Origin of the sequence: Flavobacterium aeripolare (assembly GCF_013294025.1) — a bacterium.
Lineage (GTDB): Bacteria > Bacteroidota > Bacteroidia > Flavobacteriales > Flavobacteriaceae > Flavobacterium.
In genome coordinates, this window is sequence record NZ_JABSNL010000003.1 from 231,748 (window position 1) to 289,258 (window position 57,511).

Sequence of the window (57,511 nt, forward strand, 5' to 3'; positions counted from 1 at the left end):
CGATCTGTTCGAGCCAAAAAGCTCTCGGGTTTCCGGAGTTTTATTTTTTAAATTTGAGCTGGTTTTAGATTCCTGCTTCCGCTTATTACCCTTCTAGTCACACAAAGTTGCATGACCTTTATTCTCTTTTTCCAGTAAGTATCCCGAAAGTTTGGAAAAATAGAATTAGTTCACGAATCACCTTTTACTACCCACCATTCCCTGATCATCGATATATAATTACGAGTTATTAATTATTCCAAACCTGTTACTAATTACTTGCTACTTGTTACTAATCCCCATTCAGTAAATACTAAAGACATTTTTTATATCTTTATTTTTTTAACTAAAAACCTAAATATGAGAAAATTAATTATAACTCTTGCACTATTCAGTGTTATCGCTTGTAAAAACAAAGAAGTAGATCAAGAAAGCGAACCAGGCTTAATGGAATCTGTTCAAACTGTTAACAAACTCAATAAAGCAGCCGATGCTATGAAGGAGTACGAGAAACAAACAGAGAAATTGAAAGCTATGAAACCTGTATCTAACGACCTTTTTAAACAAATTCTTATCGAAGATATCGATGGTTTTAAAAGAAACAACTATAATGCCGGAACTGCATCAATGGTAGGACTTAGCTCTGCCGAAGCTAATTATAGCAATTTAAACGATAAGAAGGTAAAAATTAGCATCTTTGATGGAGCAGGAGAATCAGGAAGCGCTTTTATAGCCATGACGCATATGACAATTGCCATGGATATGGAGTCTATTGAAGGAACCAAAACCAAAAAAACAGAGGTCTTTGAAGGAGTGAGAACTTTAACTGAAGAGGACTCTAATCTTGATAATTCAATTAGCGCGTCAATGACTTTTATACACAATGACCGTTTCCAAATAGCACTTGAAGCAAATAAAATGTCATTAGCAGACTTGAAAGAATTTATGAAGAAAATTGATTTATCTGCTCTTAACTAAATTACTTTTAGCTAAGGCTCCCAACATTTTGAGGGTATTAAACAGTTCATTGTTTCATACCCTCTTTTTTATTTTTAAATCATCTTTATCTATATATATTTTTATTTTTAAAAGTATCTTTGCAAAAACAACACTTACTTTAACTACTATGAAGAATACATTAATCGCTCCATCTGTACTAGCAGCTGATTTTGCCAACTTACAACGCGATATCGAAATGATTAATAAAAGTGAGGCTGATTGGTTTCATATTGACATCATGGACGGTGTTTTTGTTCCTAACATTTCGTTTGGAATGCCTGTACTTGAAGCTATCTCAAGACATGCTACAAAAACTATTGACGTACATTTAATGATAGTTGATCCGGATCGTTACATTAAAACTTTTGCAAACTTGGGAGCAAACATCTTATGTGTTCACTATGAAGCTTGCACACACTTACACCGTACATTGCAAGCTATTAAAGCAGAAGGTATGAAAGCAGGAGTTGCCTTAAACCCCCACACTAGTGTAGATTTACTAGAAGATGTTATTAACGACATCGACTTGGTTTGTATCATGAGCGTTAATCCAGGTTTTGGGGGACAGTCATTTATCGAAAACACCTACGATAAAGTTAAAAAATTGAAAGCACTGATAGAACGTAAAGGAGCTAGCACCATTATCGAAATTGACGGTGGAGTAACTAACAAAAATGCTAAACAACTTGTAGAGGCTGGTGCTGATGTTTTAGTGGCTGGTAGCTATGTTTTTAAAGCTGAAAACCCAACAAACACAATAGCTGATTTAAAGAAATTGACGAGAATATAATTTTTAAAAATTTAAGTACATGTGCTGAACAATTGCTATACCGCAATAGTTCAGCACCTTTTTTTTTAACATATTTCTATGACATCAAAGATTGTATTTTTGAGCAATTTATCTGACTTTTGTAGCTGTAATATTAAGATTACATCAAATCAATGTTAAGAAAGAAATTTCTAGTTATTTAAAATTAATACCCATTAAACCTACAATGAGAAAAAGTCACCTTATTATCTTGTTTTCAGTTTTAAGTTATGTAAACGGTACTGCACAAACAGCAGATGAGCATTACACAAAAGCTAGAAACTTAGAGTTATTGCAAGACTACAAGACCGCAATAAAAGAGTACGGCAAAGCAATAGCCAAGGACCCAAAATTTGACAAAGCTTTTGTCGCTCGTGCAGCAGTAGAAAACAGAATGGAAAAGTACGAAGCTGCCTTGCGTGACTTTGATAGCGCGATAGCAATTAATCCAAAATCAGCTAAAACCTATTATTTAAGAGCTAAAACTAGAACAATAATTAAGGATTACAATGGCGCAATACAGGATTTAAACTACAGTATTAAATATAACGATAATTATAGCAGTGCTTATAATGAACGCGCTCAAGTGAAACTTTTATTAACTGATAGAGAAGGTGCTTGCGAAGACCTAAACAAAGCAGCCTCAATGGGATTCCCATATTCTTTTGATTACATAGAGAATAAGTGTGATTAAGTAATTTATAGCTGACTATATACAAATAGAAAAAGCCTCTAAATTTGATTTTAGAGGCTTTTTTTTGTGGCCGCGACAGGGTTTCCTTAAAACTCGTAATTAACTGTAAATCAATACTCATTTATAATGTGTGGGTAGTTTATGGGAACTAAATTTATTTTTCAGTTACTTTTTTTATTTCAAAAAGTATATCCTCCAGTTTAAAATAAATGTCTTCTTGACCTATTTTCTTAGAATATGTAGGTTCCGGTGCTTCGGCAACCATCAAAATTTCATCTTCTCCAACAAATATGCTGCCTTCATCCTTTATCAACCAATTCAAGTTGATATTTGGAAAAATCTCAATTAATATATCTATTATTTTAGTTCCAATATTTTGTCTGCCTCTTGTGTAGGCATTCCACTGGGTATAATTGACTTTGAAATCTTCGCAAAACATAGGTAAATAGGACTTTTCGGGATATCCCATTCTCTTACCATAGATCTCTACAAGTTTTGTGATTTTTTCTCCAGCTATATACATAAATTGATATTTTAAATAAAAAGTAGCATTAATTGATTTATATATCAATTAATATATATATATTTGCTAAACCAATAAGACAAAATATATATACTAATGATAAACAAAGATAATACTTTAGATCAGAAAAAAAACAATGGAATCACCCCCGATTCTATTTGTACGGCACTTGATTGCTTACCACACAACTTTGTAGTGCTAACGCAAAAACTTCTTGAGAAGTGGAAAAGTAAAGGAAAAATAGAGAAGACCTACTCAAAGGTTTACATCTCTAGAGTGAAAACAGCCGATAAAGGTGCTTTTAATGAAGATATAATGAAGGCTTTAATCGAAGTGGGTTCTAAGAATCAAAAAACACTTGAAAATTTCGGAAGAGCACAAAAAAAAACCTCTAAAACTAATTAAAGCCTTCGAGGTTTTTTCTAAATCATTTAGCGATGACAAATATACAAATTCCCAGCGGTTTGGTTGATGAAAACATTGAAATGTTTTCTGTACAAGGTAAGATGATGGCAACACATTCTGGAATGGTTAAGCCTCTTTTTAATTTACCACAAGAGTTTTTACAAATTTTGAGAAAAGAGAAAGACAGATCTCCATCAACGGTGCAAGCTCTTATAGCTGCAGGCTTTGAAAGTGAAGATGAACAACTAGAGAAATTTGCTGATTGCAGATTTGGAGGTTTTGATCTTACTGCAGATTTTAAAGATGGTGTTCTATCTGATGCCGAATATCACGAATGTGGTTACAGAGGTAACTGTTCTATGGAGGGTATTGTTTGCGACTTTTTTAAAATAGGCGGACACATAATCACTCCATTCGAAATAGAAATGATCAAACTTTTAGCTACTGAGGATACAATTCCAGTAATGGCCGAAAAACTAAACGTTTCTGTAAATAATTTCGAGACAAAGAAGAAAATTCTCTATGAAAAATTAAATGTTTTTTCTAGACCTCGATTAGTAGCACTGGCTTATGAACATCAAATACTTCAGCACCATGTTTAACAAAATCACACCCACCGCACAAGCAGCTATTTTAAAAATCAAAATTCAAGAGGTAGATATGTCTCATGACTTTGACGAAAAAGACAAAAAAATAATGATGAATTTCTATAAAAGGAAACTCAAAAAAATTGAACCAAATAGCAAATTCTAAATCACTTACTATGACTAACACTGCAATAATATATAGAATAGAACTTCTTGAAGCCAAAGTAGAAAATGTAAAGCACTCTGGACACTTCACTGAAAAAGAGATTGACTCACAAATACCTGCTCTTGAAAATGAAATAGCAACATTACAGCAACAACTCAACTTATATGGGATGACCGTTGATCAATATAAAGAAGGAGAAACACTGCACCGCAAATATTTTATCGCTACTCCCTCACCTGCTCTACTTAACACTTGCAACGCTTTAGGAATGAATTTAAATACTCGAGTTTAACATGAAATTTATAAAACAAACATCAATTGACAATGTACTCGAAGAAGCTAGTATTGAATTAGTAATAGGTGCATCTGAGCAGCTAGTTAAAAAAGGAGTGAATGATTTTTGCAAGTCTCCATTCACAGATGACAAAACACCTTCGTTACAAGTCAATAAAGTGAAAAACGTATTCTATGACTACTCAGCAGGTTTTGGAGGGAATGCTGTTACTTTTTTAATGAAAAGACATCAGATAAGCTTTTTTCAAGCTATCGAAAAAGCCGCTGAAATTTGCAATATTATTTTGCAATATGAAGAGCAGTCTGAAGATTTAAAAAGAATGAATGATGAAGAATTGCTTATGAAAAAAGCAGTTTCATTCATGGCTGAAGAATATCAAAAATCACTACACAAATTACCAAGAGAGCACTGGGTAAAAGAAACACTCAGTGAGAGAGGTTTTTCCTCTGAAATAGTACAAGAATTCCATATAGGATTTGCTCCTAATGAGCCACGTTTTATTACCACTCCAATTATTAATTCTGGAAATCTTGAAGTATCAAAAACACTAGGATATACTAATACAAAAGATGGCGTTTCATTTGACTTTTTTAGGAATAGAATCATGTTTCCTATTCAGAATGATCGTGGGGAAATCATTGCTTTTGGGGGTCGAAGATCAAATGAAGATGAAGACAGCAAGTATGCCAAATATTTGAATTCGAAAGAAAGCAAACTGTACCTTAAAGAGCGTGTTTTATACGGAATATTTCAAGCAAAAAAAGCCATCACCTCTAGTAAAAAAGCGATTCTAACTGAAGGTTATACTGATGTAATTGCGCTACACCAAGCGGGAGCAAATAACACTGTAGCACCTTGCGGAACGGCATTAGGGAATTACCAAGCAAAACTATTGAGCCGTTTTTGTAAGCATGTAATCATTTTTCGTGATGGGGATGCTGCAGGACTAAGAGCGATACACCGAGATATCGATATCTTACTTAAACATGCTTTTAAAGTAGAAGTTGTGATTTGCCCAGAGGGTGAGGATCCTGATTCATTGTCTAAAAAACTTAATATAAATGAGTTTATTGAAAAAAATCGTGAGGATGGTCTTTTATGGAAAGCTAAATGCTTGCAAACTGAAGCTGTAAACCCAGAACTAATTTCACTGGAGCAAACATTGAGAAAAGAGCTCGATACTGAAATTGAGAACTTACGTTTCAAAATGACTACTGAGGACCAAATGAAAGCCCTCACTACCAATGATAGAAAATTTGCAAAAATTGAAAACACAAAGTTATTCAAGCAAATCGCAGAATTAGAAAAGGAAGTAACGCAACAACTAGCTGATTTCCCTAAGTATGAACCTTCACTTGTTTCTGTTGCCGTAGAGGGTATGGCCAGAACCTTACACGCGGTGCATAATAAAATAGCTCAGAAAGAATATGCCAAATCAGTAGCTAAAATTCTAGACCAAAAACCACAAATATTCCTTGATATTATTAAAGGGTATGAAGAAGAAGAGGAAGCTTCAAAGAAAAAAGCCAGTCAAGAGGCCGAAAAAACAGAATATGAAATTCTAGGCTTGCCAGATGGCGCGGATAAAAATCAATTTTTAGAAGACCGATTTTGCATTATCGGGAATGTGTGTTGGTTTCAAGATAAAAGCAATTTTATAAGAGGGACTAATTTTAGAGTGGAAGCCTTATTTCACGTAGAGGGACGCCAAGACAATAAGCGTTTATGCGAAGTGATCAATGTTCTTGGCCATAAAAGATTAATTGATTTTGAAAGTACTGATTTGATCAATTGGACAAAATTCAAAGAACGTCTTATCATGGAAGGATACTTTTCATTTGAACCAGAGGCACGCCAAATTGATTTTCACTTAATTTCTAAAAAATTATTGAAAGATTTTATCACCGCTTCAGAATTGAAAATATTAGGGCAACAGCGCCAAGGTTTCTTTGCCTTTGCTGATGGTGTTTACCACGACAATAATTTCCATAAAGTAAATAAGTACGGTATCGTGCATGTAGAAGGACTAGAAAAGACTGACAGTGAATACCGCTCTGACATTACCCACTTTTACTCTCCATCGCACTCTGAAATATACAAGTCCGCAAACGAAGGAGATGATCCATTTGAAAACGACCGTCACTTTATTCATAAAATAGCGCCGGTATCATTAGATCAATGGGGACAACAACTGGTAACAGTTTTTGGTGATAAAGGAAAACTAGGACTTGCATTTTGTATCGCTGCCAACTTTAGGGATTTGTTTTTACAGCATTATAACTTCTTTCCATTATTTGGAGGCTTTGGGCAAAAAGATAGTGGTAAGTCAGGTTTTGGGTCTTGTTTGCAATCATTTTTCTACTATGACTTGAACCCTTTAGAATTGAACACCTCTACTCTAGTAGGTTTATCAAGAAGGCTCACAAGATGTAAAAACACAATCGTTTTTTGTGATGAAATGCGAGACGATATCGACGAATCAATGCACCAGACATTAAAGGGTGCTTGGAATGGAATAGGCCGTGAAAAAGGAAAAGGATTTGAAAGTAATAGAACCACAGTCGATAAAATAAACTCAGCAATCTATTACTCTGGACAGTACTTGCCTACACGTGATGACGGTGCGCTTCCCTCCCGCTCTATTATATGCAATTTTGAGAATAAAGAACATTCTCCCCAAGCTAAAGAAGAGTACAACAAATTAATCACTTGGAACAAACAAGGGGTTTCGTCTTTTATCATTGACATCATTAAGCACCGTGAATATGTGTCAAAAAATTTGACTAGAGTATACTCTGAAACTTCAAAAGAATTAAAAATAGCCTTGAAGGACCAGGAATATCAAAACAGAATTTTTGACAATTATTTACAACTCTTAGTGATCATTAAAATGCTTGAAGACAAATTCAAGTTTCCATTTACTTATAAGGAGTACTTAGAACTGACAAAAGATTCTATAGTCGAAAACTCAGAGACTATTGCCGACTCTGATGGTCTTGCAGCATTCTGGAGAGTTATTGAATATCTAGTAGGAGAAAAACAAATTAGACAGTCGCAAGACTTTATCATCGAGCGTGAGTCATCATTTGATATCACGGTTAAAAAGGGAGAAAAGACCACTTGGATTAATAAAAATAGTGATAAAATTTTGTTTTTGAACTTCAACAAAGTACACCAGGACTATCACAAAGAAGTTACAAAACGCCAAGGCGAGGAAGTGATAGGAGCTACGACAATTAGAAACTATTTGAAATCTAAAGACAAATATTTTATAGGTGCATTTAAGAGTAAAAGAATGGGGGACAAATGCCCTAGCGGTTACGCTTTTAACTACTCCGTAATGCAGCGCATGGGAATATTAAATATTGACGACATCAACGACACTCAATTAGAAATACCTGAAGGATTTTAATTATGGATGGAAAAGCATTTTACAAGTACTCAAAACCCGCAATCGCTATGGGAGTAATTATTTACCCTAAGCCTTCGAACTTTAAGAAATATAAGATCATCATCAGCCGTAACGGCAATGAAAAGATTGGTGACGAAATTTATTTAGACGAACCATACTACAAAACAGTAGAGAAAAAGACGAGAACTGGTTTTGTAACAGAAAAAGTGCTAGTTCCTTCCATTTGGGATAAAATCCTTGAGTTATACAAAGATATCTGTATGAAAAACAATCTATTATAAACACAATTTAAAACACATTTAGCGATGACAAAAGAAGAAGAAATTTTAAAATTACGCGAGTTCCCACACCATTACTTATGGAATAAGAGACGCTCAGAGTGGACAGAAGCAGATTTATACAACTTAGAAAATGCTGACGAAAACTCGAGAAAGTGCAACGGTAAGAACGTTAATAATCAACAGCCAGTAATACAAATCCTCGATGGTGAGAAGATTCAGTTTGAAAGCTGCAGTGAAGCCTCTAGAAGAACCGGTGTTTCTATTCAAGGAATTTACCGCGTGGTAAATGGACACCAAGCAACTGCAGGAGGATGCAAGTGGGAAAAGGCAAGTAACTAATAAAGGCATAAGACTATGGAATTTCAAATCACACAAAACTTTGGAGAAATCACACCAGTAAAAACAATTAGAGAACGCGTTAAGGCATCGCAGGCTTTTAGAACCATAAACTCAGCGCAAAAAAATATAATTAATTCTAGTCAAAATATCAGAGCGATTAGAAAAGGTTTTCTCCGCTTGAAAACACTAGGCATTGTCGAGTGGGAAAAAGCATTCAAAGGAAGTAATACTAATGCCGAAATCATTAGAGAATTATACATCAATAGTTTAATCATAAAATAAAAACATCATGAATAAATATTTATATAAAAAAATAGAACAAGGACATTCAGCATATTTTGAAAACATTTTCTTCATCTCAAATGAAATGTGTAAAGAAAGAAAGTCAGAAGGGTTAGAATATTTTGAAGAATTAGAACCACGACAGATATGTGAAATTTTAGGTTGGCGCAACGAAGAGGATGTTCATTTATTAATAAATTCTGAAATAGAAGAAGGGAATGGACTTGTGGATTTTCTATTTAGAAATGATTGCCTAGGTTTTTTGGCTAAGTGTAGTATCGCAGAAGCAGATTGCTTCAGGTTTAAAGAAGACGGTACTTTGAGTAGCTATCGAATATCGGGAGGTATTACAACCGAGTTCTGGGTCTATGCGGAGTCAATTGGAGAACTGACTGAAAAACTTGTTAAAAAATCGGACGCAATGTTTAACGAGATGATGGAAGAAGAGAGAATTTTACAAAAAAACCTATAAATAAGCATCATGCCGAAAAGAAAATATACTCGAATGAAAGAGCAACCCAAAGGATATGAATGCTGCAACAAAAAGTGCAAGTGGCAAGGTCAAATTGCAGACCAAGTCCCTGTGGAAGTAGTGAATGGTTTCTTTGACCACGCCTGCCCAAAATGTGGCAAATTTGAATTCTACGGATTAATTGAAAACCCTATAAAATAAAAACATCATGGCCATACAAAAATTCACAGTTGAAGTAGTTAGAACAGACGAATACGAAATCACAATTGACGATAGCATTTACACCGAAGATTACTTAGAGCAGTGGTCAGAAAGTTTCTTTGAAACTGAAGAGGGCAACCGCCAAGAAGATTTTGCTAAACATATTGCATTAGGTATTTCATTAGCAGGAAAAGCACAAAGTTTAGAAGGCTTTGGTTTTGTAAAACAAGCTTTTAAGCCAGTAGATGAAAATGATATTGAACCGCAGTACGGTTATAATCGAAAGCAAATTACAGAGCAAGAATACACTCCAGGAATACAGGTTAAAATTTTAGAGTATAACGATGGTCACGAGGTAGAAATATTTGAAACACAAAAGGTATGAGTAAGATGAAATTTGAAATCAGCAATTCATTTGATAAAGAAGATTTAAAGAAAGCCCTATTTGTTGGATTTATACTCGGTTTTTCTTTTTCAGTTTTAAGTTTAATGGTATTGCTGCTCATAGATGGAGCAGCAATACAAATACAAGCCATAAGATGAAAGTAAAAATAAAATACTCCTTGTTTGACGATACCATTGCCAAGCAATTAAAAGCACAAAAAATAACGTTCTCAAAGCTAGAAGTTAAAACCATTCAAGAACATGCTTTTCACGCTATGAGTTTGAACTTTCATAAACTAATAAGTGACAGCCAGCGCGACACTATTATTGCAAAAATTCATTTGAGACTGGAGCAACACTTAACCGTGATAAGCGGAGAGATTAATTTTAAAGCATAAATCATGGAAACTTTAACAGCATTGTAGAACATTTTTCTGCAGCCTAATAATAAAATCAAATGACCAACACTAATGCCGGTCAGTTATCAACCAAATAATACTTTAAAATGGCAAAAGTAATCACGTTTTCGAGAACCTTTCAAAAAGGGCACCCCAGAGAAGGAGAAAAAACCAATTTCGTGGAGAAGTTTTGGAACTCCTTTAATTTCGAATTAGAAAAGAATGAAGAGTTAATTCACACACAGGATTTGTTTGATCTGTGGGATTTAAACCCAGGTCTTAAATTTGGATTTGTACTATCTGATTTTTTAAAAACTGTAGATAACCAAGTTAGGATCACCACTAAAAAAAACCATACTATACGATCAGGAAATCGTTTTAAAAAAGGTGATTTTTTTAGTCCTAGAGTTTGGAGTGGAAAGCCTTACAATTCAAAACAAATCATTATTAATGAAGACACACTAATTACAGACGTGTATGATTTCGAAATATTAGAGAATAGTAAAATATACATTAACCAGGTATGGATCGCTTCTTTTGGAAGTGAAAACTGCTCGATCATAGCAGAAAACGATGGATTGGATTCCGTTGATTTTCAAAATTGGTTTTCAAAATTACCATTCAAAGGCCAGATAATTTGCTGGAACAAAAAAGTTAAATATTGCTGATTGTCAGCTAGTCGAAGTCTTTTCGATTTTGACTAGCGAAAATTAATGCGGTCAGTTCTAACAACAAAATGAATAACAACTAATAAGTAAAAATTATGTCGAAAGTAGATTTAGATTTTCAAAAATGGTTCTATAATTATTTTAACAAGGACAAAATATCAGTTGCGGCATTTAATCATGAAGAGCTATTCAATAATTTTCAAAATATAGCTAAAAATGCCTATTTAACAGAGTGGTTTAGAGAGATCCACAACTTACATTCTTATGTAGAACGATATGATGACGGAGAGTTTGATTATTATATTACTGGGAGTTTATTCAAAGAAGTTACAGATTTTAATGACGGCCCCTTTAAAACTTTCATAGAAGCTCAAAATAAATCAATTGTGATGATGCATTCAATTATTTCTAACCAAAAACCAACTATGTAACGGCTGCGGCTTGAAGTTGTGGCAAATTTCGTAACCGAGATTTTTCGGATAAGACGAATGCCTTGCGAAACGGAATTACGAACTTAAAACAAAAATTGCCATTGATTATAACCGCTGTTATGCGTTCGGCTTTTTTAACACCTAAAAAAATGAAATCAAAAATTACAAAACACTACGCAGATTTAAAAGGAAGAGATGGCTACGGAAAATTTCTTATCAGAATTCAAACAGATTTCAGTCAATTTACTTTAGAAACAAGTAACGGTTATGCTTATATCGATATTGATAAATCCGCCTTAAAAGAAATTAGAGATTTTATTACGGAACTTCTTGAAGACTCCAACCAAGCTGACGCATAACTGTCAGCTAGCCGAAGTCTTTTCGATTTTGACTAGCGCAAGTTAGTCCCTAGCCTTAACCGCAATTATATTGTATTTTAGATTCTGCAAATAAACAACCACTAAACTATCGCCTATGAGAATAACAAAATCAAAAAACAAAATATAAGCGAGCAATGCATAAAGAATGTCATTCGGTACAATCGCTATAAAGCAATCAGGGAACAATAGTAACTGATTGCTTTTTTTATGCGCTCTAGTGTGCCACCAGGACTGTAATTAAAACCGCTTATTTTAGGCGGTTTTATCATTTATAATAGTGGCTGTAGTGAAACAGTGCAGTAGTCGAAGTATTGAATCCAAGAACAAAAAAAAACCCTACTATCATTTAGTAGGGTTTTTTAGGTTTCCGTTAATATCGTATTTATTGCAAGCATCAGTCACAGCTTGCTGGAAGGCTTCATATTCTTCAAAGGTAATCTCATCTACTAAGAACAGTTCTATCGCTTCCTGCAGCTTCTCCTTTGCTTCTTCTATTTCGGGAATCTTGTCAAAATAATTGGAGTTTTTCATATCATATTGCTTTTTCGCAAAATTACACGATGCCTTTATTATTGTTGCATATGTCGCTGCTCTAAATTGTAACAATCCGCACTCTACTTCGACACCAGGATGGTAATTAAATACTCGCATAGCACAGCGGTTTCTTTGCATTACACGCAATATTGATCCGTCTCGAACCTGTAATTATTAGCACGTTAGATTGGTTCCTTTTTTGGCCGCTCTACAATGTCGACGCTAATAAGGCTTAATGTGGAGACGTGGAGACGTGGAGCCTTAATCCCGAAGGGATTAGCGCAGAACGAACCCAAACAAAAAACTAAGTTTCTAGATTTTTTCATTTTCCCCCCGTACCCCCCAATTAAAAAAAGTATTGGAAAAGTAAGAAGTTGAAAAACTCAAGCAGAAAAGAGTTCCACAGTTCCACAGTTCCACAATTTTTTTATAATCATATATATTATAGTAGTTTAGATACTATTTACATTGTTTTTATTTTGTGGAACTTGTGGAACTCTTTTTTATAGTTCCTACAAATTTCATATAGTTCCACAAACAATTACATTGTAAGTGATTGATTTTCAATGTGTGGAACTGTGGAACTAAAAAGTTAAAAAAATGTCTATTAATCTATGTATATTTGTTTGTGAAAATAACCTCCATAAAAAATATTGCGTATGTCTGATCATTCCTCTGTAGTAATTAAGTTTCCAGTTAAGCCTCATGTGTATAAATATTTGCAAAATAAAGTGGGTGAAGCCCTGGTTGCAAACAAGTCTGATTTCTTTGGTTCGATGGTGTTAGACATCTTGACAAAAAAACCTTGCGACTTGCAATCAGTGTCTGGTGATTTGTTCTTTCCAGTCGAAGTTTCCTTGCGCTACATGGAGAGAGGCGGTATTTACATTGATTCTAAAATCATTAGAAAATTCAATATGCGTATCGATGATGTATTTAGAGAAGAGATGAGAACATACGTAGGATTGAATTATAAGGCAAACCATATCCCCAAAGAAACCTCCTTGAAACAATTTTTATTTAATTACAATATGAGTGAAGACGACATCAAATTTGAAACTTTGCTCAAAGATTTACGCAGAAACCTAAAATAACTGCAAGTGGACAAAATAAAATGAGCCGAATTTGTCCTCTTACTATTTACTGTTTTCTATATTAATTCATTTACCTATATATTATGATCGATGCAACTTTTACTGATAATTATAAAAATGTAACAAAGGTTACAATACTAGATGCAAAAAAGGTTTTTTATCCTTTAAACTACGTACTGCAAAAACGAAATATTATTTATGATGATGATCTGGCCATCGAGGTGTCATTGCTCCCAGAGAATATCAAGTACCCATCATCAAGCAAAATAACAGATGCGGGATTAATTAGAGCATACAAGATCACATTTGATATAAATGGTCAGTCACCAGAGCATGAAGCCAAATTAGAATCGTATCAAAATAAAAAAGTGATCATTGTTTTGCATTACACTGGAGGCAGGATGATTTTTGGTTGTAATGAGATGCCGCTAGATTATTCATTTGATGATGAAAACACCGCTGATCCGCAATCTTATAGTGGATTTTCTATCACATGCAGTGGAAATTCCTATTATTTAAAGGTTTCCCTTTAATCACTGTCCTTTTTAAAAGCGTGATATCGTAGTAAAATTGTACCATCAATAATACTAACGATATCATGTAAACAATGTCTAACCAAATTGAAACCCTTTTTTCTGGTAATTTCTACATAGACCGCTCTTATGGAGTTGGTCTAGTTCCTGCTTTAATCAAGTTGTACAAAAGTGAAAATTTTGTAGCTAGAAAAGAATCGGATGTTTTAAAAACTATTACTCGTGTATCTATTGATGGTGCTACAATTAGTAATGGAACTCTAGAAGCTTCTGGTACCGAGCAACGCGTTGTTGTTTTAGCTTTTAAACAACCGGTAGTAAAATTCAGTACTTATGACTGGTTAGGTACCCAAACTTACATTAGAATCTTAAACCAACTGAAAAATGATCCTACTGTTGTAGGTGTTGTTGTTGATGGTGACTCAGGTGGTGGTCAAGTTTATGGAACTCCTGAGACTTATGATGCAGTTGCAGCCTTTGTAGCTGTAAAACCATTTGTGTTTTATACTGGTGGTTATGCCTGTTCCGGCATGTATTACATCGCAGCTCCTTCCTCTTATATTATTGCAAATAAACGTGCAGATGCTATTGGGTCCATTGGCGCTTATTGTACCATGGTTAATTATGATGGTATTCTTGAACATTTTGGAGCAAAGGTAAACACGATGTATTCCAGCTTATCTGAGGATAAGAATAAAAACCATCGTGCTGTTGAAGAAGGTGGTGAAGAAGGAATCAAGCAATACATTAGAGAAGAGTTAGATCCTATGGTGATCACTTTTCACAATGATATGAAAGCGGCAAGACCTCAGTTGAATGAAACCGTTTTTAAAGGTGGAACATGGAACGGTGTTCAATCTCTTGAAATGGGATTAATTGATGCTAATGGATCTCTAGAAGATGCCGTTGCAAAAGTTTTTGAGCTAGCGAATACAAATAAAAATTCAAATAAAAATCAATCTAATAAACCCAAGACTATGTCAAAAACGACGAAAAGCTTTCCTGCTATTCAGAGCATTCTTGGAATTGAAGGAGAAGGTATCGCAACCATTTCTACAGTTCTTGGAAATAAGGGAGTACAGCTTACAGAGGCTCAACTGGAAACAATAGAGGCTTCATTAGCTGGAAACGAAACAGCACTTAGTGCTGAAAAAGAAAAAGTAACGACTGCTCAAGCAACTGTTACTGGGATCGATACTGCTATTACAACCGCGCTTGAAACGGCTGGTTTAACCGCTAGTGTTGAAGCAACTGCTACTGCTGACACCAAAGTTGCTTTGCTTGGCGCAAAAGTAGCTGAATATGGAAAACGCTCTGGTGCGCAAGCATCAAAACCAAAGGCAGATGGTGATTCTTTTGAGGAGGAATTAGACCAGGACAAAGACACTTCATTAATCAACTCAATGAAATAATATGGATATTCAATTATTAGCTGACGAATTGCAAAGATTCGTTGTTCAGAACAAAGGAATCTCAAAAGCAGATTTCGCTCGTGCCATGACTATTACGGTTGATGCGCATTGTCGTAAAGTGACTAAAATCAAAGGTACCTATCAAGTACTTGATTCTATCATGTCGCACGTTGTACAAGGTTTTAAAGCTGAATGGCAAGAACTAGGTAAATTCTCTGTAAGAGACAAAGAATTGAAAAACTACCATCAAAAAGTCAATTTCCCAATCGTTCCTGCTGAAGTACTTTCTACAGCTCTTGCAGATTTATATGAGGAGGATGTTGAGATTACCAATAAGCAAATTTGCAAAATCATCATTGATTGGTTGTTGACGCAAGTAACAGACGATTTAGAATTGTTGTCTTGGATTGGTGATACAACTGGAGGAACTGCTGATGGTGAATTTGGTTATTCTTTAAATGGATGGAACAAGATCATTGAATTAGCTGTTGCTAACACTGATCGTCCAGTTTTTAAAATTCCATTAGAAGCGTTGACAGATTCTAATATCTACGATCAGGTTTTAGCATTTGAGAGAGGTTTACCTAAGATTTTGAAAAACAAAATCCAAAAAATCCACATGTCGGAGAATAACTTGGAGCGCTACGAGATTGCTTATCGCGAAAAGTACAATCAATCTCCTAAGTATGATGAAGCTGACAACACTAGATCGCCTTTGAGAAAAAGAGCGTTAGTGGGTCATACAAATATGGCTGACGACAAGATTTTTTGTACTGTTGAAGGTGCAATGTTGAATCTTATTGACGTTATCGACAACCCACCAAAGATCACGATGATTCAAGTTCAAGACTATAAAGTAAAAATCTTTATGGAGTTCTGGAAAGGATATGATTTCTTGATGAATGAGGCTGTTTGTGTGGCTGATTTCGCTGGGATTGTTCGTGGTCTAGGTAATGCTGAAAAAATGAAGATGTACTATCCTCATGAAGAAGTAATCTAATAATCTAGTAAAGATGACTAAAGATCAATTAATAGATAAAGCAAAAACCTTCGGTATTGATACCGAAGGTTTAACTGTTGAGCAATTGAAAGCAGCTATAAAAAAGGTAAAAGCCGAAAAGATAGCTGAATTAACTGTTGCTGTGACTGAAGCAAAAACAGCGTTTGAGAATTTACCAGAAGACGCTTCTGATGAAGACAAAATAGCTGTGCAAGGAAATATTAATCTAGCTGAGCAAGCTCTAGCAGATTTTACAGGTGTTCCTACTGAAACAAAAGAAGAAGAAAATGAAGCGGAATTTGATTTTAATGGATCTACTTATGGATTCAAAAAAACAGCTCCTGCTCGCTTTAACTTCCTTGGAGTAAATAGATCTCAAGAAGAATGGATTCAAGATAAAGACGCAATGGAATTGCTTATTTCTGGAAATTCATCATTTGTTAAACTTTTAAAAAAATAGATCATGGATACATGTTTTGACGAATTACCATTAGAAAATTTACCAGCATGCGTTAACAATGAGGTGCAAGCGGGTATTTCTGAGGTGGATGTGAATTATGCCATTCATCCTCAAATCACCACTTTTCCAATGCCATTAAATTTTGGGGATCCTGGATACACTTATGAGACTGCAGTTACAGTAACTGAAGACATCGTGTTTCAAGCAGGAAAAGGATTTGGTACAATTGCTATTATGCCAGATTCGGGAGAAGTAACGGTTGATCTTGTGGGGAACAAAGGAAACAAAAAGACGAAGAGTTCTTTTCCTTTTGCTGTTTCAAGTAACAACAAAAAGGTGTTAGGGTTCATGAGAACCCACAAGAACACACCGATGATTTTTTGTGTTAGAGAGCGAGATGGGCAAAAGCGATTAATTGGCGACGCGTTCAATCCTGCCTACATTGTAGAGGGTAAAGCAACGACTGGAAAAGGTGGTGAAGATGATAAGGTGGTGAATTTCACCTTTGAATCATACTGTGTTCCTATTGTCTATTCTGGCGCGGTTCAAGAACCAGCTGCAGTAACTCCTTAGTATGAAAAAATACTTTGAGATAGTAAATCTACTTATTCCTTGTGCGTTCGTTTTAAATGATCGCTCAAGGTTTGATTTGCGCACAGGAATTCCTAATAACGCTCTTGAGGTATATAAAGGAGGGTTTAAAAATTTAGGATTGAAACCTGGTGCCGAGGAGCTCTTTAAAAAAGAAACTGTAAAAGATTTGCTTTCTCTAATCGAAAAAGCAAGAAGGGTACAGGATGTTGAAGTTTTGGCTTTAGCTAAACCTGATAACGCAAAAATTCAGGACGCTGCAAAAGCTAGAATTTTACGATTTAAGTAAATCATTTAATAATTATAATTATGAAAAAAATTGTCCTACTAGCCATGTGTGGCTTAGCCTTTAGTACGGTATCTGCTATGAGTGTTCATAAAGATATTTTTATTTATGAACCAGAAGCAATTGTTGATCAGCTAAATTCTGATTTCAATTATCAGGATTTAATTTTGGCGAATAGATATTCGATCAATAATGAAGATCAAAATGTATTATTTGATGTGCATTACACTGATTTTAATGATCAGTATCAAAATGTTTTTGAACAAGATGTTTTTAACCGTTGTTATGAAAATAAAATTGCAACGGATGTTAAGACGGCTTACTTACTCAATATAGCTACTAGGCTTAAAATAGCCAGTCTTACCAGGCATGATCCTCATATAAGTAAAATTTAGTTTTTTTTGGTTAGTTAGTAGTAAAGCTCCGGATATAATATTCGGAGCTTTTTTTAAAATTAGTTTATATGGATATTCAATCTTGGTTTGACAATAATGGAAGTTATGCTGATGGTTTTAAACTGTACAGCGAGTTGCCTTCTCGAAATAACAACCTGGTTAGAAATTTTTTAAAAGAAAATCCTTCTAATTTTTTGAAGCTAAAATACGAGCTAAAGAAAGCGCTTTTATCAGGAGCTAACGTTGTTGTTGCTACTCCTACAATACGAGTTAAAAAAGAACCGGAACCTTTAAAAACAGTAGTCAAAGACTCTAATAAGGAAATTATAGAGCAATCTGTAGAGACGGCTGTTAAAAAGGAATCAATGGCCATGTACCCAATGGAGCTGCACGCTACTTATCGAGAGCGTATTAGCAACTGGTACTTAGCTTGTGAATTAAAATTTCAATTGAATGCTTGCTCTGGAGAGAATGATGAAGCTGCATTAAAATTAATTATCCAACTGGAAGATTTGTGGACCAAAATTGACCGCGCTTGGAAAATACTTGATCACTGGAAAGATCACAATCGAATTATGCCTACTGATCAAAGCGAGAATTTCAGTAGTTATTCGAAAGACAAATTATTTTTGATGCGAAATAGGCTCGAGGTTAGAATTAGTAAAAGAGAAAAGACCGTTCAATCAAAAAGAGAAGCTGTTGCTAGCTCACCTGAAGATAGAACTCTTTTAAATGCACTAAATAGTAAGCTCGAGCAATTGCATCAATTAAAAATTGATTTAGAAACTATTAGAAAATTATTGAAAGATGAGTGAATTATTATTAGCTCCATTGGAGTGGTCAACCGAAAAAAGAAGAGTGAAGGATTTAATTCCTTATGAATACAATCCTCGTAAACTCTCAGAGGATAAAAAACAAAAGCTTAAAGAAAGTTTAGAAAAATACAACCTTGCCGAAATTCCCGCAATTAATACCAATGATGTTATTATTGCAGGGCATCAACGTGTGGTGGTTCTACTCGAAATTGGTAGAGGCGATGAACTGATAGATGTGCGGGTTCCGAACCGTGAGCTAACTGAAAAAGAGTTTAAGGAGTACAATATTCGCTCAAACGTATCAGTTGGTGAGTGGGATATCGATATTTTAAATGCCATTTTTGATGATATTGATCTGTTGTCTTTAGGTTTAAATATTGATGATATTCCTCTTCCTGAAATGGATTTAGCTGCTGAGTTAACTTCTGAAGAAGAATCTGAGTTTGATCCCACGCCAGCTAAAGAAGCAATTACAGTTTTAGGTGATGTCTATGAGATGAGATCGATTCAAAAGAAATTAGTGCATCGTGTAATTTGTGGTGATAGCTGTGACCAAAACACCTATAGTGAGCTGTTAAAAGATAATGAGAAATTAAACATGGTTTTAACAGATCCTCCTTACAATGTGAACTACACCGGAAGTACTAAGGACAAGTTGCAAATTAAAAACGATAACATGTCAAGTGCAGATTTTTACACTTTCCTTTTTGAATTTTATAAAGCTGCATATGATCACACTCTTGAAGGCAGTGCTATTTATGTTTTCCATGCAGATAGTGAAGGAGCCAACTTTAGAAATGCTTTGAAAGATGCTGGATTTAAATTGGCACAATGTTTAATTTGGTTAAAGAATAGTATTGTAATGGGTAGGCAAGATTATCACTGGAAGCACGAACCTTGCCTTTACGGATGGAAAGAAGGAGCTGCTCACAACTGGTATTCAGACCGAAAGCAAACCACTATTTTAGAGTTTGACAAACCAAACAAAAGTGAAGATCACCCAACAATGAAACCGATCGAGTTGTTCTCTTATGTAATGAAGAATAGTTCAAAGCAATATGACTTGGTCGGTGATGCCTTTCTAGGTTCTGGAACGACACTGATTTCTTGTGAAAAGAACTGGCGACAATGCCGAGGAATTGAACTCGACCCAAAATACACTGATGTGGATGTAAGGCGATGGATTAAGTACATGCGTGAAAACCATCTTGAGTTTGAAATCACAAAAAATGGACAGATATTGTCCAAAATTGAAATTGATAAATATTTCGAATAAAAACTAAGCCACTCAATGAGTGGCTTTTTCATTTGTAAATTTTTGTATGTTTGTATCTAAACTATTACTAAATAAAACAAAATGGAAGAAACGAAGTCAGTGGAACAGATTATTTCCGGAATTGATAGTTTGCTATCTCAACTACCCACAATAGGTTATGGGGTAAATGCAATCCCTAACTTAAATATTGAAGGTTTTGAGAGCGGTCAGAAAGGATACAACAATCTAAAAGAAAGTTTTACGAATTTAGATTTGTCGTTAAATATCAAACATACCACTTTAAAAAATAGCATATTAGCTTATCAAAAAAGACTTTCGTCATTAGAAAAAAAAGAAAGTAATTTGATGGCATTACTTGGTACAGATGAAAGTGCTTCCAACAATAGTTCAATTGCTTATAAATTGGTTTCTAATTTGCAAAACGAAATTGATGGATTGATTCAAAAAAGGGATGAATTAGATGCTGAACTTTTGAAAAAGGAAAGTTTTTTAAGAAATGAAACTCACGAAATTGAAGAAAATATTAAAGCTCAATTGGAAAAATCTAAGAAAGAGATACAATTTACTACAGATGATGCTAATAAAAAAGTAAAGATAATTACTCAATTCCGTGATTTTTTAACAGAAACAAATAGTAACATGAAACTGTATGGAAATGTAATTTATATACTGCTTTTCATAACTACACTAGCAATTGGACTTAGTATCCCCAGTATATTAAAATCTTTTGATAGTTATGATGCTTTTATTACCCGTTTAGGTTCACATTTTACAACATGGCAAATAATAAATTTGGCATTCGGATTGTTGATAGTCAAGCTTCCTTGGGCTATTTTTCTTAGTGCAGTATTTACAGGAATCTATCGTTTGTTGAAAGGTATATTGTACACTTATGAAAGAATAAATCAGGATAAGAGAAATATATCTGCAATTTATGCTGTATCTGAAAATATAGGTAAATCACTGAATGAATATGGGTTAGCTATTTCTAACGAATATGATTGGGAATCTGACCTAATCGATGATTCAGATGACATTGTAATTAAAATATCTAGTAAAAAATTACACCAGAAGAGAGAGAGTTTAAAATGGAATCAAATCATGAATTATTTTGAAAGGATGCAAGATCATAAGGAGGATCCTAAAATGATTAAAGATGATGATCATAAGGATTTAGGATTTAAGTCAATAGTAGGCTTATTAGGTAAGGCAATTGATAAATTCCCTACAGTTAAATAAAATGAAAAACCCACTCTAGCAGTGGGTTTTTCTTTGTCCTTTAATTACACTTTCTGTTTTAGTTACTTGCGTTAAAATTCTAATATTCATGAGTTCTAACGCTGTAATTTTACGTAAAAAAGTAACCACCCTAGATAAGATACGCAAGTATTATTTAAAGGGAGAGGAAAGTGTTACTCTTAGTCCTAAGCAGGATGCAATTCGTGTAAATATTTATAAAGCTTGGAACTTGATGATTAATTATCACTCAAAGGAACAAGCTGTTTCTGTGCTTGCTAATGACGGTGCTAGCCGTGCACAAGCATATCGATATGTCAACGATTCGCTCCTTATTTTTGGGGATATACTTAAAAATCATAAAGAAGCTAAGCGATACCTGATTGAAGAAGATCTCATGCGATTGCAACAGCGTGCAATACGAGATAAGGACGGTGCACTAGAATTAAAAGTGATCGCACAACGTATTAAAATCGGTGGTTTTGATAAAGACTCTGACCCTAATTTTGATCCAGAGAAAATGCAAGCACAAACCTATATCTTGAAAGCGCATCCATCTGTCTTAAAAATGATCGAAGCAAATCAAGATGGTGGTTCTATCGACTTCAATGCTCTGGATACTGAAGATGTTGATTTTGAAAGAGTAAATGAGGAGGAAGATGAAGACTAACCAAATAGATCTTAATCTTGCTCAAATAGCTGTTATAGAGCAATCAGGTAAAAAAGTTTACAATCCTAAAAAGTTAATTGAAGTATGGATTAAAACTATTGTACTTGAATGGGCGCGTGGTACTGGGAAGTCAACAATACTTGGTTGGTTTGTTAAAGAGGCTGTTAAACAAATGCCACGTGCAACTGGTATTCTTGTGGGTGAAACCTACCAACAAATGCTATCGAGAACATTGCCTTCTACTAAGGCGGGTTTAGAGATGTTTGGTATTTATGAGGGGATTGACTATGTCGTAGGTAAATCAGGTAAATCTCTTGGTTTTGAGATGCCGTTTCAATCTCCAGATAAATGGGATAATACTATTCACTTCTCGAATGGTTTTGTGTGGATAATGGTTTCTAATGACCAAGCTAATGCCGGACGTGGTATTAACTCTTCAATTGTTATTGGCGATGAAGCTGCTTTACTAGACCAGGAGAAATTGTTTAATAACGTGCAAACTACAAACCGTTCTACATGCGGTGGCTTGTATGAAAACCAACCTCTTTGTAATGCTGAAATCTATGCTTCATCTGTAGCGATGACACAAAAGGGCCAGTGGTTTACAGACCTTGAAACTCTAGCTAAAAAAGAGCCATGGAAAGTTTTATTTGTTAAGGCTCCTGCTGCAATCAATAAACATAATTTATCAAGCGATTGGTTTGAGCGCATGAAAGATAACGCGCCTTCTGAAATGCACTACGATGCTGAGATACGCAATATTAGGCCTGCCAAGGTAACCAATGGATTCTATCCTGCATTGAATTCAAAGGAGCACTACTATCGCTACTCTTATGACAATAACTATTTAGAAACTCTTGGAACTAATGCCAAGAAGAAAGACTTCAACTGTCGCCAAGATACTGACTACATGAAGCACAAGCCCTTGATCGTCACAATTGACTGGGGTAATTTCAACTCTATGACTGTTGCACAGGATCAGGGTGACGTATTCCGTAAGCTCAAGACGTTCCATGTTGTATCGCCTAAGATAATTGATGACTTGATTGATGAAGAATTTGCTCCATACTACGAGCCTAAGAAGAAGCACAATAACGTGATCGAGTTTTACTATGACCGTAATGGTAACAACAAACAGGCCAACTCAAGATTAACATTTGCTGAGCAAGCCATTGAATGCTTTAAGCGTAACGGATGGAAAGTGATAGTTAAAGTTCGTAAAGGATCTGAGAACCCTGGTCACAATGATAAATTTATTGTGATGAATTACTTATTGAAATATGGTGGTACAAAAGGATTACCTAAGATTCAAATCAATGAGAACAACTGTGCAGATCTAATTGTTTCGTTAGAGAATGCTCCAGCGATACCAGGAAATAAACCCAACACTATTGTCAAAGATAAAAGAAGCGAGCGCTCTAAGAATACACCTCAAGAACATGCTACACACTTCTCAGATACATTTGACATCCCTCTATTTTGGAGGTACTACAAGAAGGTACTAGCCTTGATTAAGAATAGAGACGAACGAGTGCACATTCCATTATACAAAGGTCACGAAATGAATTAATGCTGAGGCCAATTGCTCAAAGGGCGGTTGGCCTCTCATATATCGCTCTTTTGAAAACGGAAAGTGTAGAAACAGATTAGGGGCAAGCCGCTCTACTTTTATGCACTTTGAGAATAAAAAGCAATTTAAAAAAGTTAAAATATTGATTTTTAATTATTTATAAAAAAATTAATGATAACAAGGGAACATTCTATAGTCAAAAAAAGCTGTCCTTTTTATAGTTTGTTTAAATAGCGAATTTTGAAATATGATTAAGAGAATCTTTTTGAGACAAGTTTTAGAAATAATTAAGAAAGTGGATGTTCAAGGAATTGCCATCCCTTTCGATATTGAATTTAGGACCAGGAATAAAAACAATAATACTGGTGGTGTTTTGAAAAATTATAAAAATGCAAAATTGCTAATTGGCACAAAGCAAAAAGGAAAAGCATTTATAGATGCAGAGCATTTTTACAGAAAAGAACGGATTCGTAAAAATCCTAATCATTTTGAAAACGCTACTCGAAATATAGAACTAGAAAATGGCCGTATCATAAAAATCAATTTTAGATACATCACAAAATTTAATGATCAAGAAGTTATCTACTAAGTATGAAACATTACAAAAATATCCACCTAGGTGAAACGTCAATTGCTTTGACTGGTTTTGGAAAATCGGTTACTCCAGAACCGATTAAAGTACAAATAGATCCTTCTAATGAGGAATCAACCGCTGAAATAGTGCAGTGGGGATCAGACAATTTGTATCCACAAAACTTCTACAATAAAAAGTTTCTAAGAAATGGTGCTGCAGTTGGAGGGATCAATACTTTAGCGTCAACTACTTATGGAAACGGTTTTAGTCTTTACAAAAAAATAAAAAGCGAAGCCGGTAAAGTAGAATTAGTTGAAGAGCTATTAGAAGACTATCCTGATATCGCTGACTTTGTAGAAAACAACAATCTTGATAAATATTGGATTGCAAAAATTGCCGATCTCTCTCTCTTTCAAATTGCTTTCACAGAATGGGTGGTTTCTGCTAATGGCGAAAAATTAACAAAAGTTGTTCGTCAACAAGCGGCACATTGTCGTTTTGAAATTATGAATGCCGCTGGTGACATTCCGCGTGTGATAATCAATACTGATTGGGCTACTGCAAATCCTAAATACAATATTCCAATCGCTTACTTTGATAAAGATCGCTTGACCGCTCAGGACATCAAAAGCCTTTGCAAAGAAAAAGGTATTTATAATTTTTGTACCAAATCAAATTATGCTTACACAGACGAAAACTATTATCCAAAGACGCATTGGCACGCTGTAGATCGTAACGGTTGGATGGATGTAGCTAACTCTGTTCCTGAATTCAAACAAGCTTTTTTCGAGAACCAAGTGAACATGAAATTCATTGTGTACGTTTCTGACTATTACTTTGAGAATTTTTACAAAGAGGAATGGGATGATTTTGACGCAAACAAACGTCAGGAAATGAGAGAACAACTCTCAGCTGCCATTGATGGTCATTTGTCAGGAAATAAAGCCGCTGGACGCTCCATAATCTCCCCAATATTTGAAGAGGGTGGCAAGTTTGTAAAAGGAATTGAAGTCACTCCTATTGATGACAAACTGAAAGACGGCGCATACAATGTAGATGCCTCTGCAGCTAACTCAGAGATTCTTTTCGCTATTGGAGTCAATCCTGCAATCATTGGCGCAGGAACACCAGGAGGATCAAACCTAGGCGGTTCCGGTTCTAATATTCGTGAAGCTTACACCGTATTGTCCGCTTCTCTCGTTCCTAAGCGCGTCTACGTTTCTGATGATTGGAACTTCCTCCGCTCATTTAATGGTTGGGACCGCTCCTTAATAGGTATGTTCTCTGGAGTAAACCTCACAACCTTAGACAAAAATCCAAGTGGTCAAGAAAATATAATACATCAATAAAATGGCAAGACTAATAAACGATGTCACCGACATTAAAAGACACATAGTTGTTGCTGCTCAATTCGACTTTTTAAAAGTGATGCCTTTTGCAAAACGTGTGGAGCGCAAACTAATATTAGACTTAATAGGTCAAGAGCAATATGATGCACTAGTCATACATAACTTTGAGGAGGACAGTAATGACCCTCTCGACTTGGTTAAAGGGTTGCTAGAATCTGCAGTTGCTAATTTAGCACTCCTTCGCGCCTTGCCTACCATCAATGTTTTAATTACAAATTCAGGTTCTAAGACCTCTGAAAATAAAGAAGCTAGTAATGCCGACTGGAAAGACAAGCGCGATCTATCCCGCTCCCTTCTTTCAACATACAACGAAGACCTTGACAGTGCTTTCCAAATCATGGAAGAGAACTTAGCTGTCTTCACTGAATGGCAAGATTCAAAATATTATACCATTTTCAAAGAGTTGATTGTGCAACATACAGCACAATTCAATGAGCACTTTACAATCAAAAATAACCGACAAACATTCCTTGCCTTGAAACCATACATGCGTGAAGTAGAGGATCAATATTTAAAAGCAATGTTGGGGCCAATAACACTGGACTTATTAAAAACAAACTCAGCAGAAACGATCATAATTGATGCTCAAGAAATCGCAAGGAAAGCTGTTGTTGCATTTACCGTTGCTAAGGCAGCAATCACCGGAACCTTTGATTTTACAGATAGCTCTTTTACAGTAGCAAGCGAGCAAATGCCATGGGATAAACAACAGGTACTAGACAAAGAGGACCGCAATGACTTGAAGAGTGATAGACAACGTGCAGGTGAGGAATATTTAAAATCACTCAAGAAATTAATCGTCACTAATCCACTACTATTTCCAGACTATATAGACAAAGTTGAAAAGGGAATTGCCGATAAAATCATCAAGAGAAAGTCGGGTTTGTACTTATAACCATGTCCTTTTTAAACCAAGTCACAACTTCTATTTTTGATAAAAATTAAAACTAATGCAAGCACTAAGAGTACCCACAGCCAATGGCATTCACGACATCAAACTCATAGGAGAAAATGAGCAAGAGCGATTGTTCATAAAACAATTAGCCGAAGCAGGTACTCTTTCTTGCATCAGTAAAGAAGTGTCTGATGATGTTTTATTCAGACCTATATCTGTGACTCCAGAGATTTCAAAGGTGGTGACAAAGGCTACAATCGCCAAGTATGATTTTACCTTGTTTCAAAACGCATACAAAGATTTTGAATTGCGATTTGATAGTGACACCGCTCCTCTTGATCTATCACTATTTGAAGCAATCAAATTACAAATCAAGCATTCTAAGTCAGCAAATGCAGTTATCGAACTTACCGTTGGTGCAGGATTGACAATCACCAGTACTACTAAGAACGTACTGCTAGTCACTATCACAAATGAGCAAGCAAGCAAGCTTACTTATGATGTGTATTACTACGATGTGTTGATGGTGAAGGCAACGATTAAAAAATATTATTTAGAAGGAAAAATAACGATAAAAAAGACGGCTACAAGATGAGTATAATTAATATCACCGTAGATGAGAATTCATCACAAAAAGCAATTGATGCAGCTAAAAGAGCGGAAGACGCTGTTGTAGATAAGATATGGAGGGGGGCAGTCTCTCCAACTGACCCTACGCCTACTGAGGATGGTGTGTACCTACCTAAAGTTTCAGGAACTTATCCCAATCATGGAGGCAAAGTAGCTGACTTAAACAATCAATATGTTTTGTTTACTCTTAAAAAAGGTGTTTGGACCGTGATTAATTCTTTGATTGATTTGAGTTTGTATGCTAAAAAAACTGATATAAGCGTTTTTCCAACTTGGACAGCTAAAGCTTATTTAATCGGTGAAAAAGTTAGTTACAATGGTAAGTTTTGGAAAGCTACATCTGCTACATTATCAACTGATGTGCCAGCGACTTCTAGTAAATGGCTAGATGAATTAAGCGGTAAGGTTAATACCGAAGCTTTAAAATCTGAATTATTAAAATTTAGTGATAAATTAGACAAAGAAAGAGGGTTAAATTTATTTGACTCATCTGAGAAAAAGGATGGTTTTGTTATTAACTCTGATGGTACTTTATCTAGCTCTATTTATTCTTATGGCGTTTCTGGGAAAATAAAAATATCTTTAGGGGACGTTTTAACATCTAATTTTATTTGTTCTGCTACTCGAAAAGCTGTTTTATTTGATGTAAATGATAATCCTATAGTTTCGAGTATTGTAACAACTTATGTAAATGGTGTTATTCAAATTGCTTATCAATCAAATGCGTCTTATGCGATATTTGGGTATAATATTTCAGACTCTAATTTTCAGGTAGTTAAAGGGACTATAAATTTACCTTATGAAAAATACACGAATTTTAAGAGTATAAATTTGTTAAATTCAAACGTAAGTGTATTAGAGAATACAAAACAAAATAAAGTATATTCCAATAACTTAGTAAATACAAATACTTTAGTTAATGGATTTGACTTAAATATTTCTGATGGGTCTTTTTCAACTCCAAACATAAATAAATACACTACAGATAAAATTTACGTAGAACCTAATAAAAGTTACACATTAAGCGGTAGCGGGAATATAAAGTACGTAGAGTATGGGGAGTTGGATAAAGTTGTTTATGGCGAGGATATTAGCAAGTTAAAAACTAGAGTCACAAGTGAATTTGCTAAATACATTAGATTAGCGTGTAGTAATGTATTGTCTAATGTTCAATTTGAAAATGGTTCGGTAAAAACTGTTTATACTCCTTTTAAAGAATATACTATAAAAGATACTGTACTACCATCAATTGATTATATACCTACATTTAATTATGTAGATAAAAATAATTTTGTGTCTACATCTGCAATAGATACTGATGGGAATATAAAAACAGGATTATACACAGTGTCTAAAGATTTAATTAGAGCTAAACCAAGCACTTTATATTCGGCTAATTCTGTTGGTAAAATGATTTTAGCTGAATTTGATGTTAACGGAGTGTGGTTAAGGAATAGCGATTTTGGAGCGTCTAAAATATATCAAGTCACCACTTTATCAAATACTTACTACATACGTTATGAGTATAGAGATAGTCCAATTGGAAATTTTAAGTATAATTTTCAAATAATAGAAGGTTCTGAACCAGCTATTTTTAAGGAATTTTCATTAGGCTCTAATTTAGATTTAAAACATTCTAAAGTAGTTAAAGCTGTGCCCTATATGAATAACGAGATGCTTGTACCGTCTTTTATGTATGTTAGACCTGTACAGACTAGAATAGATACGTCTCCATTTCTCAAGAGAGAATTAAAAACAGTATGTAGAGTTGAACCCTACGACAAAGACACTTTGAGACCTTACAAAGATTACTTTCTAATTAATAAAAGTAATTCTTTAAATATTTCTATTGAAAGATATGATGAAGATTTCAACATTGTAGAAGTGAAAAAATCTAGAGTAGAAGTCGCTAATATGTCGCTGAATAATGGAGCTTTGAAAATAGCTACAATTGGAGCTTCTTTAAGTAGTAGTTCTTCTCTTTGGTCTAGTATGCTTAGTCAATGTCCATCTACAAGTACTGTAGGTACTATGAGGTCTGATATGAATAATGCATTATCTCCAAATATTGAAGGCAGACCAGGATGGACTTTTGAGTATTATTTTACTTTAATACATAGTCCATCTACTTTTGGCGGTTTTTCTCCATTTTTACACCCATCAGACTACAGTTATAAATATTATGGATGTACTAGAGCTTGGATATCTGCCTATGCAAATTCGTCTTTTGACGGTGGGTTAGTTCCTAAAGCTGAGGAAATAGGAGGGTTTAACCCAACAACTGGAGTTAAATTAATACCTAATACTAACGATGTCATGTATTTTTACTCTGAAAATAACTATAAAAAATGGAATGGTTCTTCTTGGGAGATTATTGCTGAAAGTGTACTTAATTTTACATTTGATTACTCTAGATATTTGACGGTTTGGAACATATCTACTCCTGATATAGCTATATTATTAGTTGGTAATAACGATTATTCAAGAGTAAACATAAATGAATTAGAGCCTTTAAATATTAGTACAGTAGCTAGATTTAATCAATTTATTACGTCAGTAAGAATAGCTAATCCATTAATGAAAATATGCATCAGTTTAGTCCCTTTATTCAGTGACGACCATAATTTACTAGCTGATTTTGGAAGTTATAAAAACAGATGTATGTTTGAAATGAGGAGAGTTTTATTATCTAGCTTCGATAACCGAATTAATGAAAAAATATATGTAGTCGATATAGCTTCATCTTTAAATAATGATACTGATAGAGCTAAAAATTCAGATGGTTATATTATAGATAGCATACATCCTAGTAGTTATACTAATATGTCAAATATGTATGCAGCATTTATACAGAAAAGAAGATAGTAGTGTAATTTTTAATAAGTAAAAACAAATGAAAACAACAATAATCTACCTCCTTACAGCGACTTTCTTATTCTTTGCCCCCATCACTGGATTGATGCTTGCTGTGGGAGCGGCTATTGTTCTTGATACTGGTTTTGGTATTTATAGATCGATTAGAGTACGTGGCTGGAAATACGTTACAAGCAGGCGCTTAAGCGAAATAGTTTCTAAGATGCTATTGTACCAAATGTGTATTATATGTCTCTACGTTATTGATTTCTTTATCCTTACGGAGTTTTTTCAATTTTGGTTTTCGATTTCTTTCTTCTGTACAAAAATTGGTGCCATACTTTTAATTTTTATCGAAAGCGTATCCATTAAAGAAAACTTTGAAAAAGCCACTGGACGTGATGTTTGGGCACTCCTGAAAAAAGCAGTAAGCCGAGCTAACGAAATAAAAGAATCAGTAACTGACTTTAAAAAAACCGACTCATGAAACTAGGTATCTCATTACAATCATTCACGGCTGCAGCAAAATATATAGGTTGTGCCGTTTCTGCCATTAGAGCCGTTGATAAGGTGGAAAGCCGTGGCTCAGGATTTTTGAAAAATGGAGATGTAAAAATACTTTTTGAACCGCATGTGTTTTACAAGTATTTGCGTAAGGCTAATATCACTCCTGTACTCTCTGATATTTGCTATCCTAAATGGGGAACAAAACCCTACGGCAAAGAAAGCGAGCAACATGCTAAGCTACAAAGAGCCGTTGCCATCAATAGAGAAGTTGCTTTAATGGCATCTTCATGGGGACGCTTCCAGATCATGGGATTCAATTATAAATTGTGCGGTTGTTTGTCTATTCAGGAGTTTGTCAATAAAATGATGGAAAGCGAAGAGGCACAACTAGAACTGTTTGTAAAATACATCATGGCCTCACATCTTGATGACGAATTAAGAGCAAAGGATTTTACTGCTTTCGCTGCACAGTATAATGGACCCTTATATTTTAAAAATAATTATCACACAAAAATGGCTACTGCTGATCGCGAATTCAGTACTGCTGCTTAACATCGTATTCTTATGAAAAAATTAATAGTTGCACTCTTTTTTCAAGTTGGAGTCAATGTGATTGGTCTCCCATAAATTATCAAACATGATTTGTCTAAAACATTTATCTCACGTTCTCAATTCTTTTAATATGAAAACTAAAATAATCTTAGTCGCGATGGTGGCCTTCCTTACGCTAGGTTCCTGCGCTGCTCGAAAGTCTGACAGGCAAGAAACCTCTGAAAGTGCTAAAATCGATTACGCTGCATTATTCAATGAGTTTGCAAAAATTCAAGAGAAGTATGTTGCCACTGCTTCTTTAAAAACAAATGCAGTCACAAAGGCTACGCTAGAAAACAAAGCCACAAGCACCGTGGATAATTGGGAACCGGTAGACCCTAGCATCGAAGCCAGTATTGTAGATGCTGATGGTAAAAAAACCGTTTTTAATAATCTCAAGCGTACCCAAACTACAAGCACTGAAGACAAAAAAGAAAACACGGAGAAAACCGAGAGTACTGATCAGCAATATAAAATTGAGTTTCAAAAACAAGAGGATCGAATTACAGCCTTAGAACAAAAACTACAAGAAGCAATCAAGAAGGAAAGCGAGAGCAAAAATGTTGATAAAAAAGCCGTTAGTGGCTGGTCACTATGGTGGTTGTTCTTGATTGCTGGAGTAACTTTACTAGTAGTATTTAACGAACCTATTTTACACTATATCAATAAAAAAAGAGCACAATCATGACAGAAAAACTCCGTTCATTAAAAGTAAAAAAAGCGCGACTTTGGTCTGATATAGAATCACTAGCAGTGGTAAATGATGCCATGTATTGCAAGTTTGGCAAACTCACCGTAGAAGTGATGAAGCTGGAGAAAGAATTAGTTAGAGCAAGCGAAAACAATATTCAATGAGAATAAACTACAACATCCCACAAAAATGGAACGACCTCACTGAATCGCAAATTAGATTCATGGGGCGTTTTATGTTTAATTCACGTAACGAACAAATAAGTAATAGAGCATTCAAACTTGCCGTTTTAAGCGTGTTACTCGTTCCAAAATTCACTATAAAGAACATTGTAAAGGCAGTCTTGTTATGGAGCGATGTGCCGTTCTCTGAGCTAGAGCAATACACGGCTTTTGTTTTTGATAATAAAGAATTGCTCACTCGTTTTCCTTCCAAAATTAAAAGTGGCAAGTGGCCTTTTAGAAAAACTGTTTATGGTCCCGCAGCTAGGCTGGCAAACGTTACTATTCAAGAACTCTCTTATGCTGATTTGTTTTATTACAAATGGGCCACTGAGAACAACGTAGCTGACTTGCATAGACTCACCGCAATACTGTTCCGGGAAAAGAAGGGAAACAATCGCGAAGACATCCGTGCTCCTTTTTCAACCTTGTTACTAGAGCATAATGCCCGCATTACAGATAAGATTCCGCTTGCTGTAAAATTTATGATTGCACACGCGTATTCTGGTTGCCGTGAAAATTTTATTAATCGAAATCCAAACGTATTCCCACGACCTAAACAAGTTACCGACAACAATGTCGAAGACATAGAACAACAACCAGTAAAAAAACAGAAGCCTTACGAACCATTTTCAAAGATCATAGAATCAATGGCAATGGATGATGTGCAGGTTTTTGGCAATCACCAGGAGACTGAAAAAGTGTATGCCGCTGTTTTCTTATCCGTATTAGATGAAAAAATAGTGCGCAGCAAAGAGCTAGAAAGAAAAAACCAATTAAATAAATAATTATGTCTAGACCTTTATCTTATAAAAAAGTAAACGCTTATTTTGAAGATTTAGCCACAAAGCACTTCGATATTGACGATTACTGCGGAACCTCTCCTTCTGAGCTTGGTAGTAAATCCGACAGTACATTAGGATTGAGGACCACTCTAGTTTTTTATGACTATAGCGGAAAATTATCCGGTAATGAACAGCGTACCTTTAATAATCGTGCCGTCTCTTTTTCAATAGTAATACCTGGTGTGAAATTAGATGATTATCGGGGGCAGGATGATGCGATCGATAAATGTGAAGCTATTGGTTTAGAGGTTTTGTCTAGAATAAACATTCAAAGTAAAATGCCAGAGATTGGCTGGCTTTACAACAACTTCGTTAAGGAGTCGGTGACAATGGCCACTATTCGCAATGAAGAAGCTATAGGTTTCTGGGGAATGGATTTTTCTTTCGAATTAAAAACACTAGAACCATTGGTGGTAAACCCAGACAAATGGAGTGATGGCGCAATGTTTTGTGAATAATAAAAAAAACAATTTAATTATTTAGTTAATTTTAACACCGCAAACATATTTTTCATTAATTTTAAAATCTAATTCCATGAACAAATTATTCTTTTTAACAGTAGTAGCAATTCTATTAGTAAGTTGTGAAGCTGAACCCTTAAATACCACAGAGGAAAAAACAGAATTAATTAACGCAAACACCGATCAATTTTATCATGTCGAAATTGACCCAACTAAAATTAAACCGCCAACTGGCGGTTAATACCTTTACTGCCATTTTAATTGCTATAGTTCCACTATTAGCATATTGCTATTTATGTTTCCCAGCTGTAAAAAGTTGGGAAACATTTGCATTTACTTACACTAGTACTTATTATGAGAACATCTCAATATTTGTGTGGGTTTTGGCTCAAAAATTTATTCCATTGTATCTCTGTTTAATTTGGCTCTTTACCTCCAGACAATGGTGGATAAAAGTTTTAATGATACCTATAGGAATGTACGTATTTCAAATAATTATTTTATTTGATGATGATTTTGCTTTAAAAGAAGAAGGAAAACTAGATCACTGGGTGGTGTTTTTTATCACTGCCATTGTATCTGCACTCGTGCTATTTGCTAGACAAAAACTAGCCTACCACGTAGAAGTACTCGATTTAAAAAGCAAAGTAGACCTCGAATTAAAAAAAATATGTAAAGATGATCAGTAAATTAGAAAACCAGTTTAACACTGCCCTCCATGAGACAGATGAGCAAAAGAAAATAGCCGAATTATGCCGTATTCAAGAAGCTTTGATTAAAAAATGTAAGAAACAAAAAAAGAAATTAGCACCTATTACACATAGTAATATAACCGTGGGTGCTTTTAAAATGGGATTAAACAAAATGTTTGCCATGGCAATGTCTAACATTCCCGAAAACGAAACCGATAATTATACCGCAAAGGAGTTGACACCTGCTTTTTTAGGAATTAGCGAATTGCTAGAGAATATAAAATAACCAAAAAACACATGCCCCAAACCTACATTCGTGTAGGTTTTTATATTTAATAATAATCAAATAATTATAACTATGAAAAAAGCAACTTTCTTATTGCTGATGTTTTCTGTTTTTGCAAGTGCACAAAATAGAATCGAAGAGTACACCGCTTCAAATGGAATCACCTACAAAGAAGGTGACTCTATATCATTAGGACGCGGTTCAGGTATCCAAGGAACTTTTGTTTATTTAAAAATGGCAGGTATAATGGCCGGATCCGCAACTCAAATAGGATCTGCCTATTCTGGATTAAATGTTATTGTAAAAAAAATAAAGAAGATAAAATTCAAAGGTGCCGAGAAAGTATATTTCACAGTAGGTGGTGGAAATATAACGAATTACTCTCTTGAAATAGAGGAAGCAATAGCAACATGCGAAATCAAAGAGTGTAACTCTAAAGAGACGCAAATTGTTAGTCAGTCAAGTAAATTTGACGAACTGAAGAAACTGAAAGCATTATTTGACGATGGCGTTTTGACTGAAGAGGAGTACGACATTGAAAAAAGAAAATTACTTAATTGAGTTATAGTGACCAATGGTACAAAACATTAGGAACGTAATTTGTTTAAGTAATATTTCCTTTTTTAATTAAATGGCCTTGTCTTTGAATGAACGGCTGTATATATCACCTCTTATTCCTATATTTGCCCTGACCAATCATTAAAAAATAAGCGAGGAGTGCTCCATATTAATTCATTTAATATTGGGGTTCTCAGGATTCGGGTATCTGGAAAAAAAACAGTCCGAGTTTCATTCCTCGCAATGATTGGTCAACCGTAAAGAGAATCCCTTTATATAATTAATCTGATGTAATATGGCGCTTATTTTATTCTACAAAGAAGAGGTTAAAAAACTCATTACTAAAATGTATGCTCCTGCAGATTTGATTAGTAAAGAATTCAGGTTCACAACTCATGAACTTACAGAAAAGTTACTTTCTATTTTACCTAAAATAGAATATAATGATGTCTATGAAGCTTTACTTGAATTAGGTTATGAACCACAAGAAGAAAAACCCATGGAATATTACTGGTACTTTAGAAGAAAAAAAGAATAATCTATTTAAAAATAAATGCAAACCACTCAATCGAGTGGTTTTTTTATGTCCTTTTCTCACCCCTCATTTATGCGGAATTTGCATCAAAATTAAAGGTATGATCACAAATTTAGACCAAGAAGCAGAAGAAAGGAAAGCAGGTAGAAAAGCAGCTGCTACTTTAAGAAATGATTTTAGGGTGTTGATTAGAAATTCATTTAAAAGCCGTTCCGGTAAATTGGAGAAATCTACCGTTACTGCTCGCTATAAAGAAGCTCGATTAGATCGCCTGGTAATCAGCCAACCTGCTTATTCTTTTCAGTCACATTTTGGCTCTACCAAGTCAGGCACACAAGGAGCTACTAATCGTAAAGGTGCAGATGTGAAAGGATTCACCAGGCATATAAACGGAAAGACAGTTCAAGTATCATCATACAATCGTACTGGAGGTCAAGTAAAAGCTTTCAATAAAAACCGTAATTACGCAGCTTATAATCATATAGCACGTGCATTGCAATCAACAAAAGCTCTTGAAACACTTGCTACTGACCTTGGAAATAATAGAATCACACAAATCACTTCTCAAATCAATTTCTAATGGCAGGAGAAAACATAAACAGGCGGTTAAACATCTACATAAACGATCGCGAGGTCATTAATTCGTTATCTGGTGTAAACAAGGAATTAACAAAAACACGCAATCAAATGCGCAACTTAAATAGAGGTGCCGCTGATTATGATGAACAATTGCGTGCTCTTCAAAACACCTATTCTGAACTTCAAGCAAGACAGTCTGATTTTAATGACGAGCTACAATTAACTAATAAAGACCTAGGCGCTGCAAGAGAAAATTTCACTAACCTGCTTAGCGGGATTGCCTCTGGTGACATGCAAGCCGTTCAAGCGGGTTTACTTGGTATAAGAGGATCTATTGTTGCAAGTACTCAAGCAGCGTGGGCATTTGTGGCCACACCAGTAGGTGCTTTTATTGCGGGATTGATAGGGATAGGAGTTGCTACTAAAGCGTGGGCATCGTACAACGATGAAGCTGCAAAAACAAACAAAATTGTATCGAGTATTACTAAATTATCTGGAGACTCTCTCGATGCTGTGCGCGTGCGAACTAAGGCAATGGCTGAAACCTTTGATCAAGATTTTAATAGCATTTTAGAAACGGCTAGAGCATTAGTAAACGAATTTGATATCTCTTATGTAGAAGCGTTAGACCGCATTGAAAACGGCTTGATTAAAGGAGGCGCTGCAAATGGTGAGTTCCTTGATTCCATGAAGGAATATCCAGTGTTTTTTGCTGCAGCAGGCTATTCGATAGAAGAATTTCAAAACTTAGTAAATACCGGTATTGATCTTGGAATTTACTCTGATAAACTTCCTGATGCGATTAAGGAATTTGGTTTGTCAATCACTGAGGAAACGCAAGCAGCTCAAGACGCTTTGACTAATGCTTTTGGACCTGAATTTACTGGCAAGTTATTCAAAGGAATTAAAGATGGTTCTGTATCAGTGAAAGAAGCGTTATTCCTGATCTCCACAGAAGCAAAAAATATAGGATTGAATTCCCAGCAAGCGCAATTATTAACGGCTGATTTATTTAAAGGTGCTGGTGAAGATGCGGGTGGTGCCTTGAAAATATTTGAAGCGGTTAGAGAATCTATAAAAAACCAAATCGAACCCCTTAATGAAGTAGAGCAAGCGGCTCAAGACTTGATTGATTCTGAAAAAGAATTAGCACAAGCACAAGAAGATGTTTTGAAGTCAGACGGTTACGCCAAGTGGAAAAACAATGCAATGATTGCGTTGAATACCGTTATTGAAGGATTCTGGACGTTGACAAAGGCTATTTTTAATTCAAGAGAAGAGTTACTCAAGGCCGCTAACCAAAAAAGCGTTGATCTTAATACTGCTGACCAAGTTAAAAACTTTGAACAATACGTTGAATCCCGTAAAAAATCAATGGGAAGCTTGTATGATTTCGAAAAAGTGAGAGAGGAACGCATTGCTGCTATTCGAAAATCATTATCAGCTGCGGGTGCAGGTTCTTGGGATGCTTCACCAGCTCAAGAAGCACAGCAACAAAGATTAGAAGCTGAACTACAAGCTATAAAAAACTATCAGGTTAAGGAATTGGTTGTGAGAAACAATCATGGCTTAAAAGTAGATGATGGCAGTGCAAAAGCAAGAGCTAAAGCATTATCTGAAGCAGAAAAGCACGCTAAGGAGGTTTTGAAAATAGAACAGGACTTGCAAAAAGAATTGTTAGCGACAAAACGCAATGCACAGGATTTAAATTTAGGCTTGATTGCTGATGATTATGACCGTGAAAAAGCGGTGGTAAATGTTGAGTATGATAGAAAAATCGAGGATTTAAAAGCTAATATTAAAAAAGAGCAAGACGCTATTGCTGGACTGCAAACGGCTGTAGGTTCTAAGAAAACGGCATCGTCTGATTTGCCTACGCTTAAAAAACAACTAGAAGAACGTCAAGGCATTGTTGCTGCGAGTAATGATACTTTGATTGCGCTAGAAGAAACGCGTGAATTAAAAATTGCTGCCATTCAAGAGAAATATTTAAAAGTAGATTTTGATAAAAAACAAGCTGCAATTGCTAGAGATTTACAGCTACTTGAAACAAAGCAAAATAATGAATTAGCAAGTATTACTGATCTTGCCACTGCTAAGGCCATTTTAGGGCAGTACTTAGATGCTGATGAGTTGTCAAAGGTGAGAGATCTTGAAACGGCTAAGAAAAAGATAAAAGAGCAGTTCCAGAAAGAACAAATACAATTGCAAATTCAGCACTTGACAGACTTGTCAATTGTCATGAAGGCAATGCTGGAGAACACGACGTTACCACCAGAGCAAAGGGAAGCGGTTTTAAAGTTTTATGATGATTTAGCACTTAAACTATCTGCTTTAAAAGTGGCTCAAAGTAGTGAAGGTGATACAAATACAGATACATCAAGCGATATCAAATCCTTATCTGGATTAGACATCTTAGGTTTTACTCCTGAACAATGGGAGACCACTTTTGAGAGTTTAGACACCTTTTCAGAAAAGATTGCTGCAGTAGAACTAGTTGTAGGAGCAGTTCAAAATGCTTTTGGAAAGTACTTCCAGTTCCTAGAAGCGGGAGAAAAGAGAAGTCTACAAAAGTTTGAAGCTGCAAATCGCCAAAAACAAAATGATCTAACGGATCAGCTTGATAAAGGATATATTACTCAAGAGATTTATACCGCAAGAAAAGCCAAATTAGACAATGACCTTGCTAAGAAAAAAGCCGAGTTAGAATACAAACAGGCTAAGCGAGAGAAAATAATGGCAGTTGCTAGTATTCTGATGAATACTGCCATAGGAGTTTCTAAGGCTCTTGCGCAAGGAGGGTTCATCCTTGGTGTTCCATGGGCGGGTGTTGTTGCTACATTGGGAGCAATAGAATTAGGTCTAGCTCTTGCACAACCTTTGCCTAGTAAAGATGGATTCTATGATGGTGGTTATACCGGTTCTGGTCCTGAAAGAAATAGTCCCGGTCCTGTTCATTATGATGAATATGTAGTGCCTAAAAAAGTCCTCTTTTCAAATGATCCTGTAGTGCCAAACATTGTAGGATACTTAGAGGCAAAAAGAACAGGTAAACAGCCTGCAGTTAATCAGCAAGAGGAAACGAGCAATGCAACAGCCTCTTCTACTGCAAGCACGCAAGATGCAAATGGTGCTGGTGCCGTAATTAATAGGTTAACGGCAGTTCTAGAGCGATTAGAAAGCAATGGTTTAATTGCTTATCTAGAAAACGATATTAAAACGGCAAAAAAAATACGAGACAAAATCAAAGAATTAACTAAAATTGAATCTAACTCAAAAATATAATGGCAAAATCAAAAATCACAATAGATTTCACCAGTGTACCTAACACTAATGATTTTATTAATATAAGAGAAACTAAAACAGGCCGTAATATTAATGAGCGGTTTGTGAAAAATAGAATTTATGCTGGTGAATGTTCGCTGCCTAATTTCCAACCTAGTACTGGCACAAGTGATGATCGATTTCTTGGTTCTGTTGGTGATTTTTATTCCGCTGCAGTTGAAGCTGATTATAATCAAGACAATAAGTTTTTTGTATTTAATGTCAATGATTCAGAGGATTCAGGAATAGGTATTGTGACTATCGTTGCAGACTTTGATAATGCCGTTTTTGAAGTTGTTTCTAAATTTGCTCCTGCAACTATCACCATAACAAATGAAACCGTAGTAATCACTCCTCCAGTTGAACCTACGCACTCCGTATCGCCTACTGCTTTGTTATTTGACATAAACAGCAATATTATAAAAACAACTGTGCAACCTATCAGCGTTAAGACTGCAGGAGCATGGAGTATTACAAGCTTGATTCCTTCTTGGTTGCAACTGTCTTCCACTAGCGGTTCCGGAAACACTACAGTGCAAGCGAGCTTGAAAAATCAGCAGAGCCAGCAAGATGGGGACTATTCTACAGTTTTGGAGTTTAAATTTGGCAGTACAATTATTAATGTAGCTGTTAATCTAAGCGTTGAGCGCGTATTGTTCAATCCGTTTTTAACTGATAAACTTTATTTTACTAAGGAGTTAGAGTACTTGAGTTTTGACACTAAAAAAACCGACACTTATTTTAAATTGAATGTTGATGTTACCGTTTTTGATATCAATACTAATGCTCCTACTGTTTACAACAGAGAATACGATTTTCCGCTTTTTCAAGGAAAAGGATTGTTTCATATCGGTACCATTGCACATGCGTTGTTAAACGAAATTGAAAATTTAAAGAATTATGTACCCTCTTTTAATACTAACTACTTGAAATCGCAAATTAAGCCGGTAGAAATCACGATTAATTTTTGTCAAAAATTCTATAATAATGACGATACGATATTGACCGCTGGAACAATTCCTGTTTTTAAAATGATTAAGGGCCACAAGCCGTTTGTGACATCAAGTCAATTAGCCTTATTGACTGTGGCGCAACAGGACATCATGAAAATCACTCCTGATTCATTTATTGGAGTTTCTTTTGTTTGCCATGAAAACACCACGCTACTAATTAAGAAAAACAATGCCTTAATTGAGAGCCACCAATTAACTCCTGATGAAAATAGCCTGATTCAATCTTACTATAGATTTACAAATGATTTCCAACCAGGAGACAGTATCGATCTTATACTAGCGAATGATCTAGAAACAAGAACACAACATTACCTCGTGCATTTTAGCGGTATGGAAAGCACTTTCTTTTTATTCGAAAATGAAAACGGAGCTGTTGAGCCTTTTGAATTTACCGGTAGGAGACGAATTTTCACTCCTGTAAAACATACTTTGTCACCAGTCTACAAGAATAGATATGCATTTGATAAAAAAGTAAAAGCAGAATTAAGCCAAACAATGATTATAAATACTGGTTTTCTAGGAAAAAGTGATCATAAGATGCTTGTGGCTTTGACTTCTAGCATAAACGTATGGGCATCGATGGATGATGCGAGAGGGCCTTATTTAAAAGTAGATGCTACGACAACTAAAATAGCCAACCAAGACACTTCCTCTAGTGAGGAATCTCAAGACATTGAATTTAACTTCTTAGAAAACGCTCATGCTAGTATTTATCCACGATAATTTTAAGTTAGACCTGACTTATTTAAAGGTCACTTTTTTAGAGCAAAATTCATGGTTTCAAGATGATTTATCCACAGAGTTCTCTTTTCCCTTTGATCTCTACATTGATTCAGACATCTCACGAAATAGTGGTTTTGAAGCGCATTATAACAGCATAAAAAAACAGAAAACGTTTCTAGGATATTTAGATATTGATGGAGATATCGTTGATGCCGTTTTGACTTTCTCAGGTAAAAAGGGAAAGTTGATCAGTGCCGTTATTAATTCTGGTATTGTGGGTTTTCCTTCATTTGATATGAAATTAGAAGAGCTTCCTTTAGAACAAAAAGCGGTGCCTGACATTATCGATGATGCATTAGCTGTTATTTTTCGTTCGTATCCTGAAACAAATTATAATTTCCCTCCTGTGCATACTGATAAATACGACCCTACAACGGATGACTGGAACGGTTTTGGTAAAATAATAAATCAATTTAAAGCGGGAACATTTGTAAAAAATGAATTAGTTCCTGAAACCAACTTAGATAAGATTAACAACATTATGCAGCCGTTGCCTTATCTTATGCACGTGGTCCAGAAAGCAGTGAATTATGCTGGATATACTCTTGCGGGCGATATTTTAAACGATTATGAGTTTAATCACGCTTTAATCTTTAAGGATGATGATTATTACACTCGTACGACACTAGAGGATGTTTCATTAACCTATAAAAACAATGAGTGGAATAGTGAAGCGTATGTGAAAAGTGATTTTACACACGTTTTATTTGATAAATCAGTCACTATTCAAAACAAAGGAAATTACACGCTTTTAGGTAGCGCTTACTGTTTGAGATACCGCTATAAAGATTATTTTGGATCATCACACAATGCCAGCGATGTTAGTCTGAAAATTTACAAAAACACCACTCAAATCTATAATTTAGACATTAGCGGTGATAATAGAGGAAGTTCTAAGTACACTGATAATTTTACGCAAGAGATTGATTTAGATTTAGAGCTAAATGCAGGTGATGTTATTCGAATAGTAAAAATTGAACCTCGAAGAGATTTAGACCCATCACCTACAGAAGATTATCCAGAGGCTATTTCTTTAAAGTTGATTCCTAGTCGCTACCTTACTGCTGATGGAACTCCTATAATTTCAGTTCAAAATTTGAAAGAAATAAACTTAAACCGTTTAGTTCCTGATATGACGGTGAAGGATTTAATTACCGTTTTAAAAAACTGGCACAATTATGATTTTACCACCATAGGAAAAGTGGTGTATATGAATTTGATTGAATCAAAATTAGATAGAGCAGCTGCAATAGATTTGAGAGATTTTGAGATTGAAGAACCAGAAGAAGTATTCCACGAAGACAGAGAGTTTGAATTGTCATTTGCTGATGGTCTTGCCGACACTGTTTATAGATATGATTTTGCGATCATAAACAAAGAAGGAATCACGATAAATGGAGCTAGTAAAAACAGTGATTTAAAGCAAATCAAAATTGATGCCTTGCCACTGCCTGTTATTTTTAGAAACGGAATAACAACGGCTTATAATTTTAACGATGAACCATCAAAGCTTAGAATTGTTTTTATGCGTCCAATCGCTCCTGGTGGAACCCCTGTTTGTTACCATAATGCTAATGTGCTAATTCCAAATGTTGCGCAGACAAAATTTAAAAACTGGTTAGATTTCAGAATCAATTCGAGTTCTTTTAGATGGGATTTTATCATATCTGCAGAGAAATTCAAAGCGATAAAAATTCAAACATTAATTTATGCGTATGATAATTACCATGTGCTAGATGAAATAGAACGAGAACGAATAGACGATTTATGGTGGCGCATTACCGCAAAAACCGAGAGTTTATAAAAACGAAAAGCCACTTATTGAAGTGGCTTTTTGTTTAATATCTCGCTCATGTTATGTATTTGTTTATCGGTTATACTATCGACAATGTGAGAGTAGATCATTGTTTGCTTTATATCAGAATGTCCGAGTAATTTTTGTAAATGTTCTATTCTACCTTCACAGATTAGAAAGTTGGTTGCAAATGTATGACGCGCCACGTGGAAAGTTACCTTTTTCTTAATCCCCACAATTTTAGAAATTACTTTCAACTCCTGGTTAATATGTTGATCTGTGAACTTTCCTTCAAACAATCTTTCTTTACCAATGTAGGAAAGTGCAGCGTCATTGAGTTGTATTCTTTGAATTTTACCAGTCTTTTTAGTAAAAAACACAAGCGTGTCTCCAACTATATTCTCAGTTGTAATTCGTCCAATGTCAGATATTCTCAATCCTGTAAAACAAGAAAATAAAAACCTACCCAATATAGCTTTTAAGCTTTCGTTTATAAAAGCCGAGGTATAATAGTCATTTAGTTTATTTATCTCTTCTGAATCTAAGAAAGCTCTATTACTGCTCACTCTAATATTTTGAATGTTCTTATAATTAAGATTAGTAACAATTCCTTTGTCGTTTGCTATATGCAAATATTTCTTAAAGTTTTTCACCATGGTTTGGATAGTGTGAGGCTCGTGCTTTTCTACCTTTTTGAAATGGTTAATCATCTTATTTAACCAGTCGTCTGTTATCTCATAAAACAAAATTGACTCCTGGTACTTTTTTACTTTCTTGAGTGTAGACATTTGTTGCTTCCATGTAGAAAGTTCTTTTATCAGTTTTTGATTAACCATTTCTAGCTCCCAAAATTTAATAAAATCAATCCTAGATGTTGGGTTCTCATACTCATACATCAGCTTATCAATTGTCAGAACCTCTCCTCCTAACCTATAAGCAATTTCGATTTTATTAATATCACCTAATGCTTTTTCAATAATTAGATTGAAGTCTTTACTATGATCTGATTTGATTTTAACTCGCTGCTTCTTCTTGTCAAAATCATTGGGTGCACTTGAAATATGTAAAGGCAGTCTCTTTCTTTTACCATTTAAAAATATTTGCATGAAAAGGGCACATGTGCCATCTGCGCGAACGTAATCGTCTTTGATTACAATTTTCGCTGTTAACTTCCCACTAAAATTCATTGGGTAGTTTTGTGGGAAGTAAACACTGTTTTTTTGAGATATTAACATACGTGAGTTTTTTTTGGATTGACCATAAACCGCCGAAGGCGTGACACTTACACCATATTGATGTAAGCATCACGCCTTTGATTTTTATGCTTTGTGGCCGCGACAGGGTTCGAACCTGCAACCCTCAGAGTCGAAATCTGATATTCTATCCAGTTGAACTACACAGCCTTATTTATAGAGCACAGATCTTAAATTTGCACTCTATAATTCTTTATACTAATAGTTTCTTTACAATAGCAGAGATTGTTTTCCCTTCGGCAGCTCCACCAAGTTGTGCAGATGCTAATCCCATTACTTTACCCATTGAAGCGATTCCAGAGGCACCAGTTTCTGAAATTATTTTTGCGATAACAGCCTCGATTTCCTCTTCGCTTAATTGTGCAGGTAAGAACTTCTCGATTACTGCTACTTGAGCTAATTCTGGGTCTGCTAAGTCTGGGCGATTTTGTTCAGTATAGATTCTTGCACTTTCTTTTCTAGTTTTTACTAAGCGCTGTAATAGCTTTACTTCTTCGTCTTCTGAAATTTCTTCTTTAGATCCTGAAGCTGTTTGTGCCAATAATAACTCTGACTTAATTGCTCTTAATGCTTCTAAAGCTACTGTATCTTTTGCTCTCATGGCTGTTTTAATATCGTCCATGATATTTGTTGATAAACTCATAATTGTATTTTTTATTTTTCTAAAATTTTGAAAAGCACTTATTGACTTATCTATTTTGCCCAGTCCCAAAACTTCGGGAGAAGTTAAAGCATTTTGAGAGAAAATGGATTTTTTAAAGGGCTTAAAAAGCGACCAAAGGAAGCTCTTTTAAAACCGAATAAAAAACCATTTTGCGATAAAATCTTGCAACGTACAGCTGGATTAGGCACTTATCGAAAGTCTCAAACTGGCTACGAAGATAAAAAAAATAACCCGAAAATTACATTCAATTTTCGGGCTAATTTTAACTTATGTAACAACTAATTAATCTACATTATCATGTAAATAAGAATTGTTTGATCGCAGTTGCAAATCATTGTTACTATCTGTACCTACTGAAATTCTTGAGTTGGTATTGTTAGGCTGATTGTTTGAGATGTCTATACCTAATCTTTTATAAGCTGGCTCTTTCTCGTACTCATCAATTTTTGAAACGTTATTATGAAACTTGTAATTGAATTCTTTTAATTTCTTTCTACGTTCATCAGCTCTTAATTTAAGTGTTTCTTCAATAGTCATTTCCATTGGAGAAATTTCCTCAAATTTAGTAGCGTCTTGTGCAGACTTACCTACTTGCTTCATGGTAATATTCAATTCAGCCGGAACCACTTCTTCAACTACCTTAGGAGTTGCTTTTGAACCTAAAAACTCGTTTTCAACCTCCATGTATTCTTCAAGTGAATACTTGATAATACCTTTATCTGACTGTTCTGTAACGGGTACGAACTGAGTAGGCTGATTCACTTTAATTTCGCGTGTTTCTCTAGAAACCTCAAATACCTGCTCCTCTTCTATTTTTGCAATAGGCTCTGGTTTAGATAATGGTAAGTCAAAAGAAAAAGCGGTTTGCTCTTGTTGCTTTTCAGTAACTGAAGCTAGTGACTCCCTAGCTTGAGCGGCCGCTGAAGGAGTGATCGTAAAATCCAGGTCGTTGTTAGGAGATACGATTTCAAATGCAACATCTAAACTATTGATAAAAGCAGACATTGCCATTAATTCTTCGTTTCCTGCAACAGGAACTATAGGTTGTGGCGTTACAACAGGAGGAGCAGTAGCTTCTGGAGTTTCTTCGTCTTCTAATAGATCAAAAACGATGCGTTGATCTGTAGTTTTTGGACTTTCACTTTCTAAGTCAAATGCTGGGATTTCGTTTTTAGAAAGATTGTAAACACTTTTTTGCCCTTCTTCAAGCGTGTGTATAATTTTTTGCGGTTCGGTATTTACGATTCCGTTTTGTTGTTCGATATCAAAACCAGTTGCAATAATAGTTACTGCAATGGCATCACCTAAAGTTTCATCTTCACCAACCCCCATAATAATATTGGCATTGTGACCAGCTTCGTTTTGGATGTGATCATTGATCTCTCCAATTTCGTCTAAAGTGATTTCATTTGAGCCAGAAACGATGAGCAACAATACGTTTTTAGCACCAGTAATTTTATTATCGTTTAATAGTGGTGAATCTAAAGCAGAAACAATCGCTTCTTTAGCTCTATTTTCACCTTCAGCGTTAGCTGATCCCATTATTGCAGTACCGCTATTAGACAATACAGTCTTAGCGTCACGTAAATCGATATTTTGAGTGTAGTGATGTGTAATTACTTCTGCAATACCTCTAGAGGCAGTTGCTAATACTTCATCAGCCTTAGAGAAACCAGCTTTGAAACCTAAGTTTCCGTACACTTCTCTTAATTTATTATTATTGATTACGATAAGTGAATCTACTTGCTTACGTAATTTTTCGATTCCGATTTTTGCTTGTTCTTGACGCACTTTTCCTTCGAATAAAAAAGGAAGTGTCACAATACCTACAGTAAGAATTTCTCTTTCTTTAGCTAATTGTGCGATTACTGGAGCAGCACCTGTACCAGTTCCACCACCCATACCTGCAGTAATAAATACCATCTTAGTATTGCGATCTAACATCTTTTCAATCTCAGCGATACTCTCTATAGCAGATTGTTGTCCTACATCAGGATTTGCACCCGCTCCAAGACCTTCGGTTAGGTTTACACCCAACTGAATTTTATTAGGAACTGAACTGCTTTGTAATGCCTGTGAATCAGTATTACATACAATAAAGTCTACCCCTTTAATTCCTTGTTTAAACATGTGGTTTATGGCGTTACTTCCACCTCCACCTACACCAATTACTTTTATCACATTTGATTGGTTTTTTGGTAAATCAAATGAAATACTTCCAAATTCTGAGTTGCTCATCTTTTATTTGGTTTTTAATATTAATTATTAATTGTTGTTTTATTTTTTTTAGGCTCTACGGCCTTATTCTGCATTGTCTAAAAAATCCTTAATCTTATCGACATAACGGTCAAAAAATGATCGCTTAATCTTATCTCCTGTGGACTCTTCGTTCTTTACATGATCGTTATTCTCTTTCTCTCTCTCTAACTTATCTTGCTCTTGTTCTAAGCGATCGCGTTCATCTTGAACTGGTTCTGCCTTAACAACAGGAACTCTATATTCTGGCTTAGGAGGAGCTACTTCGTCCATTCTAATTGCACTTTGCGTTTTGTTTTCGATGCTGTTCATCACTAAACCTACCGCAGTCGCATACAAAGGACTAGAAAATTCCTCATCAGAATCTCCAGCTAAGTGTTCGTTAGGATATCCAATTCTTGTATCCATTCCAGTGATGTACTCTACCAATTGCTTGATGTGTTTTAATTGTGCACCACCACCTGTAAGTACAATACCTGCAATTAACTTCTTACGAGGATCTTCATGCCCGTAAGCTTTAATCTCAGTAAATACTTGCTCAACAATCTCTACTACACGAGCGTGGATTATTTTTGAAAGGTTTTTTAACGAAATCTCTTTTGGTTCTCTCCCTCTTAATCCTGGAATAGAAACGATTTCGTTGTCTTTATTTTCACCTGGCCAAGCAGAACCAAATTTAACTTTCAATAATTCAGCTTGTTTTTCTATAATCGAACAACCTTCCTTAATATCATCAGAAATCACATTTCCTCCAAAAGGAATTACTGCTGTATGACGAATAATACCATCCTTGAAAATAGCCAAATCTGTTGTTCCCCCACCTATATCGATAAGAGCAACACCAGCTTCTTTTTCTTCTTGACTTAAAACAGCATCAGACGAAGCCAATGGTTCTAATGTTAAACCAGACAATTCAATTCCTGAGCTTTGAATACAACGTCCTACATTACGTATTGACGAAGCCTGACCTACCACAACATGAAAACTAGATTCTAGTCTTCCACCGTACATTCCAATAGGTTCTTTAATTTCTGATTGCCCATCGATTTTAAACTCTTGTGGCAATACGTGAATAATCTCTTCTCCTGGCAACATGGCCAATTTATTTACTTGATCGATTAGCAATTGAATGTCTGCACCACCAATAACTTCTTCTGGATTATTTCTACTGATATAATCTGTATGTTGAATACTACGAATATGCTGACCTGCAATTCCTACTACAACATCTTTTATTTTGTAACCTGAATTATTTTCCGCTTCATGAATTGCCTGCTGGATAGACTGAATTGTTTGCGTAATATTATTTACTACACCTCTAGCAACTCCTAAACTTTTAGATTTTCCAACCCCTAAAATTTCAAGTTTACCATACTCATTCTTTTTACCTATCATGGCAACAATTTTTGTTGTCCCAATGTCTAGACCCACTGCAATGTTCTCTTTTTCCATTATCTATTATTTAGTGCAAACTACTTGTTTTGTAAATCTGAGATCTATTTTTTTGTATTTATATAACGAACTATCTACAACAGCTTTTTGAAAAAAAGCTTTATAATCCTCAAATTTTCTTTCTACATTTCTCAAATTACCAAAATCAATGAAGTAATCAAAGTTTCTGTTGAACATTTTTAGGCTTCCATTAGGCATAACTTCGACAGCAATGATGTTCTTTTTTAAGAAATCATCCTCATAAATTATGCGCAATAGCTGTGTTATCTCTTCGTTATTTTTTTTATTAATCACCCCTGAAACAAGCGGTACTCTTGCAGTAAAATTACTGGACAATGGCATCACACCCCCCTCATAATCAATGTAAAAGGATTCGTTTTCATTCAAAATCCTTGCTATTGGTGTCTTTTGTTTTACGACCGCCTTTAGCACTCCATCAATTGTTATATTTACATTTGACTCTTCAATTAAGTCATTTGTATCTAAGAGATGCTCAAGCTTGTTCAAATCTAATTTAACTTTTTGAATAGTTGGCGCATTCTCGTTATTTTCTATCAACAATTTATTAACCGTTTCTTTCTTCATGAAAAGCGCGTTATCGCCTTCAAATTTAACCACAGTTTTGTTGATTTTTCTATTCTCATTTCTTGCTGCAGTAAATGAAAAAAGAAAAATCACTAACACGAACATTAGCACTAATCTAATATTTTGCCAGTTAATTTTTTTCATTCAAAGCGTCTTTTATCGTTCCTACCATCTCTCCTATATCTCCTGCTCCTATAGTTACAATCACCTCTGCATCGCTACTTAAAATAGCCGCGATTAAATTTTCTTTATTCGAAAGCTCCTTTTTGTCATTAGTCATTTTAGACAATAACCAGTTAGAGTCTACTCCTTCTATGGGCAACTCACGTGCCGGATAAATATCAAGCAAAAGCACCTCATCAAATTTTGACAAGCTTTTTGCAAAATCATCTATAAAATCCCTTGTTCTACTAAATAAGTGCGGTTGAAATACAGCCAACACTTTTTTATCTGGATACAATTCACTTACCGCTTGATACACCGCATCAATCTCTGTAGGATGATGTGCATAATCATCTATATACACAAGCGCTTCACTTTTAATTTGGTACGAAAATCTTCTTCGTATTCCTTTAAAAGAAGCTAAACCACTTGCAATGGCACTTGTTTCAAGACCATAAGTCTTTGCCATAGCAATAGCCATCATTGCATTCATCAAATTATGTCTACCCGGCAAAGCAAACTTTAAATTTTTAAGTACTTCTGTAGGTGTGACCACGTCAAAGACATAGATCCCATCCTCTATACGCACATTTAATGCTTTATAATCAGCTGCTTCATTTACTGCTACAGTTAAACCGTCTAAAGGCAATGCTGTAGTAATAAATAGCTTAGATTTATCTTTAATTTTAGCTGCAAATTCTACAAATGACTCTTCAATTGCATCGCTTGTTCCATAAATATCAAGATGATCTGCATCCATTGATGTAACGCATGCAATATCGGGGTGCAAATGTAAGAAAGAGCGATCAAATTCATCGGCTTCAACAACAGTAATTTTAGCTCCACTACCAATTAAATTTGAATTGTAGTTCTCAACGATACCGCCAATGAACGCAGTTACGTCAGCACCAGATTCATACAAGATATGACCTAGTATTCCAGAGGTCGTTGTTTTACCATGTGTCCCTGCCACAGCGAAGCAAAAAGAGTCTTTTGTGATCAACCCTAAGACTTCTGCACGCTTCTTTATTGTGAAATTGTTTGTTAAAAAATAATTCCACTCTTCGTGCTTGGTAGGAACTGCAGGTGTAATAATCACTAATGTATTTGCTGCAGTATAATTTTCAGGTATTAAATCAACATTATCCTCAAAATGGATTTCGATGCCGCTCTTAACCAACTCATTCGTCAAGGTAGTAGGCGTTTTATCGTAACCTGAAACCTGCTTGCCTATGTTTTTAAAATAGCGCGCAAGGTTACTCATACCGATACCACCAATACCTATTAAGTAAACGTTATCTATTTGATTTAAATTCATGTCCTGTTTTATATTATATAAGCATTCGATACAAACTATCGTACTACTTTATTTTTCTCTATTAATTTCACAATTTGGTCTACGATATCCTGTGTTGCTTTTGGCTTAGCCAATGCTTTACAGTTCGCGCTCAATTGCTTTTGTTTTTCTGTGTCTAATAATAGTTCTCTAAATACTTTTTCGAATACGGTGTCCAACTCAAATTCTTTTAAAAGTAGCGCGCCACCTTGATCTACAATAGCCTTAGCATTTTTAGTTTGGTGATCCTCCGCAACATTAGGAGACGGAATATAAATAACCGGTTTCCCCACAATGCAAAGTTCAGATACTGATGAAGCACCCGCTCTAGAAATAATAATATCAGCTGCTGCGTAAACTAAATCCATTTTCTCAATAAATGGCAAAACTTTAATATGGTGTCCTTGGTACTTTTTATATTCATCGAAATATAATTTACCACACTGCCAGATAATTTGAACATCTTGAGCACCTATATTTTCCCTTGTCTTTTCAAGTAATTGATTGATACGTCTCGCACCTAAACTACCACCTAAAACTAGTAAAGTCTTCTTATTAGGATCTAACTTAAAATGGGCAATAGCTTCTTCTCTCTTACTATCAATAGCTATTAAATCTTGTCGAACAGGATTTCCCGTTAAACTCATTTTACTTTTTGAAAAAAAGCGCTCTAAATTGTCGTAAGCAACACAAATAGCGTGTGCTTTTTTGCCCAATAATTTATTAGTAATTCCAGGAAACGAATTTTGCTCCTGAATCAATGTTGGAATTTTCATACTATTAGCAATCTGCAACAAGGGACCACTTGCAAAACCACCCGTACCTATAACCACATCAGGTTTAAAAGCAGCGATTATTTTTCTAGATTTCCATAAACTGTTTATTAACTTAAAAGGAAATAGGGCGTTTTGAAAATTTATCTTGCGCTGTAATCCAGAAATCCAAAGTCCTTTTATTGCATAGCCGGCTTGAGGTACTTTTTGCATTTCCATTTTGTCCTGAGCACCTACAAATAAAATTTCGGCATCTGGAAAACGTAACTTCAATTCATTTGCAATAGCAATTGCAGGATAGATATGTCCACCTGTACCACCACCACTCAATATGAATTTATAATTCGTCATTTTTATACTTTTATTTTTTATTTACCAAAAACAGCCTTCATCGGATTTGCTGTTTTTTCTTCTATCGAATACCCCTCATCTAAATCAGCTTCTGATTCAGCTGCGAGTTCGCGATCAATTATTTTTTGTAATGCTTCTTCTCTTTTAGCTGCACTTTGCTGTTCTTGCACTATTTCCTCTTCTTTTTTTGTCACGCTTATAATAATTCCTAAAGCAAAACAAGTCATCCATATTGAACTACCACCACTACTTATAAGCGGCAAGGTTTGTCCAGTTACCGGAAGCAACTCAACCGCTACAGCCATATTTATCATCGCTTGAAAAATCATGGGGAAACCCAAGCCTACGACCAGTAATTTACCAAATAGCGTCGTTGCTTTGTGTGCTGCGATAACAAATCTAAACAACAGTAAGAGATACAGTCCTAAGACTAGAAACCCACCTACTAATCCATATTCTTCAACGATAATCGCAAAGATAAAATCAGATGAGGATTGTGGCAAAAAATTCTTTTGAACACTCTTCCCTGGTCCTAATCCATATAACTTTCCTGAAGCTATAGCAATCTTGGCTTTCTCGATTTGGTAATCATCTTCATCAGGTTTATCAGTAGTATAATTTTCAATACGACTTGACCAGGTACCTACCCTGCTAAAAAAGCGAGAATCAGGAAATGCTTTTCCTATCAAGATAAAAAATGTTAATGCGACTATACCGGCACCAATTATAAATCCAATATATTTAATGGGATATTTCCCTATAAACACTAGCATGATAACCATGGCAAAAATTAAGGCTGTCGTAGAGAAATTGGCAGGTAATATAAATATCAATGTTATAAAAACAGGTGCCCAAAGCTCCTTTAAAGACTCTTTAAAATCTATTGCTTCTTCACGTGTCTTAGAGAGATAGCGCGCTACAAAGATAAATAACATTAATGATGCCAATGTAGAGGTTTGAAACGTGATTCCCACAAACGGAATTTGAATCCATCTACTTGCGTTTGCACCTGCGATTACGGTTCCCTTTATTAACGTATAAGCTAATAATACCCACACTACTGGCAACCCTATCTTTACAATAGCTCTAAAATAATGATATGGAACACGGTGTACGAAGAAGATAATTAAAAACCCAATACATATATGTGCAAAATGCTTCAACAAATAACTCAATGTATTTCCTGTTCCATGTCCGAGGTATGCTAAATTGCTACTCGCACTAAAAACTGGCATAAAAGAAAACAGCGCTAATAAAGCCACAAATGACCATATTACTCGATCTCCTTTTAAATTTTTTATTAAGTCCTTCATCTTTATTTATATGCGCTTATTGATTTCTTAAATTATAAATTTTGTACTGCTTGCTTGAATTGATTCCCTCTGTCTTCATAATTTTCAAACAAGTCAAAACTTGCACAAGCAGGTGACAACAATACCGTATCCCCTTTCTCTGTTAAACGCTGCGCCATTTTCACAGCATCGCTCATATTATTCACTTCGATCATCACATCTACAACATCCCCAAAAGCGTCAATAATCTTTTTATTATCTACTCCTAGGCATACAATAGCTTTTACCTTTTCACGTACTAATGACATCAATTCATTATAATCATTTCCTTTATCTACACCACCTACAATCCAAACTGTGGGTGTATTCATACTATCTAGAGCAAAGAACGTAGCATTTACATTTGTTGCTTTTGAATCGTTTATATACTGCACATTTTGAATTTTTAGTACAGTCTCAAGACGATGCTCTACACCTTGAAAATTAGATAAGCTTTCACGAATAGTTGCTTTTCTAATTTGCATCAATTTTGCTACAGATGTTGCTGCCATTGCATTTTTCATATTATGTTTTCCTTCTAAGGCAATCGCTTCTGTTTCCATTTTAAAATCTTCTTGATTTATTGATACTTTCATTGTATTATCTTTTATAAAGGCCCCTTCTTCAAACGTTTTTGTTAGCGAGAAAGGAATTAATTTTGCTCTTGTTTTGTTATTCTGTAACCAGTTTGTGATCGCTTCGTCGTCTGCGTCATATATCAAATAATCCTCTTCAGTTTGATTCATCGTTATTCTAAACTTAGAAGCAATATAATTTTCATATTTGTAATCGTATCGGTCTAAATGATCCGGACTTATATTAGTAATTATCGCGATGTGTGGTTTATAATTCACAATACCATCCAGTTGAAAACTACTAAGTTCTAAGACATAGGAATCAAAAGTGTCATCAGCAACTTGCCAAGCAAAACTCTTGCCTATGTTTCCTCCAAGTCCTACGTTCAATCCTGCTGATTTAAGCAAGTGATACGTAAGCATTGTCGTTGTCGTTTTACCATTACTACCTGTTATACCTATCGTTATTGCTTTTGTAAATGCAGCTGCAAATTCTATTTCAGATAGTACTGGAATCCCTTTTTCGACGAGCTTTTTAACAATGGCAACCTTTTCAGGAATACCGGGGCTTTTCATAACCACTGTCGCATTCAAAATTTTACTCTCTGTGTGCTGCTCTTCTTCCCAGGCAATTTTGTTATCAGTAAGAACTTGTTTGTATTTATCTTTTATTTTTCCAAAATCAGATACAAAAACATCATATCCTTTTTCTTTTCCTAAAATTGCTGTTCCTACACCACTTTCTCCTCCTCCTAATACAACTAACCTCATCTTATCTTAGTTTTAAAGTGATTATGGAAAGTATTGCTAGCATAATAGCGACAATCCAAAAACGTGTTACAATCTTACTCTCGTGATATCCCTTCTTCTGATAATGGTGATGTAAAGGCGACATTAGAAAAATTCTTCGGCCTTCGCCAAAGCGTTTCTTAGTGTACTTAAAATAGCTTACTTGTAGCACTACTGATAAATTTTCGACCAAGAAAACTCCGCATAATAACGGAATCAACATCTCTTTACGAACAGCAATTGCTAGAACAGCAATAATCCCACCTATTGTTAAACTACCTGTATCACCCATAAAGACCGAGGCCGGATAAGAGTTGTACCATAAAAACCCTATTAGCGACCCCACAAAAGCCGCAATGAAGACGGTCATCTCCCCGGAGTTAGGGATATACATTATATTTAGATAATTCGAAAAAATAATATTTCCAGATACAAATGTAAATATCCCGAGCGCGAGCACTGATATTGCAGAGGTACCAGCGGCTAAACCATCAATACCATCTGTTAAGTTTGCCCCATTTGAAACTGCTGTGATAATAAAAATTACAATTGGAATAAAAACAATCCAAGCCCATTTTTCATATCCTTCCCCTGTCCAGGCAAGCAATTCAGCATAATCAAATTCATTGTTCTTGAAAAACGGAATTGTAGTAGCCGTAGATTTCTCCTCTACAGGTGGCGGACTCACAACATAGTCACTTGTTATTTTAAAAACATCTGTTTTTCCAGTATCTGTACGTACTGTAACTCCTTGATGAAAGTATAGCACTACACCCACAATCAAACCAAGTCCTACTTGTCCAAAAACTTTAAAAATTCCTTTTAAACCTTTTTTATCTTTTTTGAAAATTTTAATATAATCATCTACAAAACCAATTGTTCCCATCCATAAGGTCGTAACAATTAACAAGACCACATAAATGTTATGTAATTTTGCAAACAACAGTACCGGAATCAATGTGGCAAAGATGATGATCAAACCACCCATAGTAGGCGTACCCGCTTTTTCTTGTTGTCCTGCTAATCCTAATTCTCTAACAGTCTCACCCACTTGTTGATTTTGCAAAAAGCGAATAATTCTTTTACCATAAATCGTAGATAGTAACAACGAAAGCATGAAAGCTAGCGCTGATCTAAAAGTGATATATTGAAATACACCAGTTCCAGATATATTTAATACTTTGTCTAAATACTCAAATAAGTAATACAGCATATTTTACTATTTATCTAATTGTTCTAAAATTTCTTGTACGATTTTCATATCGTCAAAATCATTCCTTACTCCTTTTATCTCTTGATACGTTTCGTGCCCTTTTCCAGCAATTAGAATAATATCATGAGGCAATGCTAACTGACAAGCTGTTTTTATGGCTTGTTTTCGATCAGTAACAGCAACTATTTTTTTATAATTTTGTCCTGCAACTCCTGCCTCCATTTCTGCTATAATCACTTCAGGATCTTCGTTTCTAGGATTATCAGATGTCAAAACTACTTTATCACTAAGCTCAGATGCGATGCTTGCCATGATAGGACGTTTAGTTTTATCTCTATTTCCACCGCAACCTACAACCGTAAGTAACTGTTCGTTTTTTGTTCGAATATCATTAATTGTCTTTAGCACATTTTCTAGCGCATCTGGCGTGTGTGCATAATCAACAATTGCTGTCACATTATTCTTTGAAACTATGTATTGAAACCTACCTGAAACACTCTCTAGATTAGATAGTAAACGTAAAACTTCTAAACTTTCTAAACCTAGCGCTATTGCTGTACCATAAATCGCTAGCACGTTATAAGCATTAAAAGTTCCTATAAGTTTCACCCATACCTCATTGCCGTTAACTTTCAGCAAGAGACCTGACATTTGGTTTTCTAATATTTGTGCCCTATAATCTGCAAAAGACTTCAATGCATAAGTATATTTAGTCGCCACCGAATTTTGCAGCATAACAGCTCCATTCTTATCATCGATATTTGATAACGCAAATGCCGTTTTAGGCAAATTGTCAAAAAACGACTTTTTCACATCTCTATATTCTGCAAACGTGGGATGATAATCTAAATGATCGTGTGACAGATTTGTAAACACGCCTCCAGTAAAATGAAGCCCTTCTGTCCTTTTTTGGTGAATACCATGCGAACTCACCTCCATAAAACAATACTCAACCCCAGCAGCAATCATTTCGTTCAAAAAATAATTTATTGTTAGCGAGTCAGGAGTAGTGTGTGTTGCTTTAAATTCAACCTTATCAACCATTATTTTAACCGTTGATAATAAACCTACTTTAAAACCAGCACTTATAAACAACTGATACAGTAAAGAAGCAATAGTAGTTTTTCCGTTTGTCCCTGTAATTCCAACTAATTTCAATTTAGCCGAAGGATTTCCGTAATAATTTGCAGCCATTAAAGCCAATGCCTTGTTAGTATCAGCAACTTTCACATAAGTAACAGATTGGCTGAAGTCTTCTGGAAGTTGGTCACATACAATCACTTTTACCCCTGCTTCTACAGCTGTATTTATAAAGTCATGCCCATTAGAAACTGTTCCTCGTATTGCTACAAATACATCATTTAATTCCAGTTTTCTAGAATCAAATTCGATTTTATTTATCGCTACATCATTTGTACCATGAATTGCATCGACAACAACATTATTTAATATGTCTTTAAGTTTAATCACAGTAATTGTAGTGTTATCGTTTCGTTCTTTAATAATTCTTGACCCTCAAGAGTTGATTGACTTTTTACCTTTCCTATTCCTACCGTTTTAACGTGGTAACCTAAGTTTTCTAAAAGCGCAATGGCATCCATTCCTGGCATCCCTTTTACATTAGGCACCCCTTTTCTAGGTTTTTGCAACTTAGCGTAATAGCTGTCGTAATTTTTTTCTTGTTTTGTAATCTTCTTATTCAGATTTTTAATTTCGTTTGTCGAAGGAACATCTGTAAATATTTTTTGTGCTATTCTTTTAAATACGGGACCCGCAACTCCAGCTCCATAGAAATCTCCATTTGCAGTACTTGGTTTATGAACAACTACAATACAAGAATATTTAGGATGATCAGCCGGAAAGTATCCTACAAAAGAAGAAGCATAATACATTTTTGTACCATCTCTTTTCCCGTAATTAACCTGTGCCGTTCCTGTTTTACCTGCCATCGAA

General features: G+C 35.1%; 66 protein-coding genes and 1 tRNA gene (1 of these 67 cut by a window edge). 52 read left to right on the forward strand and 15 right to left on the reverse strand.

Annotated elements, in window-relative coordinates:
* The first annotated feature begins 339 nt into the window (after positions 1-339).
* From HNQ00_RS05460 to HNQ00_RS05470, 3 genes are all read left to right on the forward strand, one after another.
* On the forward strand, positions 340-957 hold the full coding sequence (locus HNQ00_RS05460; RefSeq protein WP_173837306.1) for a hypothetical protein: 618 nt from the start codon (positions 340-342) through the stop codon (positions 955-957).
* 148 nt (positions 958-1,105) lie between these two features.
* The gene (rpe, locus tag HNQ00_RS05465) at positions 1,106-1,768 is read left to right on the forward strand and encodes a ribulose-phosphate 3-epimerase (RefSeq protein WP_173837307.1); all 663 of its coding nucleotides are present in this window, start codon (positions 1,106-1,108) and stop codon (positions 1,766-1,768) included.
* A gap of 205 nt (positions 1,769-1,973) precedes the next feature.
* The gene (locus HNQ00_RS05470) at positions 1,974-2,480 is read left to right on the forward strand and encodes a tetratricopeptide repeat protein (RefSeq protein ID WP_173837308.1); all 507 of its coding nucleotides are present in this window, start codon (positions 1,974-1,976) and stop codon (positions 2,478-2,480) included.
* A 154-nt stretch (positions 2,481-2,634) separates the two neighbouring features.
* Here HNQ00_RS05470 and HNQ00_RS05475 read toward each other — a convergent pair whose 3' ends face one another.
* Positions 2,635-3,003, reverse strand: a complete 369-nt coding sequence (locus HNQ00_RS05475) for a hypothetical protein (protein ID WP_173837309.1) — start codon at positions 3,001-3,003, stop codon at positions 2,635-2,637.
* Between the two features lie 96 nt (positions 3,004-3,099).
* On the opposite strand from HNQ00_RS05475, the gene HNQ00_RS05480 reads away from it, so the two are divergent.
* From HNQ00_RS05480 to HNQ00_RS05555, 16 genes are all read left to right on the forward strand, one after another.
* Entirely contained in the window at positions 3,100-3,408 is a 309-nt protein-coding gene (locus HNQ00_RS05480) for a hypothetical protein (protein WP_173837310.1), read from the forward strand.
* A 32-nt stretch (positions 3,409-3,440) separates the two neighbouring features.
* A complete protein-coding gene (locus HNQ00_RS05485; protein ID WP_173837311.1) occupies positions 3,441-4,010 on the forward strand; it encodes a helix-turn-helix transcriptional regulator in 570 nt (189 codons plus the stop codon).
* A complete protein-coding gene (locus HNQ00_RS05490; RefSeq protein WP_173837312.1) occupies positions 4,003-4,161 on the forward strand; it encodes a hypothetical protein in 159 nt (52 codons plus the stop codon). Before HNQ00_RS05485 ends, HNQ00_RS05490 begins: the two co-directional genes overlap by 8 nt.
* A 10-nt stretch (positions 4,162-4,171) precedes the next feature.
* Positions 4,172-4,453, forward strand: coding sequence for a hypothetical protein (locus HNQ00_RS05495; protein ID WP_173837313.1), 282 nt, complete (start codon positions 4,172-4,174; stop codon positions 4,451-4,453).
* Between the two features lies 1 nt (position 4,454).
* Positions 4,455-7,868, forward strand: coding sequence for a DNA primase (dnaG, locus tag HNQ00_RS05500; RefSeq protein WP_173837314.1), 3,414 nt, complete (start codon positions 4,455-4,457; stop codon positions 7,866-7,868).
* A 2-nt stretch (positions 7,869-7,870) separates the two neighbouring features.
* Positions 7,871-8,149 carry a hypothetical protein gene (locus tag HNQ00_RS05505; RefSeq protein WP_173837315.1) on the forward strand — a complete coding sequence of 93 codons (279 nt, stop codon included), beginning with the start codon at positions 7,871-7,873 and terminating at the stop codon, positions 8,147-8,149.
* A 24-nt stretch (positions 8,150-8,173) separates the two neighbouring features.
* A complete protein-coding gene (locus tag HNQ00_RS05510; protein ID WP_173837316.1) occupies positions 8,174-8,488 on the forward strand; it encodes a hypothetical protein in 315 nt (104 codons plus the stop codon).
* A gap of 15 nt (positions 8,489-8,503) precedes the next feature.
* A complete protein-coding gene (locus tag HNQ00_RS05515; RefSeq protein ID WP_173837317.1) occupies positions 8,504-8,770 on the forward strand; it encodes a hypothetical protein in 267 nt (88 codons plus the stop codon).
* A gap of 7 nt (positions 8,771-8,777) precedes the next feature.
* The gene (locus HNQ00_RS05520; protein WP_173837318.1) at positions 8,778-9,242 is read left to right on the forward strand and encodes a hypothetical protein; all 465 of its coding nucleotides are present in this window, start codon (positions 8,778-8,780) and stop codon (positions 9,240-9,242) included.
* A 9-nt stretch (positions 9,243-9,251) separates the two neighbouring features.
* On the forward strand, positions 9,252-9,443 hold the full coding sequence (locus HNQ00_RS05525; protein ID WP_173837319.1) for a hypothetical protein: 192 nt from the start codon (positions 9,252-9,254) through the stop codon (positions 9,441-9,443).
* A gap of 7 nt (positions 9,444-9,450) precedes the next feature.
* Positions 9,451-9,828: a hypothetical protein gene (locus tag HNQ00_RS05530; RefSeq protein ID WP_173837320.1), complete on the forward strand. Its 378-nt coding sequence runs from the start codon at positions 9,451-9,453 to the stop codon at positions 9,826-9,828.
* A complete protein-coding gene (locus tag HNQ00_RS05535; protein WP_173837321.1) occupies positions 9,825-9,986 on the forward strand; it encodes a hypothetical protein in 162 nt (53 codons plus the stop codon). The genes HNQ00_RS05530 and HNQ00_RS05535 overlap by 4 nt, the downstream gene beginning before the upstream one ends.
* Positions 9,983-10,225 carry a hypothetical protein gene (locus HNQ00_RS05540; RefSeq protein WP_173837322.1) on the forward strand — a complete coding sequence of 81 codons (243 nt, stop codon included), beginning with the start codon at positions 9,983-9,985 and terminating at the stop codon, positions 10,223-10,225. Before HNQ00_RS05535 ends, HNQ00_RS05540 begins: the two co-directional genes overlap by 4 nt.
* Positions 10,226-10,332: 107 nt before the next feature.
* Positions 10,333-10,893 carry a hypothetical protein gene (locus HNQ00_RS05545; RefSeq protein WP_173837323.1) on the forward strand — a complete coding sequence of 187 codons (561 nt, stop codon included), beginning with the start codon at positions 10,333-10,335 and terminating at the stop codon, positions 10,891-10,893.
* Between the two features lie 95 nt (positions 10,894-10,988).
* The gene (locus HNQ00_RS05550) at positions 10,989-11,324 is read left to right on the forward strand and encodes a hypothetical protein (RefSeq protein WP_173837324.1); all 336 of its coding nucleotides are present in this window, start codon (positions 10,989-10,991) and stop codon (positions 11,322-11,324) included.
* A 149-nt stretch (positions 11,325-11,473) separates the two neighbouring features.
* On the forward strand, positions 11,474-11,683 hold the full coding sequence (locus HNQ00_RS05555; RefSeq protein ID WP_173837325.1) for a hypothetical protein: 210 nt from the start codon (positions 11,474-11,476) through the stop codon (positions 11,681-11,683).
* Between the two features lie 363 nt (positions 11,684-12,046).
* On the opposite strand, the gene HNQ00_RS05560 is transcribed toward HNQ00_RS05555, so the two are convergent.
* Positions 12,047-12,355 (reverse strand): hypothetical protein, encoded by a 309-nt coding sequence (locus tag HNQ00_RS05560; RefSeq protein WP_173837326.1) that lies wholly within the window; start codon positions 12,353-12,355, stop codon positions 12,047-12,049.
* A gap of 542 nt (positions 12,356-12,897) precedes the next feature.
* On the opposite strand from HNQ00_RS05560, the gene HNQ00_RS05565 reads away from it, so the two are divergent.
* From HNQ00_RS05565 to HNQ00_RS05725, 33 genes are all read left to right on the forward strand, one after another.
* Positions 12,898-13,332: a hypothetical protein gene (locus HNQ00_RS05565; protein WP_173837327.1), complete on the forward strand. Its 435-nt coding sequence runs from the start codon at positions 12,898-12,900 to the stop codon at positions 13,330-13,332.
* A gap of 83 nt (positions 13,333-13,415) precedes the next feature.
* On the forward strand, positions 13,416-13,865 hold the full coding sequence (locus tag HNQ00_RS05570) for a hypothetical protein (RefSeq protein WP_173837328.1): 450 nt from the start codon (positions 13,416-13,418) through the stop codon (positions 13,863-13,865).
* 74 nt (positions 13,866-13,939) lie between these two features.
* Positions 13,940-15,277, forward strand: coding sequence for a S49 family peptidase (locus HNQ00_RS05575; protein ID WP_173837329.1), 1,338 nt, complete (start codon positions 13,940-13,942; stop codon positions 15,275-15,277).
* Between the two features lies 1 nt (position 15,278).
* A complete protein-coding gene (locus HNQ00_RS05580; RefSeq protein WP_173837330.1) occupies positions 15,279-16,277 on the forward strand; it encodes a hypothetical protein in 999 nt (332 codons plus the stop codon).
* 13 nt (positions 16,278-16,290) lie between these two features.
* Complete coding sequence (locus tag HNQ00_RS05585) at positions 16,291-16,737, forward strand: hypothetical protein (protein ID WP_173837331.1); 447 nt, start codon at positions 16,291-16,293, stop codon at positions 16,735-16,737.
* 3 nt (positions 16,738-16,740) lie between these two features.
* The gene (locus tag HNQ00_RS05590) at positions 16,741-17,310 is read left to right on the forward strand and encodes a hypothetical protein (RefSeq protein WP_173837332.1); all 570 of its coding nucleotides are present in this window, start codon (positions 16,741-16,743) and stop codon (positions 17,308-17,310) included.
* A gap of 1 nt (position 17,311) precedes the next feature.
* A complete protein-coding gene (locus HNQ00_RS05595) occupies positions 17,312-17,617 on the forward strand; it encodes a hypothetical protein (protein WP_173837333.1) in 306 nt (101 codons plus the stop codon).
* A 20-nt stretch (positions 17,618-17,637) separates the two neighbouring features.
* Positions 17,638-18,009, forward strand: coding sequence for a hypothetical protein (locus HNQ00_RS05600; protein WP_173837334.1), 372 nt, complete (start codon positions 17,638-17,640; stop codon positions 18,007-18,009).
* A 68-nt stretch (positions 18,010-18,077) separates the two neighbouring features.
* Entirely contained in the window at positions 18,078-18,824 is a 747-nt protein-coding gene (locus tag HNQ00_RS05605) for a hypothetical protein (protein WP_173837335.1), read from the forward strand.
* Complete coding sequence (locus HNQ00_RS05610; RefSeq protein WP_173837336.1) at positions 18,817-20,100, forward strand: DNA modification methylase; 1,284 nt, start codon at positions 18,817-18,819, stop codon at positions 20,098-20,100. The genes HNQ00_RS05605 and HNQ00_RS05610 overlap by 8 nt, the downstream gene beginning before the upstream one ends.
* Positions 20,101-20,181: 81 nt before the next feature.
* Positions 20,182-21,339: a coiled-coil domain-containing protein gene (locus HNQ00_RS05615; RefSeq protein WP_173837337.1), complete on the forward strand. Its 1,158-nt coding sequence runs from the start codon at positions 20,182-20,184 to the stop codon at positions 21,337-21,339.
* An 88-nt stretch (positions 21,340-21,427) separates the two neighbouring features.
* Entirely contained in the window at positions 21,428-22,006 is a 579-nt protein-coding gene (locus HNQ00_RS05620) for a hypothetical protein (protein WP_173837338.1), read from the forward strand.
* Positions 21,996-23,576: a hypothetical protein gene (locus HNQ00_RS05625; protein WP_173837339.1), complete on the forward strand. Its 1,581-nt coding sequence runs from the start codon at positions 21,996-21,998 to the stop codon at positions 23,574-23,576. The genes HNQ00_RS05620 and HNQ00_RS05625 overlap by 11 nt, the downstream gene beginning before the upstream one ends.
* A gap of 265 nt (positions 23,577-23,841) precedes the next feature.
* Entirely contained in the window at positions 23,842-24,165 is a 324-nt protein-coding gene (locus HNQ00_RS05630) for a hypothetical protein (RefSeq protein ID WP_217425252.1), read from the forward strand.
* Positions 24,166-24,167: 2 nt separating this feature from the next.
* Positions 24,168-25,499, forward strand: coding sequence for a phage portal family protein (locus tag HNQ00_RS05635; RefSeq protein WP_173837340.1), 1,332 nt, complete (start codon positions 24,168-24,170; stop codon positions 25,497-25,499).
* 1 nt (position 25,500) lies between these two features.
* On the forward strand, positions 25,501-26,454 hold the full coding sequence (locus tag HNQ00_RS05640; RefSeq protein ID WP_173837341.1) for a DUF6712 family protein: 954 nt from the start codon (positions 25,501-25,503) through the stop codon (positions 26,452-26,454).
* Positions 26,455-26,509: 55 nt separating this feature from the next.
* Positions 26,510-27,049 carry a hypothetical protein gene (locus tag HNQ00_RS05645; protein WP_173837342.1) on the forward strand — a complete coding sequence of 180 codons (540 nt, stop codon included), beginning with the start codon at positions 26,510-26,512 and terminating at the stop codon, positions 27,047-27,049.
* On the forward strand, positions 27,046-29,949 hold the full coding sequence (locus HNQ00_RS05650; RefSeq protein WP_173837343.1) for a hypothetical protein: 2,904 nt from the start codon (positions 27,046-27,048) through the stop codon (positions 29,947-29,949). The genes HNQ00_RS05645 and HNQ00_RS05650 overlap by 4 nt, the downstream gene beginning before the upstream one ends.
* Before the next feature lie 28 nt (positions 29,950-29,977).
* Positions 29,978-30,424 carry a phage holin family protein gene (locus HNQ00_RS05655; protein ID WP_173837344.1) on the forward strand — a complete coding sequence of 149 codons (447 nt, stop codon included), beginning with the start codon at positions 29,978-29,980 and terminating at the stop codon, positions 30,422-30,424.
* Positions 30,421-30,996: an N-acetylmuramidase family protein gene (locus HNQ00_RS05660; protein ID WP_173837345.1), complete on the forward strand. Its 576-nt coding sequence runs from the start codon at positions 30,421-30,423 to the stop codon at positions 30,994-30,996. The genes HNQ00_RS05655 and HNQ00_RS05660 overlap by 4 nt, the downstream gene beginning before the upstream one ends.
* A 130-nt stretch (positions 30,997-31,126) precedes the next feature.
* Entirely contained in the window at positions 31,127-31,723 is a 597-nt protein-coding gene (locus HNQ00_RS05665; protein WP_173837346.1) for a hypothetical protein, read from the forward strand.
* Positions 31,720-31,890, forward strand: coding sequence for a hypothetical protein (locus tag HNQ00_RS05670; RefSeq protein ID WP_173837347.1), 171 nt, complete (start codon positions 31,720-31,722; stop codon positions 31,888-31,890). The genes HNQ00_RS05665 and HNQ00_RS05670 overlap by 4 nt, the downstream gene beginning before the upstream one ends.
* Complete coding sequence (locus HNQ00_RS05675; protein WP_173837348.1) at positions 31,887-32,735, forward strand: hypothetical protein; 849 nt, start codon at positions 31,887-31,889, stop codon at positions 32,733-32,735. Before HNQ00_RS05670 ends, HNQ00_RS05675 begins: the two co-directional genes overlap by 4 nt.
* A 2-nt stretch (positions 32,736-32,737) precedes the next feature.
* Positions 32,738-33,250: a hypothetical protein gene (locus HNQ00_RS05680; protein ID WP_173837349.1), complete on the forward strand. Its 513-nt coding sequence runs from the start codon at positions 32,738-32,740 to the stop codon at positions 33,248-33,250.
* Between the two features lie 76 nt (positions 33,251-33,326).
* A complete protein-coding gene (locus tag HNQ00_RS05685; RefSeq protein WP_173837350.1) occupies positions 33,327-33,494 on the forward strand; it encodes a hypothetical protein in 168 nt (55 codons plus the stop codon).
* Entirely contained in the window at positions 33,457-33,942 is a 486-nt protein-coding gene (locus tag HNQ00_RS05690) for a hypothetical protein (protein ID WP_173837351.1), read from the forward strand. Before HNQ00_RS05685 ends, HNQ00_RS05690 begins: the two co-directional genes overlap by 38 nt.
* Entirely contained in the window at positions 33,932-34,231 is a 300-nt protein-coding gene (locus HNQ00_RS05695; RefSeq protein ID WP_173837352.1) for a hypothetical protein, read from the forward strand. The genes HNQ00_RS05690 and HNQ00_RS05695 overlap by 11 nt, the downstream gene beginning before the upstream one ends.
* 72 nt (positions 34,232-34,303) lie before the next feature.
* Positions 34,304-34,792 carry an SHOCT domain-containing protein gene (locus tag HNQ00_RS05700; RefSeq protein ID WP_173837353.1) on the forward strand — a complete coding sequence of 163 codons (489 nt, stop codon included), beginning with the start codon at positions 34,304-34,306 and terminating at the stop codon, positions 34,790-34,792.
* A gap of 292 nt (positions 34,793-35,084) precedes the next feature.
* A complete protein-coding gene (locus HNQ00_RS05705; RefSeq protein WP_173837354.1) occupies positions 35,085-35,327 on the forward strand; it encodes a hypothetical protein in 243 nt (80 codons plus the stop codon).
* A gap of 97 nt (positions 35,328-35,424) precedes the next feature.
* Entirely contained in the window at positions 35,425-35,904 is a 480-nt protein-coding gene (locus tag HNQ00_RS05710) for a hypothetical protein (RefSeq protein ID WP_173837355.1), read from the forward strand.
* Positions 35,904-39,188 (forward strand): phage tail tape measure protein, encoded by a 3,285-nt coding sequence (locus tag HNQ00_RS05715; RefSeq protein ID WP_173837356.1) that lies wholly within the window; start codon positions 35,904-35,906, stop codon positions 39,186-39,188. The genes HNQ00_RS05710 and HNQ00_RS05715 overlap by 1 nt, the downstream gene beginning before the upstream one ends.
* Complete coding sequence (locus HNQ00_RS05720) at positions 39,188-40,963, forward strand: BACON domain-containing protein (protein ID WP_173837357.1); 1,776 nt, start codon at positions 39,188-39,190, stop codon at positions 40,961-40,963. Before HNQ00_RS05715 ends, HNQ00_RS05720 begins: the two co-directional genes overlap by 1 nt.
* On the forward strand, positions 40,941-42,827 hold the full coding sequence (locus HNQ00_RS05725) for a hypothetical protein (RefSeq protein WP_173837358.1): 1,887 nt from the start codon (positions 40,941-40,943) through the stop codon (positions 42,825-42,827). The genes HNQ00_RS05720 and HNQ00_RS05725 overlap by 23 nt, the downstream gene beginning before the upstream one ends.
* 14 nt (positions 42,828-42,841) lie before the next feature.
* On the opposite strand, the gene HNQ00_RS05730 is transcribed toward HNQ00_RS05725, so the two are convergent.
* The 13 genes from HNQ00_RS05730 to HNQ00_RS05790 form a co-directional block, all read right to left on the reverse strand.
* A complete protein-coding gene (locus HNQ00_RS05730; RefSeq protein ID WP_173837359.1) occupies positions 42,842-44,053 on the reverse strand; it encodes a site-specific integrase in 1,212 nt (403 codons plus the stop codon).
* Between the two features lie 94 nt (positions 44,054-44,147).
* Positions 44,148-44,221 (reverse strand) — tRNA-Arg (locus HNQ00_RS05735).
* A gap of 43 nt (positions 44,222-44,264) precedes the next feature.
* On the reverse strand, positions 44,265-44,714 hold the full coding sequence (locus HNQ00_RS05740; protein ID WP_173837360.1) for a GatB/YqeY domain-containing protein: 450 nt from the start codon (positions 44,712-44,714) through the stop codon (positions 44,265-44,267).
* A gap of 303 nt (positions 44,715-45,017) precedes the next feature.
* Positions 45,018-46,973 carry a cell division protein FtsZ gene (gene ftsZ, locus HNQ00_RS05745; RefSeq protein ID WP_173837361.1) on the reverse strand — a complete coding sequence of 652 codons (1,956 nt, stop codon included), beginning with the start codon at positions 46,971-46,973 and terminating at the stop codon, positions 45,018-45,020.
* 63 nt (positions 46,974-47,036) lie between these two features.
* Complete coding sequence (gene ftsA, locus HNQ00_RS05750; protein WP_173837362.1) at positions 47,037-48,443, reverse strand: cell division protein FtsA; 1,407 nt, start codon at positions 48,441-48,443, stop codon at positions 47,037-47,039.
* 6 nt (positions 48,444-48,449) lie between these two features.
* Entirely contained in the window at positions 48,450-49,172 is a 723-nt protein-coding gene (locus HNQ00_RS05755) for a cell division protein FtsQ/DivIB (protein ID WP_173837363.1), read from the reverse strand.
* Positions 49,159-50,508, reverse strand: coding sequence for a UDP-N-acetylmuramate--L-alanine ligase (murC, locus tag HNQ00_RS05760; RefSeq protein WP_173837364.1), 1,350 nt, complete (start codon positions 50,506-50,508; stop codon positions 49,159-49,161). Before murC ends, HNQ00_RS05755 begins: the two co-directional genes overlap by 14 nt.
* Before the next feature lie 35 nt (positions 50,509-50,543).
* Positions 50,544-51,650, reverse strand: coding sequence for an undecaprenyldiphospho-muramoylpentapeptide beta-N-acetylglucosaminyltransferase (gene murG, locus HNQ00_RS05765; protein WP_173837365.1), 1,107 nt, complete (start codon positions 51,648-51,650; stop codon positions 50,544-50,546).
* Positions 51,651-51,667: 17 nt separating this feature from the next.
* The gene (locus tag HNQ00_RS05770; RefSeq protein WP_173837366.1) at positions 51,668-52,963 is read right to left on the reverse strand and encodes an FtsW/RodA/SpoVE family cell cycle protein; all 1,296 of its coding nucleotides are present in this window, start codon (positions 52,961-52,963) and stop codon (positions 51,668-51,670) included.
* Positions 52,964-52,995: 32 nt separating this feature from the next.
* Entirely contained in the window at positions 52,996-54,327 is a 1,332-nt protein-coding gene (gene murD / locus HNQ00_RS05775; protein ID WP_173837367.1) for a UDP-N-acetylmuramoyl-L-alanine--D-glutamate ligase, read from the reverse strand.
* 1 nt (position 54,328) lies between these two features.
* Entirely contained in the window at positions 54,329-55,558 is a 1,230-nt protein-coding gene (gene mraY, locus HNQ00_RS05780) for a phospho-N-acetylmuramoyl-pentapeptide-transferase (protein ID WP_173837368.1), read from the reverse strand.
* A gap of 6 nt (positions 55,559-55,564) precedes the next feature.
* Positions 55,565-57,028, reverse strand: coding sequence for a UDP-N-acetylmuramoyl-L-alanyl-D-glutamate--2,6-diaminopimelate ligase (locus HNQ00_RS05785; protein ID WP_173837369.1), 1,464 nt, complete (start codon positions 57,026-57,028; stop codon positions 55,565-55,567).
* Positions 57,025-57,511: the 3' portion of a penicillin-binding protein gene (locus HNQ00_RS05790; protein WP_173837370.1), read on the reverse strand. It continues 1,517 nt past the right edge of the window; the window shows 487 of its 2,004 coding nt (coding positions 1,518-2,004); its start codon lies off the right edge, out of view; its stop codon occupies positions 57,025-57,027. The genes HNQ00_RS05785 and HNQ00_RS05790 overlap by 4 nt, the downstream gene beginning before the upstream one ends.

Coding starts and splice junctions, on each gene's coding strand:
- HNQ00_RS05585 (WP_173837331.1), top strand. CDS start 16,291: ATGACTAAAGATCAATTAATAGATAAAGCAAAAACCTTCGGTATTGAT.
- HNQ00_RS05510 (WP_173837316.1), top strand. CDS start 8,174: ATGACAAAAGAAGAAGAAATTTTAAAATTACGCGAGTTCCCACACCAT.
- HNQ00_RS05640 (WP_173837341.1), top strand. CDS start 25,501: ATGGCAAGACTAATAAACGATGTCACCGACATTAAAAGACACATAGTT.
- HNQ00_RS05560 (WP_173837326.1), bottom strand. CDS start 12,355: ATGCGAGTATTTAATTACCATCCTGGTGTCGAAGTAGAGTGCGGATTG.
- murG (WP_173837365.1), bottom strand. CDS start 51,650: ATGACGAATTATAAATTCATATTGAGTGGTGGTGGTACAGGTGGACAT.
- HNQ00_RS05755 (WP_173837363.1), bottom strand. CDS start 49,172: ATGAAAAAAATTAACTGGCAAAATATTAGATTAGTGCTAATGTTCGTG.
- HNQ00_RS05770 (WP_173837366.1), bottom strand. CDS start 52,963: ATGAAGGACTTAATAAAAAATTTAAAAGGAGATCGAGTAATATGGTCA.
- HNQ00_RS05605 (WP_173837335.1), top strand. CDS start 18,078: ATGGATATTCAATCTTGGTTTGACAATAATGGAAGTTATGCTGATGGT.
- murD (WP_173837367.1), bottom strand. CDS start 54,327: ATGAGGTTAGTTGTATTAGGAGGAGGAGAAAGTGGTGTAGGAACAGCA.
- HNQ00_RS05635 (WP_173837340.1), top strand. CDS start 24,168: ATGAAACATTACAAAAATATCCACCTAGGTGAAACGTCAATTGCTTTG.
- HNQ00_RS05655 (WP_173837344.1), top strand. CDS start 29,978: ATGAAAACAACAATAATCTACCTCCTTACAGCGACTTTCTTATTCTTT.
- HNQ00_RS05705 (WP_173837354.1), top strand. CDS start 35,085: ATGGCGCTTATTTTATTCTACAAAGAAGAGGTTAAAAAACTCATTACT.
- HNQ00_RS05530 (WP_173837320.1), top strand. CDS start 9,451: ATGGCCATACAAAAATTCACAGTTGAAGTAGTTAGAACAGACGAATAC.
- HNQ00_RS05685 (WP_173837350.1), top strand. CDS start 33,327: ATGAACAAATTATTCTTTTTAACAGTAGTAGCAATTCTATTAGTAAGT.
- HNQ00_RS05670 (WP_173837347.1), top strand. CDS start 31,720: ATGACAGAAAAACTCCGTTCATTAAAAGTAAAAAAAGCGCGACTTTGG.
- HNQ00_RS05460 (WP_173837306.1), top strand. CDS start 340: ATGAGAAAATTAATTATAACTCTTGCACTATTCAGTGTTATCGCTTGT.
- HNQ00_RS05570 (WP_173837328.1), top strand. CDS start 13,416: ATGATCGATGCAACTTTTACTGATAATTATAAAAATGTAACAAAGGTT.
- HNQ00_RS05650 (WP_173837343.1), top strand. CDS start 27,046: ATGAGTATAATTAATATCACCGTAGATGAGAATTCATCACAAAAAGCA.
- HNQ00_RS05715 (WP_173837356.1), top strand. CDS start 35,904: ATGGCAGGAGAAAACATAAACAGGCGGTTAAACATCTACATAAACGAT.
- HNQ00_RS05665 (WP_173837346.1), top strand. CDS start 31,127: ATGAAAACTAAAATAATCTTAGTCGCGATGGTGGCCTTCCTTACGCTA.
- ftsA (WP_173837362.1), bottom strand. CDS start 48,443: ATGGAAAAAGAGAACATTGCAGTGGGTCTAGACATTGGGACAACAAAA.
- HNQ00_RS05520 (WP_173837318.1), top strand. CDS start 8,778: ATGAATAAATATTTATATAAAAAAATAGAACAAGGACATTCAGCATAT.
- HNQ00_RS05740 (WP_173837360.1), bottom strand. CDS start 44,714: ATGAGTTTATCAACAAATATCATGGACGATATTAAAACAGCCATGAGA.
- HNQ00_RS05575 (WP_173837329.1), top strand. CDS start 13,940: ATGTCTAACCAAATTGAAACCCTTTTTTCTGGTAATTTCTACATAGAC.
- HNQ00_RS05485 (WP_173837311.1), top strand. CDS start 3,441: ATGACAAATATACAAATTCCCAGCGGTTTGGTTGATGAAAACATTGAA.
- HNQ00_RS05700 (WP_173837353.1), top strand. CDS start 34,304: ATGAAAAAAGCAACTTTCTTATTGCTGATGTTTTCTGTTTTTGCAAGT.
- HNQ00_RS05595 (WP_173837333.1), top strand. CDS start 17,312: ATGAAAAAATACTTTGAGATAGTAAATCTACTTATTCCTTGTGCGTTC.
- HNQ00_RS05675 (WP_173837348.1), top strand. CDS start 31,887: ATGAGAATAAACTACAACATCCCACAAAAATGGAACGACCTCACTGAA.
- HNQ00_RS05515 (WP_173837317.1), top strand. CDS start 8,504: ATGGAATTTCAAATCACACAAAACTTTGGAGAAATCACACCAGTAAAA.
- HNQ00_RS05580 (WP_173837330.1), top strand. CDS start 15,279: ATGGATATTCAATTATTAGCTGACGAATTGCAAAGATTCGTTGTTCAG.
- HNQ00_RS05475 (WP_173837309.1), bottom strand. CDS start 3,003: ATGTATATAGCTGGAGAAAAAATCACAAAACTTGTAGAGATCTATGGT.
- mraY (WP_173837368.1), bottom strand. CDS start 55,558: ATGCTGTATTACTTATTTGAGTATTTAGACAAAGTATTAAATATATCT.
- HNQ00_RS05495 (WP_173837313.1), top strand. CDS start 4,172: ATGACTAACACTGCAATAATATATAGAATAGAACTTCTTGAAGCCAAA.
- HNQ00_RS05720 (WP_173837357.1), top strand. CDS start 39,188: ATGGCAAAATCAAAAATCACAATAGATTTCACCAGTGTACCTAACACT.
- HNQ00_RS05480 (WP_173837310.1), top strand. CDS start 3,100: ATGATAAACAAAGATAATACTTTAGATCAGAAAAAAAACAATGGAATC.
- HNQ00_RS05535 (WP_173837321.1), top strand. CDS start 9,825: ATGAGTAAGATGAAATTTGAAATCAGCAATTCATTTGATAAAGAAGAT.
- HNQ00_RS05505 (WP_173837315.1), top strand. CDS start 7,871: ATGGATGGAAAAGCATTTTACAAGTACTCAAAACCCGCAATCGCTATG.
- HNQ00_RS05470 (WP_173837308.1), top strand. CDS start 1,974: ATGAGAAAAAGTCACCTTATTATCTTGTTTTCAGTTTTAAGTTATGTA.
- rpe (WP_173837307.1), top strand. CDS start 1,106: ATGAAGAATACATTAATCGCTCCATCTGTACTAGCAGCTGATTTTGCC.
- HNQ00_RS05730 (WP_173837359.1), bottom strand. CDS start 44,053: ATGTTAATATCTCAAAAAAACAGTGTTTACTTCCCACAAAACTACCCA.
- dnaG (WP_173837314.1), top strand. CDS start 4,455: ATGAAATTTATAAAACAAACATCAATTGACAATGTACTCGAAGAAGCT.
- HNQ00_RS05615 (WP_173837337.1), top strand. CDS start 20,182: ATGGAAGAAACGAAGTCAGTGGAACAGATTATTTCCGGAATTGATAGT.
- HNQ00_RS05710 (WP_173837355.1), top strand. CDS start 35,425: ATGATCACAAATTTAGACCAAGAAGCAGAAGAAAGGAAAGCAGGTAGA.
- HNQ00_RS05600 (WP_173837334.1), top strand. CDS start 17,638: ATGAAAAAAATTGTCCTACTAGCCATGTGTGGCTTAGCCTTTAGTACG.
- HNQ00_RS05550 (WP_173837324.1), top strand. CDS start 10,989: ATGTCGAAAGTAGATTTAGATTTTCAAAAATGGTTCTATAATTATTTT.
- HNQ00_RS05610 (WP_173837336.1), top strand. CDS start 18,817: ATGAGTGAATTATTATTAGCTCCATTGGAGTGGTCAACCGAAAAAAGA.
- murC (WP_173837364.1), bottom strand. CDS start 50,508: ATGAATTTAAATCAAATAGATAACGTTTACTTAATAGGTATTGGTGGT.
- HNQ00_RS05660 (WP_173837345.1), top strand. CDS start 30,421: ATGAAACTAGGTATCTCATTACAATCATTCACGGCTGCAGCAAAATAT.
- HNQ00_RS05725 (WP_173837358.1), top strand. CDS start 40,941: ATGCTAGTATTTATCCACGATAATTTTAAGTTAGACCTGACTTATTTA.
- HNQ00_RS05695 (WP_173837352.1), top strand. CDS start 33,932: ATGATCAGTAAATTAGAAAACCAGTTTAACACTGCCCTCCATGAGACA.
- HNQ00_RS05645 (WP_173837342.1), top strand. CDS start 26,510: ATGCAAGCACTAAGAGTACCCACAGCCAATGGCATTCACGACATCAAA.
- HNQ00_RS05525 (WP_173837319.1), top strand. CDS start 9,252: ATGCCGAAAAGAAAATATACTCGAATGAAAGAGCAACCCAAAGGATAT.
- HNQ00_RS05590 (WP_173837332.1), top strand. CDS start 16,741: ATGGATACATGTTTTGACGAATTACCATTAGAAAATTTACCAGCATGC.
- HNQ00_RS05555 (WP_173837325.1), top strand. CDS start 11,474: ATGAAATCAAAAATTACAAAACACTACGCAGATTTAAAAGGAAGAGAT.
- HNQ00_RS05545 (WP_173837323.1), top strand. CDS start 10,333: ATGGCAAAAGTAATCACGTTTTCGAGAACCTTTCAAAAAGGGCACCCC.
- HNQ00_RS05565 (WP_173837327.1), top strand. CDS start 12,898: ATGTCTGATCATTCCTCTGTAGTAATTAAGTTTCCAGTTAAGCCTCAT.
- HNQ00_RS05490 (WP_173837312.1), top strand. CDS start 4,003: ATGTTTAACAAAATCACACCCACCGCACAAGCAGCTATTTTAAAAATC.
- HNQ00_RS05625 (WP_173837339.1), top strand. CDS start 21,996: ATGAAGACTAACCAAATAGATCTTAATCTTGCTCAAATAGCTGTTATA.
- HNQ00_RS05680 (WP_173837349.1), top strand. CDS start 32,738: ATGTCTAGACCTTTATCTTATAAAAAAGTAAACGCTTATTTTGAAGAT.
- HNQ00_RS05540 (WP_173837322.1), top strand. CDS start 9,983: ATGAAAGTAAAAATAAAATACTCCTTGTTTGACGATACCATTGCCAAG.
- HNQ00_RS05620 (WP_173837338.1), top strand. CDS start 21,428: ATGAGTTCTAACGCTGTAATTTTACGTAAAAAAGTAACCACCCTAGAT.
- ftsZ (WP_173837361.1), bottom strand. CDS start 46,973: ATGAGCAACTCAGAATTTGGAAGTATTTCATTTGATTTACCAAAAAAC.